Source organism: Paenibacillus sp. 1_12 (assembly GCF_900114475.1).
Lineage (GTDB): Bacteria > Bacillota > Bacilli > Paenibacillales > NBRC-103111 > Paenibacillus_S.
Genome location: NZ_FOTE01000017.1, coordinates 1 through 57,671, shown reverse-complemented (window position 1 = coordinate 57,671; position 57,671 = coordinate 1). Strand labels below are relative to the sequence as shown.

Annotated in this window: 44 protein-coding genes, 13 tRNA genes, 2 pseudogenes, 1 riboswitch and 2 other annotated features (1 of these 62 running past the window's edge); of the genes and pseudogenes, 13 read left to right on the top strand and 46 right to left on the bottom strand. The window is 45.0% G+C overall.

What is annotated here, in order from left to right; all coding sequences use genetic code 11:
• The 9 genes from groL to BM210_RS26815 form a co-directional block, all read right to left on the bottom strand.
• Positions 1-773 carry the beginning of a chaperonin GroEL gene (gene groL, locus BM210_RS26855; protein ID WP_091175302.1) on the bottom strand. It extends 865 nt beyond the left edge of the window, so 773 of the gene's 1,638 nt are visible here — the first part of the coding sequence; it begins with the start codon at positions 771-773; its stop codon lies beyond the left edge, outside the window.
• A 175-nt stretch (positions 774-948) separates the two neighbouring features.
• Positions 949-1,230, bottom strand: a complete 282-nt coding sequence (groES, locus tag BM210_RS26850) for a co-chaperone GroES (RefSeq protein ID WP_091175300.1) — start codon at positions 1,228-1,230, stop codon at positions 949-951.
• A gap of 231 nt (positions 1,231-1,461) precedes the next feature.
• Positions 1,462-2,223 carry a twin-arginine translocase subunit TatC gene (gene tatC / locus BM210_RS26845; RefSeq protein WP_091175298.1) on the bottom strand — a complete coding sequence of 254 codons (762 nt, stop codon included), beginning with the start codon at positions 2,221-2,223 and terminating at the stop codon, positions 1,462-1,464.
• A 39-nt stretch (positions 2,224-2,262) separates the two neighbouring features.
• Complete coding sequence (locus tag BM210_RS26840) at positions 2,263-2,589, bottom strand: twin-arginine translocase TatA/TatE family subunit (protein ID WP_371263556.1); 327 nt, start codon at positions 2,587-2,589, stop codon at positions 2,263-2,265.
• Positions 2,590-3,591 carry a molybdopterin-binding protein gene (locus BM210_RS26835; RefSeq protein ID WP_091175297.1) on the bottom strand — a complete coding sequence of 334 codons (1,002 nt, stop codon included), beginning with the start codon at positions 3,589-3,591 and terminating at the stop codon, positions 2,590-2,592.
• Positions 3,581-4,081, bottom strand: a complete 501-nt coding sequence (mog, locus tag BM210_RS26830; protein ID WP_091175295.1) for a molybdopterin adenylyltransferase — start codon at positions 4,079-4,081, stop codon at positions 3,581-3,583. Before mog ends, BM210_RS26835 begins: the two co-directional genes overlap by 11 nt.
• Positions 4,082-4,122: 41 nt before the next feature.
• Positions 4,123-4,605 (bottom strand): cyclic pyranopterin monophosphate synthase MoaC, encoded by a 483-nt coding sequence (gene moaC, locus BM210_RS26825; protein WP_091175373.1) that lies wholly within the window; start codon positions 4,603-4,605, stop codon positions 4,123-4,125.
• Between the two features lie 98 nt (positions 4,606-4,703).
• Positions 4,704-5,339, bottom strand: coding sequence for a 5-formyltetrahydrofolate cyclo-ligase (locus tag BM210_RS26820; protein WP_091175293.1), 636 nt, complete (start codon positions 5,337-5,339; stop codon positions 4,704-4,706).
• Between the two features lie 223 nt (positions 5,340-5,562).
• Positions 5,563-6,375: a helicase-related protein gene (locus BM210_RS26815; RefSeq protein ID WP_256224074.1), complete on the bottom strand. Its 813-nt coding sequence runs from the start codon at positions 6,373-6,375 to the stop codon at positions 5,563-5,565.
• Between the two features lie 238 nt (positions 6,376-6,613).
• Here BM210_RS26815 and BM210_RS26810 point away from each other — a divergent pair, with 238 nt between their 5' ends.
• On the top strand, positions 6,614-8,575 hold the full coding sequence (locus tag BM210_RS26810; protein ID WP_091175291.1) for an ABC-F family ATP-binding cassette domain-containing protein: 1,962 nt from the start codon (positions 6,614-6,616) through the stop codon (positions 8,573-8,575).
• A gap of 216 nt (positions 8,576-8,791) precedes the next feature.
• Here the strand turns inward: BM210_RS26810 and BM210_RS26805 are convergent, their stop codons facing one another.
• From BM210_RS26805 to BM210_RS26770, 7 genes and pseudogenes are all read right to left on the bottom strand, one after another.
• Complete coding sequence (locus BM210_RS26805) at positions 8,792-11,257, bottom strand: hypothetical protein (protein WP_091175289.1); 2,466 nt, start codon at positions 11,255-11,257, stop codon at positions 8,792-8,794.
• A gap of 340 nt (positions 11,258-11,597) precedes the next feature.
• Positions 11,598-12,434, bottom strand: a complete 837-nt coding sequence (locus BM210_RS26800; protein WP_091175287.1) for a class I SAM-dependent methyltransferase — start codon at positions 12,432-12,434, stop codon at positions 11,598-11,600.
• Positions 12,435-12,606: 172 nt separating this feature from the next.
• Complete coding sequence (locus BM210_RS26795; protein ID WP_091175372.1) at positions 12,607-14,181, bottom strand: 2-isopropylmalate synthase; 1,575 nt, start codon at positions 14,179-14,181, stop codon at positions 12,607-12,609.
• Positions 14,182-14,466: 285 nt separating this feature from the next.
• Positions 14,467-14,793, bottom strand: a binding site (T-box leader).
• 45 nt (positions 14,794-14,838) lie between these two features.
• Positions 14,839-15,137: a binding site (T-box leader), on the bottom strand.
• Between the two features lie 151 nt (positions 15,138-15,288).
• On the bottom strand, positions 15,289-16,686 hold the full coding sequence (locus BM210_RS26785) for an NCS2 family permease (protein WP_091175370.1): 1,398 nt from the start codon (positions 16,684-16,686) through the stop codon (positions 15,289-15,291).
• 180 nt (positions 16,687-16,866) lie between these two features.
• Positions 16,867-16,967, bottom strand: a riboswitch (purine riboswitch).
• A gap of 297 nt (positions 16,968-17,264) precedes the next feature.
• Positions 17,265-17,450: pseudogene (locus tag BM210_RS26780) on the bottom strand (GMP synthase (glutamine-hydrolyzing)); the annotation flags it as partial.
• A 163-nt stretch (positions 17,451-17,613) separates the two neighbouring features.
• On the bottom strand, positions 17,614-18,246 hold the full coding sequence (locus BM210_RS26775; protein WP_091175284.1) for a TIR domain-containing protein: 633 nt from the start codon (positions 18,244-18,246) through the stop codon (positions 17,614-17,616).
• Between the two features lie 18 nt (positions 18,247-18,264).
• Positions 18,265-19,710, bottom strand: coding sequence for an SIR2 family protein (locus tag BM210_RS26770; RefSeq protein ID WP_091175282.1), 1,446 nt, complete (start codon positions 19,708-19,710; stop codon positions 18,265-18,267).
• Positions 19,711-20,495: 785 nt separating this feature from the next.
• Between BM210_RS26770 and BM210_RS26760 the strand changes: the two genes are divergently transcribed.
• Positions 20,496-21,071 (top strand): hypothetical protein, encoded by a 576-nt coding sequence (locus BM210_RS26760; RefSeq protein ID WP_091175279.1) that lies wholly within the window; start codon positions 20,496-20,498, stop codon positions 21,069-21,071.
• A gap of 3 nt (positions 21,072-21,074) precedes the next feature.
• A complete protein-coding gene (locus BM210_RS26755; RefSeq protein ID WP_091175277.1) occupies positions 21,075-21,797 on the top strand; it encodes a hypothetical protein in 723 nt (240 codons plus the stop codon).
• A gap of 293 nt (positions 21,798-22,090) precedes the next feature.
• On the opposite strand, the gene BM210_RS26750 is transcribed toward BM210_RS26755, so the two are convergent.
• Positions 22,091-22,795 carry a helix-turn-helix domain-containing protein gene (locus BM210_RS26750; protein WP_091175275.1) on the bottom strand — a complete coding sequence of 235 codons (705 nt, stop codon included), beginning with the start codon at positions 22,793-22,795 and terminating at the stop codon, positions 22,091-22,093.
• A gap of 191 nt (positions 22,796-22,986) precedes the next feature.
• Complete coding sequence (locus tag BM210_RS26745) at positions 22,987-23,187, bottom strand: helix-turn-helix transcriptional regulator (protein WP_091175273.1); 201 nt, start codon at positions 23,185-23,187, stop codon at positions 22,987-22,989.
• Between the two features lie 124 nt (positions 23,188-23,311).
• Here BM210_RS26745 and BM210_RS26740 point away from each other — a divergent pair, with 124 nt between their 5' ends.
• From BM210_RS26740 to BM210_RS26720, 5 genes are all read left to right on the top strand, one after another.
• The gene (locus BM210_RS26740; protein WP_091175272.1) at positions 23,312-24,181 is read left to right on the top strand and encodes a copper amine oxidase N-terminal domain-containing protein; all 870 of its coding nucleotides are present in this window, start codon (positions 23,312-23,314) and stop codon (positions 24,179-24,181) included.
• 18 nt (positions 24,182-24,199) lie between these two features.
• Positions 24,200-25,801 carry an S-layer homology domain-containing protein gene (locus BM210_RS26735; RefSeq protein WP_091175270.1) on the top strand — a complete coding sequence of 534 codons (1,602 nt, stop codon included), beginning with the start codon at positions 24,200-24,202 and terminating at the stop codon, positions 25,799-25,801.
• Positions 25,802-26,276: 475 nt separating this feature from the next.
• On the top strand, positions 26,277-26,699 hold the full coding sequence (locus BM210_RS26730) for a hypothetical protein (RefSeq protein ID WP_091175269.1): 423 nt from the start codon (positions 26,277-26,279) through the stop codon (positions 26,697-26,699).
• A 62-nt stretch (positions 26,700-26,761) separates the two neighbouring features.
• A complete protein-coding gene (locus tag BM210_RS26725; RefSeq protein ID WP_177238020.1) occupies positions 26,762-28,681 on the top strand; it encodes an FtsK/SpoIIIE domain-containing protein in 1,920 nt (639 codons plus the stop codon).
• A gap of 82 nt (positions 28,682-28,763) precedes the next feature.
• Positions 28,764-29,603, top strand: coding sequence for a tyrosine-type recombinase/integrase (locus BM210_RS26720; RefSeq protein WP_256224070.1), 840 nt, complete (start codon positions 28,764-28,766; stop codon positions 29,601-29,603).
• 40 nt (positions 29,604-29,643) lie between these two features.
• Here BM210_RS26720 and BM210_RS26715 read toward each other — a convergent pair whose 3' ends face one another.
• From BM210_RS26715 to BM210_RS26705, 3 genes are all read right to left on the bottom strand, one after another.
• Positions 29,644-30,063: a hypothetical protein gene (locus BM210_RS26715; protein ID WP_091175266.1), complete on the bottom strand. Its 420-nt coding sequence runs from the start codon at positions 30,061-30,063 to the stop codon at positions 29,644-29,646.
• A gap of 626 nt (positions 30,064-30,689) precedes the next feature.
• Entirely contained in the window at positions 30,690-33,077 is a 2,388-nt protein-coding gene (locus tag BM210_RS26710; protein ID WP_091175264.1) for a phage NrS-1 polymerase family protein, read from the bottom strand.
• On the bottom strand, positions 33,067-33,267 hold the full coding sequence (locus BM210_RS26705) for a helix-turn-helix domain-containing protein (protein WP_091175263.1): 201 nt from the start codon (positions 33,265-33,267) through the stop codon (positions 33,067-33,069). The genes BM210_RS26710 and BM210_RS26705 overlap by 11 nt, the downstream gene beginning before the upstream one ends.
• Before the next feature lie 227 nt (positions 33,268-33,494).
• Between BM210_RS26705 and BM210_RS26700 the strand changes: the two genes are divergently transcribed.
• Positions 33,495-33,956, top strand: coding sequence for a helix-turn-helix domain-containing protein (locus tag BM210_RS26700; RefSeq protein ID WP_091175262.1), 462 nt, complete (start codon positions 33,495-33,497; stop codon positions 33,954-33,956).
• A 71-nt stretch (positions 33,957-34,027) separates the two neighbouring features.
• Here the strand turns inward: BM210_RS26700 and BM210_RS26695 are convergent, their stop codons facing one another.
• The 9 genes from BM210_RS26695 to BM210_RS26655 all read right to left on the bottom strand — a co-directional run bounded on the left by BM210_RS26695 (position 34,028) and on the right by BM210_RS26655 (position 43,614).
• Positions 34,028-34,216, bottom strand: a complete 189-nt coding sequence (locus BM210_RS26695) for a hypothetical protein (protein ID WP_091175260.1) — start codon at positions 34,214-34,216, stop codon at positions 34,028-34,030.
• Between the two features lie 194 nt (positions 34,217-34,410).
• The gene (locus tag BM210_RS26690; protein WP_091175258.1) at positions 34,411-35,364 is read right to left on the bottom strand and encodes a tyrosine-type recombinase/integrase; all 954 of its coding nucleotides are present in this window, start codon (positions 35,362-35,364) and stop codon (positions 34,411-34,413) included.
• A gap of 159 nt (positions 35,365-35,523) precedes the next feature.
• Positions 35,524-37,062, bottom strand: coding sequence for a glutamine-hydrolyzing GMP synthase (gene guaA, locus BM210_RS26685; RefSeq protein WP_091175257.1), 1,539 nt, complete (start codon positions 37,060-37,062; stop codon positions 35,524-35,526).
• Positions 37,063-37,379: 317 nt separating this feature from the next.
• Entirely contained in the window at positions 37,380-38,828 is a 1,449-nt protein-coding gene (locus BM210_RS35020; RefSeq protein WP_177238018.1) for a polysaccharide deacetylase family protein, read from the bottom strand.
• A 123-nt stretch (positions 38,829-38,951) separates the two neighbouring features.
• The gene (locus tag BM210_RS26675; RefSeq protein WP_091175256.1) at positions 38,952-40,175 is read right to left on the bottom strand and encodes a serine hydrolase domain-containing protein; all 1,224 of its coding nucleotides are present in this window, start codon (positions 40,173-40,175) and stop codon (positions 38,952-38,954) included.
• 74 nt (positions 40,176-40,249) lie between these two features.
• Positions 40,250-40,714: a thioredoxin-dependent thiol peroxidase gene (gene bcp / locus BM210_RS26670; protein ID WP_091175254.1), complete on the bottom strand. Its 465-nt coding sequence runs from the start codon at positions 40,712-40,714 to the stop codon at positions 40,250-40,252.
• 243 nt (positions 40,715-40,957) lie between these two features.
• Entirely contained in the window at positions 40,958-41,746 is a 789-nt protein-coding gene (locus BM210_RS26665; RefSeq protein ID WP_091175253.1) for an ABC transporter permease, read from the bottom strand.
• Between the two features lie 4 nt (positions 41,747-41,750).
• Positions 41,751-42,545: an ABC transporter permease gene (locus tag BM210_RS26660; RefSeq protein WP_091175251.1), complete on the bottom strand. Its 795-nt coding sequence runs from the start codon at positions 42,543-42,545 to the stop codon at positions 41,751-41,753.
• Positions 42,538-43,614, bottom strand: coding sequence for an ABC transporter ATP-binding protein (locus BM210_RS26655; protein ID WP_091175250.1), 1,077 nt, complete (start codon positions 43,612-43,614; stop codon positions 42,538-42,540). The genes BM210_RS26660 and BM210_RS26655 overlap by 8 nt, the downstream gene beginning before the upstream one ends.
• A gap of 245 nt (positions 43,615-43,859) precedes the next feature.
• Between BM210_RS26655 and BM210_RS26650 the strand changes: the two are divergent.
• The 4 genes and pseudogenes from BM210_RS26650 to BM210_RS26635 form a co-directional block, all read left to right on the top strand.
• Positions 43,860-44,873: pseudogene (locus BM210_RS26650) on the top strand (LCP family protein); the annotation flags it as partial.
• Between the two features lie 388 nt (positions 44,874-45,261).
• Entirely contained in the window at positions 45,262-46,059 is a 798-nt protein-coding gene (locus BM210_RS26645) for a PhzF family phenazine biosynthesis protein (protein WP_091175247.1), read from the top strand.
• A gap of 40 nt (positions 46,060-46,099) precedes the next feature.
• Positions 46,100-47,446, top strand: coding sequence for a glutamate-1-semialdehyde 2,1-aminomutase (locus BM210_RS26640; RefSeq protein ID WP_091175245.1), 1,347 nt, complete (start codon positions 46,100-46,102; stop codon positions 47,444-47,446).
• Between the two features lie 515 nt (positions 47,447-47,961).
• The gene (locus BM210_RS26635; protein ID WP_091175368.1) at positions 47,962-52,497 is read left to right on the top strand and encodes a glutamate synthase-related protein; all 4,536 of its coding nucleotides are present in this window, start codon (positions 47,962-47,964) and stop codon (positions 52,495-52,497) included.
• A gap of 529 nt (positions 52,498-53,026) precedes the next feature.
• Here the strand turns inward: BM210_RS26635 and BM210_RS26630 are convergent.
• The 16 genes from BM210_RS26630 to BM210_RS26555 all read right to left on the bottom strand — a co-directional run bounded on the left by BM210_RS26630 (position 53,027) and on the right by BM210_RS26555 (position 57,670).
• Positions 53,027-53,689: a bifunctional 2-keto-4-hydroxyglutarate aldolase/2-keto-3-deoxy-6-phosphogluconate aldolase gene (locus tag BM210_RS26630; protein WP_091175243.1), complete on the bottom strand. Its 663-nt coding sequence runs from the start codon at positions 53,687-53,689 to the stop codon at positions 53,027-53,029.
• 411 nt (positions 53,690-54,100) lie between these two features.
• Positions 54,101-55,084, bottom strand: a complete 984-nt coding sequence (locus BM210_RS26625; protein WP_091175241.1) for a sugar kinase — start codon at positions 55,082-55,084, stop codon at positions 54,101-54,103.
• Positions 55,084-55,839, bottom strand: coding sequence for a 2-dehydro-3-deoxy-D-gluconate 5-dehydrogenase KduD (gene kduD / locus BM210_RS26620; protein ID WP_091175239.1), 756 nt, complete (start codon positions 55,837-55,839; stop codon positions 55,084-55,086). Before kduD ends, BM210_RS26625 begins: the two co-directional genes overlap by 1 nt.
• Positions 55,840-56,274: 435 nt before the next feature.
• Positions 56,275-56,348, bottom strand: a tRNA-Arg gene (locus BM210_RS26615).
• 169 nt (positions 56,349-56,517) lie between these two features.
• Positions 56,518-56,588: transfer RNA gene (locus tag BM210_RS26610), tRNA-Gly, on the bottom strand.
• A gap of 33 nt (positions 56,589-56,621) precedes the next feature.
• A tRNA-Pro gene (locus tag BM210_RS26605) sits at positions 56,622-56,695 on the bottom strand.
• 8 nt (positions 56,696-56,703) lie between these two features.
• A tRNA-Leu gene (locus tag BM210_RS26600) sits at positions 56,704-56,786 on the bottom strand.
• Between the two features lie 10 nt (positions 56,787-56,796).
• Positions 56,797-56,871: transfer RNA gene (locus BM210_RS26595), tRNA-Gly, on the bottom strand.
• A gap of 9 nt (positions 56,872-56,880) precedes the next feature.
• Positions 56,881-56,960: transfer RNA gene (locus BM210_RS26590), tRNA-Leu, on the bottom strand.
• 12 nt (positions 56,961-56,972) lie between these two features.
• Positions 56,973-57,048, bottom strand: a tRNA-Lys gene (locus tag BM210_RS26585).
• Between the two features lie 9 nt (positions 57,049-57,057).
• Positions 57,058-57,132, bottom strand: a tRNA-Gln gene (locus tag BM210_RS26580).
• A 21-nt stretch (positions 57,133-57,153) separates the two neighbouring features.
• A tRNA-His gene (locus BM210_RS26575) sits at positions 57,154-57,226 on the bottom strand.
• A gap of 80 nt (positions 57,227-57,306) precedes the next feature.
• Positions 57,307-57,383 (bottom strand) — tRNA-Asp (locus tag BM210_RS26570).
• Positions 57,384-57,422: 39 nt separating this feature from the next.
• Positions 57,423-57,496, bottom strand: a tRNA-Met gene (locus BM210_RS26565).
• 17 nt (positions 57,497-57,513) lie between these two features.
• A tRNA-Val gene (locus tag BM210_RS26560) sits at positions 57,514-57,589 on the bottom strand.
• Between the two features lie 6 nt (positions 57,590-57,595).
• Positions 57,596-57,670 (bottom strand) — tRNA-Glu (locus BM210_RS26555).
• Position 57,671 lies beyond the last annotated feature (1 nt).

Genomic DNA, 57,671 nt, shown 5'->3' with positions numbered 1-57,671 from the left:
GCCAATGCTTCGCCTTCAACATCCTCAGCAATGATTACTAATGGTTTGCCTTGTTGAACAACTTTCTCAAGCACAGGCAAGATTTCTTGAATGTTGGAGATTTTTTTGTCAGTGATCAAGATGTACGGGTTTTCCAAAATAGCTTCCATTTTGTCCGTATCTGTGATCATGTATGGAGAAATGTATCCGCGGTCGAACTGCATACCTTCAACCACTTCAAGCTCAGTTGCAAAGCCTTTGGACTCTTCAACAGTAATAACGCCGTCTTTGCCCACTTTTTCCATAGCTTCAGCGATCAATTGACCTACTTCGTCGTCAGCAGCCGAGATTGCAGCAACTTGAGCGATCGATTGTTTGCCTTCAATAGCTTTGGAGATGTTTTTCAATTCTTCTACAGCTGCTCTAACCGCTTTGTCGATACCTTTACGGATGACCATTGGGTTTGCGCCTGCAGTAACGTTTTTCAAGCCTTCACGAATCATCGCTTGAGCCAAAACAGTTGCAGTTGTTGTACCGTCACCGGCAACATCGTTGGTTTTGGTAGCTACTTCTTTAACCAGTTGAGCACCCATGTTCTCGAATGCATCTTCCAATTCGATTTCTTTTGCGATTGTTACACCATCATTGGTGATTAACGGGCTGCCGAATTTTTTTTCAAGAACAACGTTACGACCTTTAGGGCCCAAAGTGATTTTTACTGCATTGGCAAGCGCGTCAACACCACGAAGCATTGCGCGGCGAGCATCTTCACTAAATCTGATATCCTTAGCCATTGTGTGAAACCCTCCTGAAATAAATGTATTTGAACAACGTTCGTTTATCTTCACAAGAAACACCAGAAACCTCTGCAAGACTAATCATGCATATATTCTGATGCTATAAGTAAAAGCCGGCTAAATTCGCATTAGCAGCTGATGTTGGTCTTAAGTATATGAGATCTTCGCTAAATTACCCGATAACGGCAAGAATGTCGCTTTCGCGCAAAATAAGAAGCTCGCGTCCTTCGAATTTCACTTCAGTACCTGCATATTTCGAGAAAATGATACGGTCGCCTTCTTTAACTTCAAGCGCAACACGCTCTCCATCTTTCAGTACGCCACTGCCTACCGCTACAACTTGACCTTCTTGCGGTTTTTCCTTAGCAGTTTCAGGCAAGAAGATTCCACTTGCTGTTGTTTCCTCTTTAGCAATGGCTTCAATAATTACGCGATCACCTAACGGTTTGATCATGAGAAAATGTCCTCCTTTGAAATATGGTTCTGAGTTTTAGGGTACTGTTAGCACTCGAATATGTTTAGTGCTAACAACACTTATTATGATAATCAGTTTCGTAACATTTTGCAAGTTTTTTTAAATAATTTACACAACTTCATCATTGTATCCATTGAGAATGTTATTATACGGCTGCTCATCAAAGAAAAAAACCACATTCGCAGCTTCATTCCAGCTGTAAATGCGGTATTATTTGGGACCAAATTCCTCTTCCCATTCCTGATCTTTGATCAGCTGTTTGCGGTAAATAGAAGCCGACATCCACACACTGACCTCATAAAGCAAAATCATCGGCAGCGATACCACCACAGCGGAAATCAAATCCGGCGGCGTGATCATCGCAGCAACGATCACCAGAATCATATAAGCATAACGGCGTAATTTGTGAAGTCTTTTTGGATTGAGAATACGCAGCTTGGTAAGAAACATAATGATAATCGGCAATTCAAAGATCAACCCGATCGGAAGCAAAATATTGAACATAAACGTAAAATATTGCGTGATCCCATAGGTTTCCTTGATGTCCAGACGCTCAGAAATTTCCGAGGTAAAAATAAATGCCATTTTGAAAACGACAAAATAGGCAAATGCCAACCCGATCAAAAACAGTAGAAAAGCAAGCGGGATAAAGATCAGTGAAGCCTTCTGCTCTTCAATACGCAAACCCGGTTTAAGAAACGACCATATTTGATACAATGCGAACGGCAATGTGACAATCAGACCTGTAACCAATGCAAAATTCATATACAGCTTGATGGAATCCCAAGGAGAGAAGGCGTTCCAGGCAATCCCGGAAGCAGGAGGGACATTTTTTAAATAAAGGATTAATGGCTGTGCCACAATGATGCCGATCACCATACCAACTATTAACACGAGCAGCACCCAAATAATGCGCTTGCGCAGCTCGCCAAGATGCTCGACCAAGGACATGCCTTCATCATTATTCGTCATGATTCACCAACTTTAACTTGTTGTTGTAGGTACTCCTGTTTACTCCGGAAGTCTTCGGGAGTCCTTCTGTTGTTCGCTTGCTTGTGGAGATGGCTGTACCACAGACTCCTGCTGGCTTGCAGATGCTGGAGCGGGCGGCTGGGTGGGCGGTGTTATATCCTTCCGTGCTTTTTCAGGCTCGGATTCAGTGGCAGCACTCATCAGATCGTTTGCACCGTTTTTAAAATCACGCAGCGTTTTACCAATGGCACGACCCAACTCTGGCAGCTTGTTCGGACCAAACAAAATCAACGCGACAACTGCAATCAGCAGGATATGGGTAATACTCAAATCGTCCAGCTCCATTTCATGATTTTCTTTGATCAACTAACATCCGTATAACCCGCCATAGCCCATTTCAGTAATGTCTTCCCGGACAATCGTTTCTCCAGCACATATACGAGGCAGCAGCACATCAAAAGAGGTATACGGATCATGCATCACACAACCAGGCAGGCCCATAATCGGTACCTCGCCCAAATAACCGATCAGCAGCATCGAGCCTGGAAGCATCGGGGTTCCGTAGCTGACTATTCTTGCTCCGGCTTGCTTGATAGCTCCTGGCGTCCGGTCATCGGGATCAACGGACATCCCGCCAGTTACAAGAATCAGATCGGCTTTCTGCTCCTCCAAAAAGTAACGGATCTCGCGTACAATCGTGTCGCTCTCATCAGGAGCCAGCCGCTGCTCGATAACCTCAGAGCCGAGCGCAGCCACTTTCTCGATGACGACAGGACCAAATTTATCTTGAATACGGCCTTTAAAGACCTCGCTGCCGGTCGTAATCAATCCAACACGCAGAGGGCGAAACGGCTTCACTTCCAATACTGGTGATGATCCAGACGCCAATGCTTCAACCTGCTGAACCTTGGATTGTTCCACAATAAGGGGTATCACCCTTGTGCCGCTGAGTGATTGGCCCGGCTTCACAACGGTATTCGTCTTAATCGTGGCCAGCACGATCTGATCGATGGCATTGATGGCATCAACAGCAGCCTTGTCGATTTTGGCCAGCCCATGAATCGCTGCCTTTACATTGATTTTCCCCTCATGAGGATTAGTCAACGATAGATTCGCTCCTGCTACAGCCTTCGCCATACGCTGTGCCGCTTCATCCTCATGCAGCCACCCCGGCTGAAGATCCAGCACGTAGATATGCTCCTTACCGATATTTAATAAAGCGGGTATGTCCTCCTGACGGACAACATGACCTTTTGTAAACAAGCGGCCTTTAAACTGACCTGGAAGTATCTGCGTTAAATCATGTGCAAGTACACTCCCAATAGCTTCTTCAACTCTGACTTCTCTCAGCATAGCTTCAGGTTTCATTGCCATGATCCCCTACAAGTCCGGTCAAAATGCCAAGCGCATGCGGTAATTGGCCCATGATAGCCTCCAAATTTTCAGAGACGCCCTTAGGACTTCCTGGCAGGTTAATAATCAGGGTTCTACCGCGCAGACCGGAAACCGCTCTGGACAGCATCGCTTTGGGGTTTTTTTGCATAGAAATCAAACGCATCGCTTCAGCAAAGCCTGGAGCTTGACGATCAATAACAGCGAGAGTCGCTTCCGGTGTTACATCGCGTGCAGCAAGACCGGTCCCCCCTGTCGTCAAAATCAGATCAGCCTTGAAATAATCGGTCATTTCGATCAATGCAGCCATAATCTCATCTTTCTCATCCGGTACAACCCGATACTCAATGATTTCCCCATTGATCTCCTCTTCAATCAACTCACGAATAACCTGGGCGCTCGTATCTTCCCGCTCTCCTCGGAAACCTCGGTCGCTTGCGGTCAAAATCGCCACCTTCCAACGCATAAGCTTACTCCTCCCCATGGCTCCATTGTAACGTATAAATATTAAGAATCAGTGTCATTTCTATGAAAATCGCCGCTTTTGCCACCTGTTTTGCTGACCAGCAGCGTAGGACCGATAATCATTCCTTTTTCCGCTGCCTTGCACATGTCATACACGGTGAGTGCAGCGGCAGAGACGGCGGTCAATGCTTCCATTTCCACACCAGTGAGCCCCTTTGTCCTGACGCTTACTTCTATGTATAGTTCATTTAATCCATTATCCGTAAAGTGGACATCTACTCCCGTCAATGAAAGGGGATGGCACATAGGAATCCAGTCGGATGTTTTCTTGGCAGCCATAATCGCTGCGATCTGGGATACCGCCAGAACATCACCCTTCCCAATCCTACCTTGTTTAATCAACTCCAGCGTAGATGGCTGCATCGTAACCGTACTCTGTGCGACTGCGGTGCGGCTGGTTTCCTGCTTGTCTGAGATGTCGACCATCCGGGCTCGACCCTGCTCATTAAAATGGGTTAGCGGCATTGGCTCGGTCACAAGGTAAGACTCCTTTCGATTCGCATGAAGTATAGGCAATACGATAAATATTAACAGATAATCAGTCAGGTCACCTGACTAGGGCTTTAAATTGATTTCGTTGTTTTGGGTGCACGAATCGTTCTTGCTTCCGTAATCAACTCATCCAGGCGAAAATCAAACAGACCCATAGGGACTTCCTGAATAATCTGGGTGTCAAAAGCACCGGCAATAATGTAAGGCTTCGTATATCCAGACCGAACATATTGCTGCATAAAACGGTCATAGTAGCCGCCGCCATAGCCCAGCCGTCCCAAATGGGAGTCAAATGCCAAACCTGGGACAAGTACCACATCAATATGTCGAATATCAATAGAATGTTGTGGCGAATCCGCGGCCGGCTCCGGAATCCCATATTTGCCCTTCTCCAAATCGGAATAGGAACGAATTTCGTACAGCTTCAGCTTTTGCTCTGGCTGCACCTTGGGAATAAGCACACGATACTGCTGGGACCAGCAGGACTCCATAATCGGGGTTATATCTACCTCGGATTTGATTGGCATATAAGTGAAAATCGTAGGCTTGCGGCCCAGCTTGGCGCGTGATTCGAGTACCTCATCGATACGACGAAGCATCAGTTCATTAATACGTGCTGATTTGATGCTGCGTTCGGTGGGCGTCAAGCCATTTCTTTGCGCCTCAGCCCGACGCCGCAGCTCTATTTTCCATTCTTTGATATTCATGGCAAGGCCTCTCCTTGATGGTTCGCAACGTGATTAACATCATTCTAACATATCATGAGAAGAAAAACAGTATTCGGTGTCAGTAGACCCAATTGCTTTGACGAATGCCGACAAATCTATTCATTCTGCTGTCACTTTATCAATGAAATCGTACACTGAGGAGCTTGATTGACAACCTCCACGCTCCAATATATTCATAATTTCCATAACCTCTACAACGGATTCAGCGGCGATTTCGTTTTTTGTTTCGAAAATCGTCAAGAGATAACAGGTTGGAGCTTGATTCCTGCGGACCAGCGGGGGATTCTGTCAATGCTTGCGCCTGGAGCGTCGGCAGCAATGCCTTCCATGCAGGTGAAGCCTGCTTCATCTTCATTGATGGGAGCGACGCTGCAGCACCTGCATCCAGGAAACCTGTACCACCTTGATTCTCATCCATGACAGTCTCATCGATAACAGTATAGGAACAGCCCATCTCAATTAATAATCGCTGCCTCTTAATGGCATAGTTCTGCTCCAACGTCCCCCTGGTTACAACCGAATACAAGTGAGCCTGTCCACCTTCCGACTCCGAATTCAAAATACGAACGAGACGCTGCATCTCCTCTTCTCGACAGCCAAATGATCCCGAAACCTGAATAACAATAGACGTGTCAGGGATGTCAATCGTTGATTTCACTGCCTTGAAAACAATCAGCGTTCTAATTTCACCTTGACGGAATTGCTGGTATAGCTTGTCACGCTCACGACTTGCCATTTTCCCTGTGATGAGCGGCGCATCTGTCAACTGGGCAAGCTGCTCCATCTGGTCCAAATACTGCCCTATCACAAGCACTCTCTCATCTGAATGCTTGCCAAGCAGTGATCGGACAATATCCACTTTCAGAGATGCCTCTGCTGCAATCCTTGACTGAACTTTCGCTTCAGACACCGCATACTCACTGCGTTCCTCTCGCGTCAGATCTACACGTATTTCCGTACATATGACCATTGCGATCCTCCCTCCCTTACATAAGCTCTTTAATAGGCTTTTCATCATCTATGGTTCGATCCGTGTAATGACTTTTCTTCCTTTTCCTGTCCATTCTTTTAAACAGCGGGCAGCACCTTGCTGGAAATCCTTTTCAACAATAGGAGTAGGCTATATTTTAACATAAATGACAGGCTATCAAAAGAAACGACAGCAAGCTTCCACAAAGCTTACAAGCTGAAAAAAAACTGCGAACATGATACACTGTTATAGACATGCTTTTAACCATTTGGGAGGATTATGTATGCTGCTGCAAGTATCAGGAATATCGAAGAGCTACGGCATTTCCGCCGTGCTTTCTAATATATCATTGCAAATTGAAGCTCGGGAACGGATTGGACTGGTCGGCGTGAACGGCGCAGGTAAATCGACACTGCTGCAAATTATCGCGGGTGAAATGTCATATGACTCGGGAGAGCTGTTCAAAGCAAAGGAAACGAAGATCGGCTATTTGAAGCAAAACAGCGGTCTTATCTCGGACCGTTCGATCTGGGAGGAAATGAAAAGCGTATTCACACATTTGGAGGAAGCCGAGCAAGAGCTTCGTCAGCTGGAGGTTATGATGGCCAATCCTGCTGTGCTGGCCGATGAGAAACAAACTGAGGATACAATGAAACGGTATGCTGCGCGTTCAGAATGGTTTAAGGAGCAGGGCGGCTATGAAGCGGAAGCACGTATTCGCGGCGTACTCCATGGGATGGGCTTTGGCGATTTTGCACCCGAGACTTCGGTTAACACATTAAGCGGTGGTCAAAAAACACGGCTGGCATTAGCCAAAATGCTGCTGCAGGCACCAGATTTACTGCTCCTTGATGAGCCTACGAACCACTTGGACATCCCGACATTGACCTGGCTGGAGGGTTATTTACGCTCATATTCCGGCTCTATTCTGGTCGTTTCTCATGACCGTTATTTCCTGGATGCCTTGGTTGGTGCCATCTATGAAATCGAGCGGACCACCTCACGTCGTTATACGGGCAATTACTCCAAATATGTTGATACGAAGCAAGCGGATTATGAGATTCAATTAAAGCAGTTTGAAAAACAACAGGGTGAAATCGCCAAGATGGAGGAGTTTGTCCAAAAAAACATCGTACGAGCTTCTACAACCAAACGTGCGCAGAGCCGTCGTAAAGCATTGGATAAAATGGACCGACTCGACAAGCCAATGGGTGATTTAAAAAGAGCACATTTTTCCTTCGAGGTCGAGCAGGCGACAGGCAAAGAAGTGCTGAACGTCCAGCATGTTGCGGTATCTTATGATTCAACCAAACCACTGTTAAAGGATGTATCCTTCCAGCTGCGCCGCGGTGATACTGCCGCTCTGATCGGTCCTAACGGGATTGGCAAATCGACTCTGCTCAAAGCATTAATGGGGCAGCAGCCGTCGGCAGGTTTGATCGATTGGGGTTCTAATGTAAGAATTGGGTATTACGATCAGGAGCAATCCGGACTTAACCCGGCCAACACGATCATTGACGAGGTATGGAACGCATTTTCCCATATTGAGGAGGCACGGATTCGCAAGGTGCTGGGCAGCTTTTTATTTACTGGTGAGGACGTGTTCAAGAAAATTTCCGCACTAAGCGGCGGCGAGAAGGCACGAGTCGCACTGGCCAAGCTGATGCTGCAAAAAGCTAATGTTCTAATTCTCGATGAGCCGACCAACCATCTGGATTTGTACAGCCGTGAGGTACTGGAATCTGCGCTAATCGATTACGAGGGCACGCTGCTGTTTATTTCACATGACAGGTATTTTCTGAACAAAATGGCAGAATCGATGCTGGAGCTGACGCGTGATGGGGTCACCGGTTATTTGGGTAATTACGATGACTATGTCGAAAAGAAGCAGGAGCTTGCTGAGATCGAGCGGCAGCGGCTTATTCTGGAAGCTGCCAAAAGCAAGAACACTGTAGGCAAAGGGGCAGCAGGCAGTACCGGTCAACCCGCAACGGAGGTTGGAAACGGCGGCTACGAGTCTGGCAAGCTGGCAAAGCGCGAGGACCGCGCACGACAGCGCAAGCTCGAACAGCTGGAGCAAAAGATAGCACAGCTCGAGGATGAGCTGGCAGCGCTGGAGGCGGAGCTCGCCAAGCCGGAGATTTTCAACGACTACGTACGTGTGCAGCAGACTAATGAAGCCATTGAAGGCAAAAAAACCGAGCTTGCTGACTGCTACGAGCAGTGGGAGCAGCTAGCCGAATAGAAATTTTACCATAAAATTCCAATTATAGAGTCATAGCACTCTATTAGACAAAGCAAAACTCGACGAATGCGTATGGTGCTTCTCGATCTCAAAGGCAACAATCAGCTTTTCAAGCCAGTCCGGTGAATAATGAGCAGTGCGGTAGGGTCGTTCTGGCGAAGCGAAACTCGCTTTGGAATGATCCAGTCAAGCAGCGGCTACTTATTCACCGGACTTTTATGTATCATCGAGCCTTAACAACAGCAGGGGAACACTTCCATAAATAATCATTGTGGCTGCTGCAACAATGCCTGAATCGTTCAGCAGCAGCGCTGCAATCGAGCCGATCACATTGGCGGCACAGCCATGCATCAGATACGGATACCGCCGCTGCCATTGCTGAAAACGCCCACGCGGCCGCAGCACCAGAACCGTCATCACCAGAAGTCCTGTGAGCAGCACCTTGCTCCAAGCTGAAACCTTAATCAGATGCCCGTTCATCTCAAGCTTGCGCATGATTGTGGCACCTATAACATCGAGCCGTCCTTGCTCCAGCGTCCCGAAGGCACGGCCGATATGGCTTTGCCCATCGGCCGCCAAACCTGTGACTGCTCCTGCGTTGAGCAGCCACAGGCCCCCAAGCGCTGCGCCGAGCAGCAGCGCGAGGGCTGGCGCCAGCCGCACCCAGCTGCGCCAGCCAGCGAGGCGCGCGGCCAGCGCGCCAAACCCCGCCGCCGCGGACAAAGCGCCGCCGGCGTTCGTGCCAAGCGCCGGCGCTGCTAGATAGCCGGTGACCACCGCGCCGACAGCCGCCGCAGGCAGCCACGCGTGCCATCTTGTCGTTTGCGCCGCTGGCTGCACCGATTGCACGCTTCCATTGCGGCCGTCCGTGTGCTGCCAAGGTGGCGTGACGCCCAGCGGCTTCCGTCGGCGTATAAGCCGCCGTGCCTGCGCAAGCGACGTAATTGCGAGCAGCACGCTTCCAAGCAGCACACCCATGAACTCGTTGCCAATCCCGTAATAACGGGCTCCGATCATCGCATCATAACCAAGCACAGAGCTCTTCATTGCCTTCGCGTCATGCAAGCCATCATACATAATTAGCACACTCACGATAAGCCCGCTCCAGAATAAACCAAGCATCATATACTTGGGATGGTTGGCGGCACAAGCCAATCCTACGCTTGCACACAACACAAAAGTAATCATCAATATCACCGCTTCAGTAGACGAAGCAGAGGCTGTTGGCAGCCAGCCCATGGCAAGCAGACCCGCAGGCAGGAGCAGCAGGGAATATAGCAATATTCGCCATAGTGTCTTTTCTTTATTCCGGATAGTACGAAACGATTTCAACATAATCACAATCAATATGATCAGCATCACTACGATCTCATAGACAGCCAGTCCATACAGCAGGCTCGGACGGAGCCTGTACACACGCTGCATTCGACTCACTTCGTCTAACAATCGAGCAAATGCATTTGGCATGGCTTCGGAGATCATGGGGAAACCGATCATTTCCTTGGGAGTCGCTAGTCCATACGCCTGCAATAATGTCGGTCCGATATCGACCAGCGAGACAATTCCTGTTCGCCTTGTAGTCGCAGATGTTAACAAGCTTTCTCCACTAGAAGGCTTGTAGCGGACAATCGGTGCCAAAAGAGCCTTGTATTTCAGTGCGTCCCCATTTACCTGAGGGCTTATTATCCACAGCTCTGCATTTCCACTGGGAAACGTATCCACAGATGCAGCAAGCTCACCGATAAATTGATCCAGCTCGGTCATAATTTCCTGCTTCAACCGCCCAAAAGCAGCTTGATTGTAACTATTTCGCTCCTCGTACAAACGCCCCAGATCCCCAAGCTCCATCACTGTAAGGGCGGGCGAGCCTTGTCCTCTCCACTTTTTCAGCAGCCAGCTATAATGAGTTGCTACCCCGTAAGGACGATCAGCATTGACTAGCAGCCCGTTACCGCCAACATCACCATCCGCAACTGTTCCCTCTTTATCCATAACAAGCAGCGGCGCATACCTGCGTAATCTTTTATCTATGACTGCTGAAGGATTGCCGTTTTCCAAATCTGTACCAGAAGCATGATCCATATTTCCCCATACACTTAACCGTACTTTCGCCGCTCGCAGCAGCTCTCCTAATTGCCCGGGGCTTGCATGATACCAAATTGCTTCATTCTTTCGACGAATATTAGCAATGGTAGGTATTACAATATTTCCATCTGCATCCCGCCCCGTATATCGATGATAGAGCGCCGCACCCAGCTCTTGATCGATACGCTCACCGCGATTCAGGCTTTGTACGTTGGAACCCGCTTCTGCCCATTGTCCTGCACCCATAGTCACATATACATGCTCTATGCCTTTCGCTGGTGTCCGAATATTCATGGCTCCCCAGGCAGCATGACGCCCAAGCTCCTTCAAGTGAGGCATCGCCGCTAAAACGGGTCCCTTTTTTTCCTCTTGAGGCAATCCCAGCACACCATTGCTACCTGCCCAGCCCATCTCCATAAAAGATAAACCCGGAATGGAAATCAGCACGATTGGTTTACCTAATAAGGATGGAGCTGACATAGGGTTATCTTGCTCCGCAAGCACATGAGGACTCGCTGCCAAGCAGCTGTACACGAGCAAGCTGATGAGAAACACGATAAACCTCTTCCAAACCGTTGTATGACCTCTCAGCCTCATCCACAAATAGATCTCCCCCCGTTCAACCCATAACGAGAGTAATATTCCCTAATATTTCCCTTAATATGCAATTTGAGAAGCTTTTGAAGACTCACTATTATCCACAATCTTGTCCACATAACGATGCAGCCATTTTTACTTAAAAATCAATACTTCTATTTCTTATCAACAGGTTTATCCACATTATCCACAGGCTTAATATGAAAAAGTTATCCCGCTTTCTACAGAATTAGGCGGACAAAAAAACGTTGCTGCATAAGCTTTCATACCACTTACCCCCACTATACACAAGGGCTGTGGATAAGTAATATCCACAGCCCTTTTTGCTCATTTTACAATTCTAAATATTCACACATTTGTGACTATATTTTTTCCTTCCAATATACAAAATATGGGATGAAGCACCTAACACATAGGGGTTTTCAGCTGTCTTAAGATGAATGTCGAAAATCTTCTCCATTTCCTCATCTCCACGTTCTCTCCAATAATTCCATTGCGCCTGAGAAAGCAGCGAACCGATATTGGACGAACCGATGATTTTTAGCGTCTCAAAGCCTTGAGCCTCCATAAACGGTTGAATCTCTTCTATATTAAAGTAGTAAGCGCCCGTAAATCTTCCCTCATCCTGATGATCAAACCTGCCGGTTTCCATAAAGCGGATAATCGCATTGGCTTCATCATGAGGTTTCCAATTGGTAGGGGACAACAGCGAGCTCAGAACATGGCGCACGCGCGGCATAAAGGCCACAAATACGATTCCATTAGCTTCGGTGACCCGGTGCAGCTCCTGCACTGCAGCCACTCGATCCGCTTCCTGCTGCAAATGATACAAGGGTCCGAGCATTAAGGAGGCTGCGAACTGACCATCTGCAAACAGGCTTAGATCTGTAGCATCAGCTACTTCAAAACGAGTAAACTGCTCCAGCAGGCACAGGCTTTCTGCTTTAGTTCTAGCCAGCTCGACTAGCTTCGGTGTCAAATCGGTCAACGTAACCTTGTAGCCAAGCTGTGCCAGCCTCATGGCATATTTACCAGGGCCCGCTCCATTATCGAGAACTTCTCCCTGTTCGGGCAAATATTGCTGAATAAAATGCCAATTTATATTGAATTCCAGCGGTTCCCTGTCCAATCGACCCCACTCATCGAAATTCTGATAATACTTAACAATCTGATTCATCGTCTACACCCTTTCCAATGACACTTATTAAGCTGACTGATGAAAAAGATCCCATGATGCTTCTCTCGCTGTAGCAGCTTTTAACCGACGCTTCCTGTAAACTTAGTCACACGATTTTGAGGCACATTCAAGTTGCTCCGACTATCCAGCTTCTCCTTAGCCTACCTATTACTTACGGAATCGTGATCTCTACGTCTCCGCTAGTAAAGCCCCCCTGAGCAGCCTCACCGATTTGATGCTCCCTTATCGCCTGATTGCAGGCTGCCATAAACGCTTGAGCTACCGCCATCAATACATCCTGATGCACTGATACTCCTCTGTAATGGTCCCCGTCAACGCTCACGGTGACAATAGCCTCACCATTAGCCTGCTCACCCGATGATAGCGAGTACAGCTCCAAATCAGTAAATTGCACATCCATAGGCAGTGCCTGCTTGATACCGGCAACCAATGCTTCCACCGCGCCTTCCCCGGTTCCCGAGCAAATCAGCTCTTTGCCCAGCCGATTGTCCTTAATGATGCAGGAGGACATCCGATGCCCTTCTGTACCCGTCAGAACCTGAGCCTGCACCAGGGTATAAGGCTCCAGCACCTCATTAACGGTATGACCGATCAGCTCCAGCAGTTGATGATCCTGCACGACTTTTTGGCGATCTGCGAGCTCTTTGAACTGTACATACAACGACTCCATCTGTTCGTTAGTCAGCTCCACACCGAATTGACTTACCCGGTGCTTGATGGCGTGACGACCTGAATGCTTGCCCAGGATGATCATGCTGCGCGGAACACCCAGCTTTTCCGGGTCCATAATTTCGTACGTATTCCGATTTTTAAGCAGTCCGTCTTGATGGATGCCTGCCTCATGCTGGAATGCATTGCGTCCAACAATCGGTTTATTGAAGGCAATCGGGAAGCTCATCGCGCGGCTCACCATTTGTGATGTAGCATAAATATGCTCAGTACGAATACCCGTTTCTGCTCCCATGGCTCCCTTGCGGGTTTCAATCGCCATAACCAGCTCCTCCAGCGAACAGTTGCCGGCACGCTCGCCAACGCCATTGACCGTCACCTCAACCTGAGTGACTCCGGCACGAATCGCAGCCAGGCTATTGGCTACCGCAAGCCCCAGGTCGTTATGGCAGTGCGCACTGTATTCCACCTGCTTGCCGCCCCGCACATGATTCATTACTCTGGTGAACATCGCACCGTATTCCTCAGGCATCGCGTAGCCGACCGTATCGGGAATATTGATGATCGTTGCCCCTTCTTCAATCGCCGCCTCAATGATTTCGAACAAAAACTCATCACCGGTCCGCGTAGCATCCATTGGGGAGAACTCGATACGCTCTACAAACTGCTTGGCATAAGCCACCATCGAGCGAGCGATATCGATAACCTGCTGCCGCGACTTCCGCAGTTGAAAATCCAGATGAATATCCGAGGAGGACAAGAACATATGCAGCCTTCTCCGCTCCGCAGCCTCGGTCGCACGAATAGCGGAGTCGATATCCTCCTTAACCGAGCGCGCAAAGCCACATATTTCAACGCCATGTATCTCCTGCGAAACCCGCTGTACCGCCATAAAATCTCCAGGGCTCGAGATCGGAAAACCAGGCTCAATCACATCAACACCCAGCAAAGCCAACTGCTTCGCGATAACAATTTTTTGCTCAGGGTGAAGCGTTGCTCCCGGTGCCTGCTCACCATCTCTGAGCGTAGTGTCGAATATGCGAACTCTTTTCAGCATTGTGCCGGATTCACCTACCTGTTGAGCTCCCACTCCTGTTTGATTCATCACTCGTCCAGTTTCATTCACGAAATCCCCTGAAGCTCTCACTTGTTGATCCATATCGTCCATTCTCCCTCCTATGCTGCTTGCATTCTTGTCTATTTGTTGTCCTGTGTAGTTTCTTTCGTTATTGTTCGTTGTCATGGGTAACGCCTCCTCATTATAAAAAGCTTCAATTTTCCATATTTATGATTATTTTGCAGCCAATCTCCACGCAAAAAAGACCCATCGTCTCTGTTCTGTATAAGAGACGACAGGCCTTAGGCTGCCGCGGTACCACTCTTGTTGATTTCCCGGTGAGGAAATCCACTCATGCGCGTCTTGCTCCCAGTTGATGTTGATGAGCCGCGGAATTGCTGCATGCAACTCTCTCACGTCCATCCATAACTGATGCGCTCCCCGATCACGTGGGGATCTTCCGTCGAAGCTTATGCCTATCCAGACACTAGCTGGATGGCGTTCGGCCCTACCGCTCCCGGGCGAGCTTCAAGCTTCTTTTGACTGCGTCGCACCACCCCGCAGCTCTCTGGACAAAAGATAAGCTTTACTACTCCCGTTCTTCGCGTTTACTTGTATGCTGTTTTTCTGAAATTAAAAAGACCTGCCGTCTCTTGTATAAGAGACGACAGGCCGTAGCTTGTCGCGGTACCACTCTTGTTGACCTCAGCTGCTAGCTGAATGTCCGCTTAGAGCACTGATGATCACTCCAGATTGACTGTAACATCAATCCTGTATATCCTCAGCACAACCCGATCACGGAGGCTACCCGTCAGAACCTAATTCAAAGTGCAGCGCTACACCGATTCAGTTCCACCACTCCCGGGCGAGTTTCATTGGCTTCTCTGACTGCGTTGCACCACCCGCAGCTCTCTGGACAGATCCGACCGACTACTGTTCCCGTTCTTCGTGTTTATGATATTGTTTGTTAGTATAGTATGCCGCTCTACAGATGTCAATGCGCAAAAGGTAAAATTTTTATTTATTTTTTCCTGATTTACAAAAAGAAGCTGTCCCTTAAGGTCTACAACCTTAAATGACAGCTCCTTCATTCATGATTAAGCTTGTTTAGCCTTCACTGCCGATAAATACATATCGGAGAATAATCAGTATAGCTAGTATCCACATCAACCAATGGACCTTATAGCTGCCGCTTTCTCTGATGTTGGCAACCGTTGCAAGAATAACATACATCACAATGCCGAACGAAATACCATTAGCAATATTATACGTAAACGGCATTAAAGCAATCGTTAGAAAAGCTGGAATCGCAACGACATAATCCTGAAAATCAATATCCTTAACCGACTGCATCATCAATACGCCGACAATAATCAAGGCAGCAGCCGTAGCTGATCCTGGAATCAATGCAGCAATCGGAGCTAGAAACAGCGCCAGCAGGAAGCAAACACCTGTTGTTACAGCGGTTAAGCCAGTTCGCCCACCCTGTGCAACACCCGCAGCGCTTTCTACAAAAGCCGTCACCGTGCTTGTTCCAACCAACGCGCCACCACTAACCGCTACCGCATCGACCATCATGGCTTTACCAACTTTTTTGTTGCCTTCGGCTTTATTTTTCATAAAACCGGCACGGTTTGCCGTTCCTACCAAAGTACCAAACGTGTCGAACAGCTCAACAAACGTAAACGTCGCAATCACCGATATAATTCCGACATTCATCAGCCCTTTGAAATCGAACTGAGCGAACGCCAGCTTGCTAAGATCCGGCACCCACGTTGTTTTCGCATCGCCCAGCATACCGAGATTGACTTGACCCATAAAATAACCAACTACCGTAGTTAGCAAAATACCTAACAAAATCGCCCCGCGAACGCGCAGCACCAGCAGTGCGGATATGAGCACCAGACCTATGATACAGAGCACAACACCTGGATCTTTCAGACTGCCCATATGAATAACGGTTTCAAATGACAATACATCCGTAAACTTATGTGCAGCAATATCTTTTCCTGATTCAACTGCTACCGTCATGAGTCCACTGTTCTTTAAACCGATAATGGTAATAAATAGTCCGATTCCGACCGTAATTGCATGTTTCAAACTATCCGGAACTGCAACCAGTAGCAATTGACGCACTTGTGTGACCGTCAATACAATGAAGATCAATCCGGAAATAAAGACAGCTGCTAACCCCATTTGGAACGTAAACTGACCTTGAGAAGATAAAATAACTGTTGCAAAATAAGCATTGAGTCCCATACCCGGAGCCAAAGCAACCGGAAAATTCACAAACAGTCCCATCGCAATTGTCATTACACCGGCTGCTATCGCCGTTGCCAAGAATACAGCCATCCAATCCATTCCTGTAGCACCTGAACCAAAAGCGCTAAGAATGTTAGGGTTGACCGCCAGAATATACGCCATTGTCATAAATGTCGTTAAACCGGCCATAATCTCGGTGCGTACCGTGGTGCCGTTCTCTTTCAATTTAAAAAATCGATCCATTACCCCAAATCCCTCCAAATGGTTTCTTGGAACAACAAAAAACTCAGCCTGATTTCTGCTAAGTTCGCAAACAAAGGCAACACCTACCATAATCCTCAATTCCATAGCCTGGTGCCTGCAGCAAATCCCTAATCTTACAGGAGGACAGGCTGTCGGTGACAGTTCGTTGAGGATATGATTTGTCATACTTCGTTTGTTCGTAGCCAGATCATTTACGGTGATCTCGTAGAAACTCTCGGGCCTATTCCCGAAATTATACGAATCGTATTTTCCTTTTGTTATTATTTATTTTAAAAGCGTCAGCCCAGCTTGTCAATTCATTTTCCGAACAATTTTAATAAAAACCTGTCTTCCTGTTCGTTATTTAAAATTTAGCCCAGTCAGGTGATATCCCCCTTTAATCCCCCTGTCAATTGCTTTCCTTTTAATTCCTTTTCATCCGTTAGCACACAAAAAAAGAGACCCACAGCAACGGGCTGCAGGTCTAAAGTATATATGTTTAAAAGGGGGGTTGAGTACTAGTATAGGCTATTTACATGAATATCTGATGAATAACAGATTACATGTTTATTACAAATTTATTCCCACTCAATCGTAGCTGGCGGCTTAGACGTAATATCATAAACGATACGGTTTACGTTATCCACTTCATTAACGATACGCACCGATATTTTCTCCAACACGTCCCAAGGAATACGCGCCCAGTCGGCCGTCATACCGTCGATGGAAGTAACTGCGCGGATACCTACGGTGTAGGAGTAGGTGTGTATTATAGAGTTAATTACTGTTCATTTACCACGTTGTTCGGTATATCAATTGTAGCGGGTAAAACGACCAATTTCAATAGCTTTATAGATGAAAAAGCTTCGTCATATGACGAAGCAAATACTGCTGTATGTTTACCAAATGTTCTTCATACCAAGTGGTTCACCAGAACGAAAACAAATCTTTTTTTACGGTCTTGGTAATGTTAAATTCATTTATTCGCTTACTTTTCTCATATGCATTTTCAATATATTTTTCAGGTTCAGACAAAAAATCTTTTTCATTGATTAAAGCTATATACGAACCTTCTAAAGTATCTACAGTCTCACATTGTGGACATGTAAATTCCGGGGTTTTACGGTTAAATCTATTCTTGTTGATTATTTCGTACAACAAATCTTTATCTAAGTACCTATACCTACACCCATCCGATGTAGTTATATATTTTTCAATCCAATTAGTACTTCCATTTACCTCTTGAATTACGCCTACAATTCCATTACTTCCCGAGGTACGGTCTTCTCTTGTAATATTCTTTAGAGAATATTCAAGTTCCCAATCAATCCATTTACTCAGCTTTATATTTGGGGATATGACGACAATAGTAACAGAAGTATCAAAAATCATTTCTTTTAGATGATTTCTAATTGTATCCGTCTTTCTATCTGTCAAGTCAGGCGATGCACTGGTTTCCCCTTGATAATAACGAGCATCATCACCAAGAGCCTCGATAATTCGATCTCTTGTTCCCTTCGCTTCACTGTATTTGTACGAAACAAATGTCTTTCGTGCCATGTATCACACCCCCTACTATTACTTTTTTCTTTTTTCAAGCTTATTCACAATTTCAATTACAATGCTAATCAACGCTTCGTCAATCTGATTCACATCGCCCAGCAATTGATATTTATCTTTTAGCTCAGCATCGGGAATATACTGGTCAAAATCATTTAAAACAGTCTCCCATATTTTTTTAGCAGTAAAGTCGGTCGCGCCAATGGGAATGGGTATTACGCCGTGATTCACGCTTATTTCGAACTCTTCAATCATGCCATTAGCTTCTATAACAGCACCTGTTGAAGCATCAATTTTATTGCCAAACATAAAAACGGAAATCCCAACGTTTTGAATCATGTTATTTCTGTGTTTAGTCCATAATTCCTTTATAGGAATTTGACCAGTTGTATTTTGGGGAAACGGTCTCGAAATCAGACGTTCTTCTACCCGCTGACTTCGCGTTTTATAAATTTCTTCCAACGCACCCGAGATTACACAACTCCCAACTCCGAGACCAAAACCAGTTACAATATTGTTCCCGTTTTTGATTATTGCTTTACTGAGGTTACTCGCGAACTCTAAGCAGCGCTGCTCCCCCCAATTTCCATAGTCAGAAGCACTACCGGAAACAAATAGATTTCTTCTCTTGTATTGCTGTTCCACTTCCTTGAGTATGGTCGTGATATCCTCATATTGATTTACCAAAAGCACTTTAATGCTGTATCTTTTCAGATCATTAACTTTTAACTTCTGCTTTATCTCAGCATATAAAAAATCCGACTCTTCCTTGAAATCATCTCGTTGCACTTGCTTCATAAAACAGTAATGGGTGCGTTGATTCTGACCCAATAGGATTCTTATACGACTCAAAATATATTCCAAGTTGGGATCATCAAAACTAAAGCCAATAAACAACATTGTTTTTGAAATAAGGTCTCCTTGAAGAGACGTAGTAAATAACTGCCGCTTGTTGTTGTAATTTTCGTAATCATCTTTGGTTAAAACAGCTTCATGAGGCAACGAAATATCCCCATGCATTTTATAAATCTTGGCATCACTGTTTGGTTTGGTTACCGCTAAGTTTTCGGTGGTTATTTTTGAGTCGATTCTTTTTCCTTCAATTTTCAAGGCTTCCTCGATTAGAGTATCATAGTTGGTTGTCCAGTATGTATCTATAGGCAGTCTTGATAAAATCTTATGATTTTCAGTGATTTCGGCCTCTTTTGTAAATTCATCAATTAATGCCTGATTTATTTTCCCTCTGTTTCCACCGTTTTCATTAACATGGTACTGAGCTACTGCTATAAGGTCACTTTCCTTATCAATATTTAAATTGATTTCTTCAGCGATATCTCGAAGCAACTCTTTCCAATTGACGAATCCGGCTGGTTTAGACAAACCCGCACCAGCAAATATAGCGGCATTAGATTCTTCAATAGCAGTCTTGTAAGTTTTCAAAAATTCGATAATATCTTTATCCATCGATGCTCCTCCTATATTCATGATTCAAACCAGCTATCCAAAGGAACCCCTGTTGTCTCTCCTTGCCTAAAAACACCCCATCGCCCATCAGCAACTTGTTCTATGTAACTATACAGACCGTAATACTCTCGTTCATCCCAAGTCGTATCTTTATACAAAAGCGGGAGGATTGCTATTCTATCTAACCCCTTCACACCATCAGCTAGCCCAAGTTCCCATGGTATCCAAATAGATTGAATACTCCCCGGTGTAGCTAACAACACGAATTTATTTGACCCATTAATTCTTTGTTTCAGCTTCTCAGCCGTCTCAGATGATGTCTGGCTAGGCATGCTATGGTCAAGCCAATCAATATATGTCCTTTGACCAAATTGCGCTAAAAAACCAACGGCTTACTTCACCTCTTCTTTATCGTCATGACGATGGGATAAGAAGACTGTATTTGAAGTGCTGAATTGGTAATTCTCATTAAGAGATTTCTGAATTGACTGAGACATATTGTTCAATTTATTAAATGTTAAGTAAGACATCAGCACTCCCCTTGTCTTCTATGGCGTTTATATTTTTAAAAGAAATTTATTCCCATGGAAAATCATTACAATTCCATTATCTCTAATTGCTCAACCTTTGAAAAGGGCAAAAGTATTACGACGAATCTTTTTGAACCTCCTCTCAAGAATAATTAGATTTTCTCAGTCCTTCTACCTCTATCAAAATTGACTAATATCACATTGAATCATATAATAAAAGAGTGTAAAAACACATTCTTTTTAGAGGTGATACTTATGGATAGACTGAGTGTTGATGAACGCTCAAAGCATTTGTTTAATTTGCTTAACTTTACTGTAAATCAGACCGAGATTGCTCGGATTCTTCGCGCCAACGACTCCCTCATTTTCAAAGAAGTCGTCAATCAGACAAACGAGATCCCCATTCCCTATGTCGGCAAGTTTACATTCAAGGACTTCACGGGACGGGAAATTAGCGCGGTACACGGGGAAACGGTGAAGCAACGAGATTTTGTGAAAACAAAATTTGAGCTTGGCAAATACATCAAACGTTTGAACGTGAACCGCGATTGCTTTGACCGTATCGAAATTGATACGGAATCGTTAAAACCTTGCATTATTTTCAACTCTAAAGCGAGCGCAATACGATCGGGTCAAAAGGAATTGATCGATTGCATGATAGTTGTATATCAACATGAATTTAAATTAAGCGGCAAAGTCGAATTGTTTAATGAAGAAGAATTGATAAGTTTTACTGCCGCTATGCAGAAGCTTTCGCAGGACGAACCCAAAATCAATAACAATATAGCTCCATTCATTCAAACAATACTTGCTTTTGAGGAATGGATTTAAACCATGAAAACTAAAGAAGTCCTAGAAAAACAACAGCAGGAGCGTGCTAGATTATTTATGGAAAAGGTTGCTGAATTATTGATCGCAGCACAGCACAAGCCAAATAAGGGGGGCTCCAAAATGCCAAGCGAAGCCATAAAGACGATTAAAAGGCAGATTTTAACACTTGACCACTCGATCATGCAGACCATTGGCAAATACGGTCACATCAACGTTCTCGGCCTTGTTAAGCTCATGCCTGAACAGCGTCCAAAGAACACGATCTACCAACGAACAAGAGGTTTAGTTGAGTGGAACTACATAGAGGCCGTAATGGACAAACGGAAGAACAAGATATTCAGACTCACGCAGCGAGGCGTTGAAGAATTGGCTATGCGAGGTGTAACGGTTCGCGGGAGAAGTCGCTTACAGTGTGATTTAGCGCGGGTAGCATGGGCATTAGAACAAACCGGTTATATCGAAACACTTGGCTTGGATGCACAGCCTGCAACGATACCGCTGGACGCTGTACACAAGGGAGACTCGCCTAGAGTGCTGATCGTGGATAACCCTTATCAGCACATCGCCAACACGTTTCAGCGCCTAGATGACCTTGTAAGAGCAGCTTCATCGAATGCGCCACTGGACATTGTTGCCCTGACAGAACAGCGGGCGGCAGAGCTTCAACGCTACGTAAGTACGAACGGTTATGGTTTCACCGTCCTGCTTCAACTGATTGATATTTAACCTACATTTCGCCTATACCACATGCCTACTAACCCTACTTAATCTTGAATTCATCTATAGTCAGGTAGCCCACTCGACATCCTCTTTTATTCAATAGGATAATATCCCGATAATTTTAAACGATGACTAATTTCCAAAAATACGGAATTCGATAACCTCCCTATTCTACAGCTTCACTCGACCATCAATAAGCAAATAGTGAGGCTATACAAAAGCAGGAAATATGCCAATACTTCGCCTATACTATTTTCATCTCAAAAAACGGCTTTGGGTAGAAAATAACCGTCAGCAGATTACTGGCGGTTTATTTCAAAAGGTTTAATTAATTCATTACTGTGAATATCCAGTAGCTCATAGGCTTTACCAAGCATATCTTTATCGGAACCGAATAGATTAGCGGTTTTCTCGTATATACCACTGATCTGCATGGTTTGGTTAAACTGATTCACCATAAATTGTGAATTACACAGCACAACAATTTGCTTACTGTATGAATTCAATCTCTCCTGAAACCTCATGGCGCTCTCTACAACCTCTGGGGAGTAGACAACTACTTCTCCGTCACTCGCCTTCATCTCCCTATGATCTACAAATATACTAAGTTCCCTCTCGTCAAACATAGAGCAAGCCCCAAGTACAATTGAAGCTAATTTGTCTGTATTCTCCGCGTTCAAAACACCCTTTACCTGAAACGTAATCAACTTCTTATCAGTATCTACCTGATGAGTAAAAAGTTCGGAAAAAGGCTTCTCAAAATCCTTTTTCAAGTATGCGGGATTTGTGGAAAAACGTTCACTAGAGAACATGTATTCGATTGAAACATTTAGCGCAGCGGCGATTTTCTCGATATTTATTATACTTACATTGCGTTCCCCACGCTCCACTCCGCTAATATACGTTCGATCAAGTCCAGCACGGTCAGCCAAAAATTCCTGTGAAATACCGCTTCTTGCGCGTAATTCCCTTACCCTCTTCCCAAATTCGGTACGAATATCCATCGACAAAGGCCTCCAACATAACCAAGCATCATTATGTTTAATATCGGCAAATCAAGAAGGATATTGTATATGTTTGTCGATTTACTATCACATGTGACTTAAAGTCCGTGGAAATATACGAAGCCCTTAGTTACGATATTTAGAGGTTACTGAAATGAAAACCGCCAGCAAAAAATGCCTGACGGTTTACATTAATTGGTGGGATCATCTTGCCACTCATTAATATCAAAGGGACTAACCTCTAATATTCTACATATTCGTAACGCAATTTTTACGGTTGGGATTGATTTTCCGCTTTCTAATCTTTGGTAGTATCTTAACGAAACATCTATCATGTGCGAAAAATCCTCTTGAACTATGTTTTTTCTATTCCTCGCTTCACTTAATTTCAAGGGGATTGCTCCTAACGGCTTTTCCCCTATGGTATCGAATAAATTAAGGCTTTATAACGATATATATATGTCGTGTAATATATGACGTATAGAGTTGTTATATTGCTAGAAAAGGGAGGCAAATATGCGAAAAAGAATAATTGGAATGGGATTGGGATTGCTATTTGTAAGCACACCTGTTTTTGCCGCAAACGAAAGCCGCGATGTAATAGTCAAAGTCAATAGCGAAGTTGTAGTCACACAAGAATCACCTGCCTATATTGATGCTAAATCTCAATTGACTTATGTACCTTTGCGCTTCGTGTCAGAATCATTAGGCGCTGAGATCACATGGACAGCGAATGATAAGCCGATTTTGATGACAGTTAGTGATCCTAAAAAACATGAAGTGAAAATTACCATGAATGATAATAAAGCCGAAGTAAATGGCAAAGTTCTCGAACTGGAGGGAGCACCAGTTTTACAGAACGGACGTACAATGGTTCCGCTTCGTGTTATTTCCGAAGGTCTTGGTGCTGAAGTGAAGTGGACAGATAACGGTGGTGGGAAAAGTACGGTGGATATTAGTATGCCTGTTCCGAAATGGGCTGAATGGCAACCTCTTGATGAGACACAACGTGCATATGCAACTCAGGTATTTAAACTAATTCGATACGATAAGGAATCCAAAGACTTAAGCATTTTGGTTCCTTCGGTTGACGGAAAAGACGTTGTATCTGGTCTAGAGATCAATGGCCAAAAGGGTGCTCGTGTAACACTTGACAAACAATATGATTACTCTAATGCCAAAGGTATTCGACTCAGTATTCAGATATATACATCCGTGGACGGTTCGCCAGGTGTTGCTGACATGTATACAATATATTCACCGGATATGGCAGCTAAATATCTGAAGGATGATAAGATCACTTCCAAAACAGATTTAATTGTTGTTGATCAGTATAAAAGATCTGTGCCTCTCGGCGTTGTATTGAAAGCACTAAACCTTGAATAGTATCAGGAGGTATTAAGAATGTTCAAATTTAAAAAAGTATTAGCTGTAACGATGATAGCCTCGATGTTAAGTGCATTAGCTCCAATCGGAACTAGTGCCGCAGGTGAAACTAATGCAAAAACTGCAAGTCAACCACTACATAATAACGTGAATTTTACTGACATCTCTGGTCACTGGGCTTTAGCTCAAATCGAGGCTGCTGTTGCCGCTGGGTATGTAAATGGATATGAAGACGGAACTTTTAAACCCAATGCTCCCATTACGGAAGAAGAATTTTTGGCCATGATGGTTAAGGCATTAAAGTTACCTGTGCGTTTAACAAATCAAGGCGAATCATGGTTTGCTCCTATTCTGGATGCGGCTAATAAAAGCGGTATTTATAAAGGAGATTACCAGCAAGATTGGTCCAACTTTATAACACGCGGAGATGTAGCGCAGACGTTAGCAAGGGCAACACAACAAACCGCAAAGGAAACAGAAATACTTCAGGTAGTTGAAAAAGAAAAGAACACTAACAAAAATAAAGAGAAATTATTGGAGAGTTTTCAAATCCTGGAGTCCATAAATAACTTTACTATAGAGGATAAGCTGAGTACTCCCCAAAGAGCTGTTTCCTATATGAATGAATTTAGGGCGAAAAACAATGGCAAACACACGTCCGCCGAATTTTATGCGTTAGTAGAAGTAAAAGCTTGGATTGAATTTGCTCTAGTCAAGCTAGAAAAAGAGATCGACACAAGTTACGAACAAGCGAGTTATAAGAAGTTGGTTTGGATAGCAGTAAGCCGGGGCCTTATGTCTGGAAATGAATCACATGAACTATTACTGGATAAAACGAGTACACGTGCAGAAGCTGTTGCTGTTATTGACCGTATTTTATCATACAACAATAAGAAAGAGTTACCAGTTTCCAAATATGATCTTTCTCAAGCAGAGATATACTTTCATGGCACAAATGCTTTTACAATGTTGCCTCGTTATTTTGATATTAAATCTATCGATAAATTTGATCTTAGCGCTGCACATTGGGAATTTGCTGATGGTAACCGGGAAGAACGCGGTTTAGATTTTATCGTTGTCGATATGGAAGACTTTAACGATCCGCACAGAGATTTTATTAAAGATTATCCTTTTTACTTCAAAAAGTTCAATACCGATCCAGTTACTCCTAGAACCGCACCTGATAAATCATATGTCATTTACTCCCACAATCAGATTACTATTCACAGCAATTCTGGATCACCTTTTGGTATTATAGTCAATAATGGTTTTAATTTTGGAACTATTGTGCCCAAAGAATACATTAAAAAGGAATCTGGTTGGGATAAAGCTTTAACTGAGCAAGAAACTGATAATACTATTCTCTACACCAAAGATCGTTTGAGTATCCCATCCTATAAATGGAACCAAGATCGATTTGATAACCCGATTTACGTAAATATGGCTCCTTCCACTGGAGGAACCTACATTTTCGTAGACGCAAAAGTAATTCCGAAAGGCGATTTTTACTTGAGTGAAACAGGAACTTTTAATTTAAATTACAATCCTAGTAGAATAGGTTCTTACCAAGCACTTTCAGTTTATAACGGTACACCAAATTACAATATCAGTAACCCGTAAGGTCGGAAACCAGTGAGCAAATATAGTACAAATACAAAACATTACCTTCCTGTTACAAGAGCAGTGCTTTTGTAAATACCATAGAATGTAGGGGGTCAAATCCCCCTTACTTATATTAGCTTATCCATGAAGGATGCCATGTCACGCTGTGTGACACGCATCCTTTTTTATTTGTATTTTTATCCTCGTAAAACTTAAACATCTGCAAACAGCGTATCAATTTGTTTACCAAATTAGGTAGTTGTGGAACTCTGCAATGCGCTCTCTTCTGCGCAGCGGCTTCTCGCAAAAGAAACATTGCGTCCATTCTAAATTTTTTTTGGCATTTCCATATCTGAAGTCTTTTAATGTGGTCAGCGAAAGGGTGGGGAAATCTAGTAGTAGACTCGAAAAAGGAGGCGAGTTGCATGAAATACTTATCTTATTATTTTATCGCTGTACTAAATTCGAAAAATGAAAAACAGGAGGTTATCCTATGTTCGCAGGTTATTTGTTTCTCGCAGGACTTGTGTGGTTGTTCTTATTCGCGGGCGGGAAAAAGAAGGAACAGTCATCCTCGCCAGCGATAACTAAGCCCCACGAAAGCTATGACGATTTGGAACGTTTCGTGGAGTTGCTTCAAAGCGGGTGGTCTGGAGTTTCCAAGAAAGTCGAAAAGGTACGATTGCCAGTGTTTGCTACTGCACTTTTCGTATTCCTACGAAATGAAAACTCCAACCGCTCCAAAATGAGTATCTCCGAGTTTATGGAATACATTGAATCCGATTTCGAGAAAAGCAACTTATGCGATTTGGCGAGAGTTGCTGCCTCCCAAGGTTTACTTGAATTTGATGGCAGCATTGTTGATTTGAAAGATGCGCCAACACTCAAAAAGCTGCTTCAAAAACTGTTCCGTTAAAGCAAGGTGGGCTTGCATGGAGCATGGGTGTAAGCCCTTATAAATTAACAGGAGGGGAGTACATGCTATCAATAGCAAAAATAAAGGTAAAAGCTGCACACTTTCTAATGAAAGCACGTAATAGACTATTTATTTTAACGCCTTGTATCAAGCGGGTTCTGGCTTGGAGCGTCTATGAGGATAAAGAACGATTGCAGCAGAAGGTTATTGATGTGTGGCTACAGTCGGCTCAGGATGATCTTCAAACTGTTTATGGATTACTAAACGAGTTACATACAAAAGCACATTTTGAAATTGAAGTACCTCAGTCAACGGTTGATCAGGCGGTTCGTATCGTCGTTCGATATGAAACGGTGAAGCGGCCTTATACGCCCCTGAATGCGAGGCTTGCACTTCGGCTTGGGTTGCAGGCTTCCACGTTTAGGCGGCGATTTCTACGGTTCCTAACATCTATTGCCATTGCAATGATAACAAACATCATACTTGAATGGCTTTTCAGATTTCCCATGGATTGGTTTCCAATTGTGATATTTTCAGTATTGTGGTTCATTATTGCAAGTCACCTAGCGGGATACAAATTGATTTCTATTATAAAAGCTACAACAGCCGATCAAACTACCTCTGAGCATTTATTTTACGCAAATCTGTCACAGCTTCATCAACGAACTAACGTATTGCTGCAAAGTAAGCACTTGAAAAAGGTACCTCAAATTATTTCCGCTCTAAATGAAATTAGCTATCAAAGGCTGCAACGAGAGAGCATTCATGAACCAATCACCAAAGCAACGATTAGGGAAAGTAAGCCGGAGCAGGAACCTCCATCCACAAGCAATAACTACTACCCTATGAAACAAGCCTGGGAGCGTTTCTTTAATGAAGTATTCCGATTGAAGGAAGGCTCATACAGCGCTCCCCTCCACCGTGATTTAGGCTCAACGGAAATCTTTGTTTGGGATATTCCTGCGATAGCCTTTAGCCGCTGGGAAGAGAACTTAACCCGAGTCGAAGCTTATTTAAAGAAGCCCATGTTTTTTATTCATCAGGATTATGATGGTATTGGTACAGTCGGGATTGAAATTGCTAAACAGCCGCTGCCTAAAGAAATTCATTTCAGTGATGCAATTGATTTACGTACCGCTGTTCAAAAACCAGAACGTGTAATTGTGGGGATGAATAGCAAAAATACAGTTGCTTGGAACTTTCGAAAAATTCCTCATGGGATTGTAGCAGGAACAACAGGCGCTGGCAAATCAACGGTGTTGTATGCGATTATCTTGCAGCTTCAGCGGCAAAGCCATTTACCGTTGTTCATTGACCTAAAGGGCGGCGTAAGCTTCGGCTTTGTAGAGGATGTTGGGTATCCGATTGCTGAAACGAAAGAAGCTGCTTTAGAAATGATTAAGAGTGCAGCACAAGAAGTTGAACGACGTGAGAGGCTCTTAAAAGAATGGGGGGTATCGCCGGATATTGTCGTTTTTAACGAAATGACCGGCTCAAACCTGCCTGAAATATTCGTTATCTTCGACGAATTTGCCCAGTTCACTGAGAAATGGCCAGGACTTGATGAAGGTATGACTTGCATTAAGACGATCGCGGCAAAGGGTAGGAGCAATGGAGTCCACCTACTGATCGCTACACAGCGGCCAAGTCAGGAAAGCCTTGGCTCAACTGATTTTCGTTCCAATATCGGGTTGCGTTGCATTGGTCGAATGGATTCAGTAGCTTCAAGTCAAATCGCTCTTGGGAACAATGCTGCCTTTGAACGATTGCCTTCAACAGATTATGCTGGGCTATTTGTAGTTCGGGGAACAGATGCACCTATGGATAGTTTGATTAAGGTTCCATTTATTAATGACATGGATTTCAGACGGTTGTTCCTTGAATTTAGAAATCCGCATGAAGGTTATAAGTTAGGCTTTGGAAAACGAATGACGGAACCAACCCAGCAAATGGAACCAAGAGACTTCAATGATATTTTTTAAAGTCAATTGCAGAGAAGTAGGCTTCCACGACATAAAGAGTCATTAACTTGTCGTGGAAGTTCTTTTTTAGGAGGGGTTAAACGTGGGAAAATTTGTCGTGGAAGTTCAGGAGTTTCTTGCTGCTCAGGAAGGGCTAGGGAAAGCAGAAAATACGGTCAAGACCTATCGGCATATCATGTACGCATTTGGTCGTTGGCTTGATCGAAACGGAAGCGAGCTATCGGAGCCGACCAGATATGATGTACAAGCTTACATTAAAGCCTTGGAGAAAGAAGGTAAGAGCGCGGCGACAATTGATAAAATCTATGCTTGTCTAAGCGTCTATGCTCGTTTCGCACAGCGACCTGATATTGTGGAGAATATCAAGCGTACCAAACCTCAAAACAGGCGCCAAACGGCTCCAAAGTCGCTGGAGGAGCTAGAAATCAAGCGGCTCAAACGTGAGGTTGAGAAAAGCGGCAGCAAGCGGGATACAGCTATCGTCTATACACTGTTTGAATCGGGTGTACGAGTATCGGAGCTTTGCGCTTTAAACCGCCAGGATGCCGTCATAAACGAACGAAGCGGTGAACTGATAGTGAGGTGCGGTAAAGGTAATAAATCTCGCACTATCCCACTCTCCCGTGAGGTGCGTTATCACTTGACGCAATACCTTGCAACTCGTGATGATGCCGAACCATCTTTATTCACAAGCATTAGGATGCAACGGCTTTCCAGCAGAGCCGTGCAGCATTTGCTCTCAAAACTCGGGACGCATCCCCAAGCTTTGCGGCATTCGTTTGCGCGGAGATTAGTAGCCGCTGGAACAGATATAAGCGCAGTTGCAGCCCTTTGTGGGCATAGCGATATTTCCATGACAATGCGATATAGCAAAGCTTCACAGAAGGAATTGGCAGAGGCGATTGACAAAGCTTTTATTTGAAAAAGGGAGCCGGTTAAGGCTCCCTTAATTCAATTCCGTATTATTCAATTTTATAGCCAAGATGCCGAATACCAGCATCAAATGGTTTATCGGGGTGGAAGTTAGTTAATTTAGTGATAACAGTTATCCTTGGAAGCCCCGCTGCCTTTAATGACTTTTGACAAGCTTCAAAACGTTCTTGGTAACTTTCATGCTTATAATCGTTTTGGTAGCTTCCGATCTCTTTGGCACATAGTAGGAAATCCAGCATTTTGTCATCTAGTGACTCAAGGTAGCAAATGACCCTAAATCGGAGTTCTTCATTTTGTTGGATAATCAAGGACTCCTCTTCAGACGGCACTTCCATCTGATTCGGTTGTCGGCAGATAGTTCGACTATGTTGCTCGTAGAATTTCCATCTTGCATTGTATCGTTCATTAACTTCCCTTAAACAATTCAATTCATTATCGTTAATAATCATAACCTAATCACTCCATTTTATTTATTGTGGAAATAATGCTCATTACCGCGCTTTAAATATTGTAAGATTACATAAAGGAACAACCTCCTTTTTCCCGAACATACTCATTAATAAATGCGCGCCTTTTTCGCCTTAAAATACATAAAGATCAGGGAAATGCACAAAGGTCGTATAAAAAAAGATGCAACAACATTAGTGAGCTAATTAATCTCATTCAATTGTGTACTCCCCGACTAATCAAGAAGATAATTCGTTAAAAGTTCGTATTAATTACGTAATCTCTAAAGATTAGAATCCTCGGCATTCATGGTTATTTCAAGAAAATTCGTAATTTCGTGAAATTCGTTACATAACAGTTACAATTAGAATCATAGAACTAAGGAATAAAACAATTTTTTAATCACAAAGGGAAATACAATACAGAGATAAGGTCAAAAGATTGATTTATTTCTTCTTTAATTTCTTTATAGATTTGGTTTGGTTCAAATCCCCTTGTGAACTAATCTATAGCTCTAACTTACGAACTTGGCGAATTTACGAATATACCCGCCGAAACCCGGCTATATCAAGGGTTCCGGCATCCAATATATACGAATTTATACCGGAGTAATTACGAAGTTAATTTCTTATTCGAGCAAACGGACGACGGTAATGGGCTTACCTTTCCCCTTGGGATTCGGTCGTTTTTCAACGGTGATTAGCCCTAACTCACGTAGTTTTTCAATAGCTGTTGCAATGTCAGCGGCTTTTTGATTCTTTTTAAAAATTTCGACACTGATTTGTGTGGAAGTTAGACCCATTGACCGTTCCTTCAACGCCGCGAGAATTCTCGCTGAGATTGGGTCGAACTGGTTGTGATTTTCTCCGAATATAAAATGCACTGATTTTCTGCAATACTCCCAAACGGCTAGTGCGGCTTTTAAATGTTCGATGCGAACCGTCCAAGATAAATCTAGTAGTGCGTAAATACAGGCGATGCGCATGACATAAGGCGTCCCCCGACTTATTGCCGCTCCTATGATTCCATGAGCATCACGCTGCAATGATTCATATATACTTTCCCAAAGTGAATTTGCTGCTGCATCTCGTTCCATCGGTTTCCTCTCCCCCATGTAATCGCCTAGCGAAAATTCCACCGCTTCTTGAATACGTTGAACAATAGGAGTAGTATCCACTTTATGGAATTCACCGCCAGATGGAAGTGACTTGGATTGTTGAACATAAAACCACAAGAAACGATTAACAAAACCATTGTAAATCTCATTATCTGTCACAAGCTTTCTCAATTCCTCTGGGGTTATGTGGCCCAAAATCGAAAGATGAGTGTTAGTCGCTGTAACAGGCTTTTTAGTCATAGTTTGAATATCGCCTTGGCCATCCCAAGCATTGCGGATGATCGCGCCTAGCGTGTTCCCATCGCGGCGCAGTACATTTAGTACCCCGCCAAATTCACCTTCTACAACAAGCAGTCGCTTATCATCGACCCCATAATCAACTACTACTTCCTCATATGCACCTGTTGGCTTTCTATTTTTCCCACTCCCCTCCATGATCGGCTGCATTTCTGTTACTTGATCGCGTACAGCGTGAATGACACCTTCACCGCTTGATAGGCCTGACTTCTTGCGTTTCGATAGCTCGGAGTCTACCGCACCCATTATTTTCAAAATTGGGTCGAGAGAGGTTCCTTTTTTACCCTTGAACGTAGCTCCCACAAGCACCGCGAATAACTTCATTCGGTGTTCACCGCCAGTAACGGTAAAATGCGGCCATGTTCCCACTGTATTACCAAAAATCGTTAGGAAATTAATAAGTAATGCAGCAGGGTCGGCTTCCGAATGTGGCAAAATAAGCTGTACAACATCCCATGCCAAACCGTGTAACGCATCTGGAGAAAGCGATACATTCCATTCCGACTTAGGTACAAGCAATAACTCAAGATCGTCCTCAGTACTTTCTTCTGAGTTCGGCTTGCCTTTAGTGGCGTACTGTGCTGTGACGATATTCAACGCTTGGGAAATTGTTCTTACTTGGTAGTCATCTCGTTCCCACTTCTCACGCATCAAGCCACTACCTCGGAAAAGTCTATCAATTTGTTCCGAGTCTTTGGTGTAGAACGCTAATATATTGCACAGGGCTTGGTCGGCCTCGCTCTGGCTGCCATAGTAGTCGATCCAGTCCCCTGAATATAAGGCGGCAAACTTACTACCGTTCTTTGCCTTTACTGCAATGCCGATGATGTCTTGATCGGACAGTGTCGAGGCTCCAGCGTGTACATCACTACCTTTTTGTGGTGATTTAGTGGATGGTTTGTCATTTGCAAACTTCTGTATACATAGCTCATCTACTTCCTGCTGCCGTTCATCGATAGTTTTTGGAGTAAGTCCCAAATGATCGCCAGTGATTGCAAAATAACGTTTGCGGTCATAAATTTCAAAAGAGCCGGTGCGGTTCCCTTCGCTTTGTAGCCTGGCTTTAACGATTACATGAACGCCTGTCCCGCTCTGACTGCGTTCCGAATAGCTGTCTAAAGCATTAATAATTTCATCGGCTTCATCCGTCAGTTTGCCGTCTACAATGCAATTATCAATATCAATACCGGTAAAAGGATCGTTTGCGCTAAATACGTACCCAAGGCCGTCATAATTCCTTGGATCGCTCTCATAAACCCTCAGTGCCTCTGCAAAACTTGAATAGTGATTGGGATTTGTTGTATCTGCTCTTGTGCCATTAAGTGCATATGGCATTTTTGTAGTTTTTCCTTTATCCGCTAGGGTCACTAATCGCCAGAGAATCCATTGATTATGTTGTTTCATCTCCATTGGAATTTTATCAGGGAAAAAGCTTACTTCTCTTTGTCTGTTAAGGATAGCAACGGTTTTGCTTGACGCTGTGTTTTCTTTTTGACTTTCGGGATGAACAGATTGTAAGATGGGTTTAGTTAATTTTTTTGTTTCTTGAGTCGTTGCTGCCTCTGTAAAGGCAAGACGACTATTTTTTTGGTTATTTTGCATCAGTTGCCTCCGTGGATTCCTTAATTTGCTTTTGAATCCATTGATCTAAGTACGATTGTGTTGAAAAGATTCGTTTTCCCGCACGGTAATACGGAATTTGGTTCCTTTTTACAAGCTTGCGCACGGTATCTGGGGAAATCGCTAAATAGCGACTTATACCGTATACATCTAAAGGTTTGTCTTTGTCCATTTGACCAATCCCTTTCAGTTTAATTGTGTTTTAGTAGGTTTCTGTGACGAATTTAATTGGGTAATGGGCATCACCTCTGTTTGTTTTGTAATTTCAGTATAAATTTGAATTAACAAAGTTTACATTGCGCATTCGATAAGAAACAAAGGAGAAATCATAAAAAACAAGCGATTTTCGAGCCCTCATCATAACGAATTGTATAAATTTAGAGAATAGGTGGAGTTTGAATGGAGTATATAAAGGAAGTCGGAAGAAGGATTAAATTATATAGGGAGAAACTTGGAGTAACGCAAGAGCAACTGATTGAACTAGCAGGAATAGGAGCTACTAAAACACTAAGCGAAATAGAAAATGGGAAATTAAAATATGGCTCTAATCTATTAGTTGTGAGGAATATTGCCAGAGCACTAGGAATTAATTTGCTTTTATTAATTGGAGAAGAAGAGGACGATATTGACAACCCTAGTAATGAAGAGGATGCTTTTATAGAAATAGATGAAAAATACGATCCGCATGAATTATCGTATTTTATGTCCACTCAAGGAGCTACAATAGATGGTATCGAACTAAACGAAAAGGAAGCAAGACAAATCATTAATTTTGCTCGTTTTCTTGTTCTGCAACGTGAGGATGAATCCGAAGAAATTCTTAAATATTTCACAGAATTTTTAAAACAGCGAAAAGCATAAATTCAATTTCACGGCCAACTAATCTTCATAAAAAAGCGAACAGGTCTTATCCCACTGTTCGCTTCTTTGCTTTACTCCTTTGATCCCATACCCCTGTGAGCTTTTACGTGATTTTGGATTAAATCCCGGTAAGCGGCTGTCATGCCGTACAAAAAGTACCGTTCGAAGCTGGATATGGTCTTAAACTTTAAACGTTCCTCGGCACCCTCAAGAAAAATTTGAATGGTTTCAATGTCGATCATTCCTTTGATCGGTTTCATTTCATTCCCCCCAAACCAAGCAGAAAATTCCTCTCTGCTCTCAGACGCCCTATTTCAGCTATTATGGCTTGTCTACGATTAGATGGTGTATTTACCACTAGAGTGTTCCAAAGCAAGCTTACAATGGCGCTGAGCAATCTGTACAAGGCGTTCGGTTGTAGCATCGTTCAGTTCAATGTTATAGAGATTTGCCATTAGCGTCCCTCCATTGAACCTTGTTTTATTTTTAATCCGTTTAAAGGACTATGCAAACGTCCAATCTGTAGAATATCCTCTTGCTCTAATCCCCTTAAATACTTGGAAGTTATTTGCGTGTCAAAATGCCCCATTAGCCTACTCAAACTGTAAATATCAATTCCATTCCGCAACTGCTTCTGTGCGAAATAATGACGGCAATCATGCGGCGAACATCTAACTTCTTTTCTTACTCCGGCATTATTGCAATGTTCTTTTAGAATTTTGTTGATACGTGAGCGAGACAATTGTACAGCCGATTGGTCTAGGAAATAGTAGTCCTCAATTTCGTCCCGCCCTCTTTTCCTGAAACGCTCCTGCCTTAATGCTTCGTACTTTCTCATGTACTTTCGCATGATATTGCTGATATAAACTAACCTCTGCTTGGAGCCTTTACCATGAATAAGAATATGTCTTCTAGCTACATCGTTATTTTTGATATTGCACAGTTCAGAAACCCGAACCCCCGTGTCGAAAAGCATAATGAGTATCAACTTGTCCCTGACGTTAGAGTATGTCTCTTCTTTCAGGTCGTTAATAATCCGCGACACTTCCTCGTCATTGAAAGTAACAATAACCGTCTTCTCTTCCTTGAGATTTTTAATACGCCGTAACGGATTGCTCTGCTCGTCGATAAATTCTTCATCAACTAAGTACTGGAAAAACACCTTCAAGGTCGCAATGTTGTTATTCAATGTCCGATTGACTTCGCGCCCTACAAGTTGCCGCTCCTGAATATATTTTTTAATGTGAAGCTGATTTACACCTTCTACTTCGACAATCCCTAATTCTTTCTCCGTAAACCTCTCCCATCGATATAAGCGAAACATGCACAAATCGACGTACTTCTTCACGCGGCCTAAAATTTGTTGATTGAGCTTGAAATCCTGAATCAGTTCTTTGATTTTGGTCATAAAAAATACTCCCTTCTATTTGCTGAACAACGCAAATAAAAGAAAGTAATTTTTAACACTCTATAGTTGCACGTCAACTGGAAGTCACCATACAACTGATGTCAAAAACCCTTATGTATCAAGGCTTCCGAGCATCAAATTGCATGAATGGAATCCAACTCACTCCCACTCGATCGTTGCAGGCGGCTTGGACGTAATATCGTATACAATACGGTTTACGTTATCCACTTCATTAACGATACGCACCGATATTTTCTCCAACACGTCCCAAGGAATACGCGCCCAGTCGGCCGTCATCCCATCGATGGAGGTAACCGCACGAATACCTACGGTATACGAATAGGTACGGGCATCGCCCATAACACCAACGCTTTTCATATTAGGAAGTGCCGTGAAATACTGCCAAATTTCGCGGTCTAGGCCCGCTTTGGCAATTTCATCACGTAGGATTGCATCGGATTCGCGTACAATCGTCAGCTTCTCCTCAGTAACCTCGCCAAGCACACGAATCGCAAGACCCGGACCTGGGAATGGCTGACGCCAAACGATTGCCGCCGGTAGACCACATTCCTCGCCAACCTTACGCACCTCATCCTTAAACAAAGCACTTAATGGCTCTACGAGCTTAAACTTCATATCCTTAGGTAATCCACCAACGTTGTGATGCGATTTAATCGTTTGTGCTGTCGCTGTTCCGCTCTCCACGATATCCGTGTAAAGTGTACCTTGTGCCAGGAAAGTGAAATCGTCAAATTGCGTCGATTCCTCCTCAAACACACGAATGAATTCGGTACCGATCAGCTTACGCTTTTGTTCGGGATCATCCACACCGCTCAATTTGCCCATAAAACGATCGCGCGCATCGATTTTGACTACTTTTAAGCCAAATTTGCCGACAAAGGTTTCCATTACGCTTTCCGCTTCGCCTTTGCGCAGCAAGCCATGATCAATAAACATACAAGTCAATTGGTCCCCAATCGCTTTATGCAGCAAAATCGCCACAACCGAGGAATCGACACCGCCGCTCAATGCACAAAGTACTTTTTTGTCGCCGACCTGATTGCGAATATCTCGAATGGTGTCCTCGATAAAGCTTTCCATCGTCCAATTGCCATCGCATCCACAGACTTCGTACAGGAAGTTGCGAATAATGTCATTACCGTAAATGGAGTGGCGTACTTCTGGATGGAACTGCACAGCCAGCAATTTTTTACCGGGGTGACTCATTGCCGCAATCGGCGCGGACTCTGTACTGGCATCAACAACGAAGCCTTCAGGCAGCTCTACGACATGGTCGCCATGACTCATCCATACGGTTTGCTGCTTATCCAGACCTTGAACAAGCTGACAATGTTCAGCAAAATCAACCTCTGCCTTGCCATACTCACGCTTGGCTGCTTTTTCTACTTTACCCTGAAGTTGATGCGCCATTAATTGCATACCGTAGCAAATTCCGAAAATCGGAATGCCTAAATCGTACACAGCCGGATCTACCAGCGGTGAATTGTCCCCATATACACTGGATGGACCTCCCGAAAATACGATACCTTTGGGCTGAAGCTGCTTTAATTTCTCAGCAGATGTATTGTAGGGAAGCAGCTCACTGTACACACCCAGATCACGAATCCGGCGCGCAATCAGCTGGTTGTATTGGCCACCAAAGTCCAATACGACGATAATTTCATTTGGCTTGTCCATAATTTCCTCCTAAATAGGCTCTAAATCAATAGACATAATTATAAGCTTCCGCCACGGAAAGGGCAATGCCCATCCATGAAAATGATGAAAACCACAGCAAAGGGTGCGCCACAACGGCATTTTTGACAATAGGCGCGCTAGTCATTACCCCCGTTATTTAATTCTGCCTATAGACAGGATGACATGATTATTTACATAATTCATCATCTCATCCAGAAACTGATTCAACATCAAATTGTTGTCCACAGGATATTCGCAGCCAATAACAGCTTCACCGTTAATATAGAAACCTGAATAACTTGTGGATAAAACTCGCATTAATGTGGATAAGTTGTGGACAAGTGCTCTCGCATATTCAAAAAGCGCAGCTTCCTATCCACATGAACCTTCATGACCCCGTCATCAAGACCATAAACGCCGATGCCGATCCCCAACTTATCCAGTGTACCGCGGAGCGGCACGTAGACAGTACCATCCTTCAGTTCCATTTGCGGTAGATGGATCGTCGTTAAGATGCCGTATTGGCGTATACGCAGCTCCTGCCGGGCAAAATCGTATTCCAGCGTCTGCGGTCCATAATGGGCAATGGCTGTTCGCTGTTCGCCGCGCCATTCGACTGTGGCTCCCAACGATTCCATTAACTGTCGCAAGGGTACCTGATATTGGCCTTCCTTCAAACGGTAATGCTCGCTATCCAGCATAAGGCTCTTTCTGCCTAGGAATACTTCAAGGGGAACTGACAGCTGCGAATGATCACCCCCCATTGAGCTGCTTATGGGTCTTCCGCCTTCTGTAATGGATAAACTGCTGGCTGAGGTCATTTCATCGGCAGCTGCCTGCTGCGATTGCTTGCTCTGCTCCAGGCTTTCCATCGTTAGCTCATGTTGTCTGGCTTCAGCCGACAGTTTCTCATACATTGCTTCACCCATCGTACGTGACTGCTTTAAGCTTCCCACGGCAAAATGCATCGGCTTTACCGATGGTTGCAGGGCAGCGAATGTGTAGCCTTTTTCCTTGAACATTCGAATAATTTCCGGCAGCGCCTTTACGGTTTGCTCATGCCCGGTTCCATCATGCATCAGCACGATAACCTCATCCCCGAATGGCCCCTTGCGGACCGTCTGGATTATTTCTGCTGAAGGCACGCCGACCCTTTTGGAATCGCCACTATCGATATGCCAATCGTGCACCTCGTAACCCGCCTGATCCAAATAATAAAAGTAAAATGCGTCAAAATTACCGAACGTTCCACCCGGTGCACGAATTAAAGAGGGCCTGATACCTGCGGTCTCTGCTAGTATGTCCTCTGTCCGCCCAATTTGCTCCCAAAACGTAGAAAAGCCTTTGTACAGCTCACCATACACATGATTATAAGTATGATTACCAATGGCATGGCCTTCAGCCACCGCTCTTTTCAATAGATCAGGATAAGCTTCAACTTGCTTGCCCAATACAAAAAATGTAGCTTTTATATCTTCCTTCTGTAATATATCCAGAACTTGTCCCGTCAGCTTGCTTGGACCGTCATCAAAGGTCAAATAAACGGTCGGCTGCTGTGGAGCCGCATACAATTTATCCTTCCAGACCCGCTCACCCTTTTTTAATTTCAGGTAAACTTCGTGAGAATCGTGCTCTACGTTCTCAGACTCTGCTTCGGCGTAGACCCGATTGGAAATCAAAAATAATGCTGCCAAACAAAACAACAAACAAGCCAATACCAACCCTTTGAAATAAGGGTGTGAGCGAGCAGGCAGGCAGCATGACATAAAAAGTAACCCTCCGAATCATCCGTTATTTTACTAGACTATATGGTCCGGATGCACAAAAAAGAACCGTTCAGCCACAGTAGGCTGACGGTTCTATAGATCCTCGCGCTTGGCGCTCGAACTTCACTTATCTTTCATCGTTTTGAAGCTTGTTAAAATGGTGTTTAGATTGTTAACACCCTCCGCATTAGCAGGCAGCGGGGAGTCTGAACCAATCGTTCCGACTATTTTCTCCAGCAAGGATTCTGTAACGAACGAATTGGCTGTACTTGCCGTAAACACAGCGATCAGATTTTGCTTGGGCAGCACGTAGATGCGCTGTCCGCCAGAGCCTGCTGCGTAGAACATGTTAATGCGGCTTGCCGTTCCTTTGGATTCAATATTTTTCAGCCACCAGAAGTACCCGTAGCTTCCCAGTGAACCATCAGCGAATTCCTGATCATCATGTTTTTTCAAAGTAGCTTCAATCCATTTTGCAGAGAGGACCTGCTGCTTATCCCAAAGTCCATCGTGCAAATACAAAAATCCGATTTTTGCCATATCCCTTGCTTTCATATGAACGGAAAAGGCGCCAATATCTATATTTTGCGGATCGGCGTACCATTCAGTATCACGAATTCCAAGCGGAGCGAACAGCTTCTGCTCTGCATATTTGGCAGTTGGCATGTTAACAGCCTTTTGCAAAATAGCCGACATTAGATGCGCATTTCCGTTGCTGTAGTTAAAGTCTTTGCCCATCTTCCCTACCAGTGGTTGATCCAGTATGTATTTGACCCAATCACTGCTTTCGAACATTTCATTGGAGGAGCGCTCTCCTTCATTGTCCCATTTTAGTCCGGAAGTCATAGTTAGTAGATTTTCAATCGTAAGTGCACCCTTGTCCGGACTGTTCGCAACCGATTGAGGCAGCACCTCGGACAGCTTTTGGTTCACACCCTTTAACTTACCCTCATCGATGGCAATGCCCGTCAACGCCGAGGTTAAACTCTTCGTGGTGGACAAAATATCTTGTGCTACATCAGGAGAAGCGTCCGCATTGTAGCCTTCCGCCACGATGTAGCCGTTACGCACGAGTACTAGACTATGGATGTTGTTCCCTGGAACCTGCTTCATCACATCGGCAAGCAGCGCTGAATCCATCCCCTGAGCTTCGGGAGTGGAGTTCTTCCACTGCTCTGTAGGCCAGTAATCCGGCTTCTTTATTTCCTGAAGCTGCTTGATGATCTCACGGTCCGAGTAAACGTCCGCTTTGGATTCCTTTTGATTCCCGCAGGCGGCAGCTACAGCAAGCATAGCCACCAGCATACAGGCAGCTATAAATCGTTTCCTATTCGAAAGGTAACTCATCTTTCTACCATCCTTTACATATAAATGTTGTCCCAAAAATTCCCTTTAGGTCACAAAGCCTATCAGATAGTAGCTTATACTTCTGCCGCTTGAAGAACTTCGGATACATGATTTTTGACCTTAACCTTGCGCCATTCCTTAACTAGAATGCCCTGCTCGTCGATAAGAAATGTTGATCGTACTACGCCCATGTATTCTTTGCCGTACAGCTTTTTAAGCTGCCATACACCAAACAGCTCACTAACGTGATGATCTGGGTCCGACAGCAGCTCAAAGGGTAGATCGTACTTGGCAATAAATTTATGATGAGACTTCAAATCATTCGGACTGATACCCAGGACGGTTGCATTCGATGCATTAAACGCGCCAATTGCATCGCGGAAATCGCAAGATTCCTGTGAACAGCTCGGTGTCAGATCTGCAGGATAAAAATAAATAACGAGCTTTTTTCCAAGGTATTGCCGAAGGGATACAAGTTCGCCGCTGCTTGAGGGCAATGTAAAATCAGGAGCCTTCTGTCCCACTTCAAGCTGTGACATCCAATTATCCACCTTTCTTATGTACGTATAGCATTAATTATTAACCTTGCTTATATTCCCTTCTTTTTCGTCGTGATCCCATATCTTAAAACTATAGGACGAATTTATGAAGAAAGAATGATGCGAAGCTGAATACAACCTTAATTTAACATTAAAATTTTTCCAATGCTGACCCAAATAATATCCTTGAACAAAAAAATCCTCCTCCACTGTTCAAGTAGAGAAGGCCGTCGAGCCGTTCATTTACGATCCTGCCCCACGATAGCGTTTGACCCCTATATTCCAAACTGTCAAACCAAACGCGAGGAACACCACACCGACGAGCGGTGTCAGCAAAGCAAAGCTCCCCCAGTTCGCCCGATCCAGAAAATAAGCAGCCGGGAAAAAACCGACGAAACCGAACGGTAAGACCCAAGTTAACATAAAGCCAAGCAGCTTATTATAAATCGTCATCGGATATCGTCCATAATTCTGCAAATTATAGATCAAAGGTAATATCCCCGTTGGTGAATCAGAGAAAAATGACGTGGCAATGAAAAATATATAAATGCCTCCGTAAATCATAATCGAACCCGCCACCAACACAATCAACACCAAAGGATCATACCAGGAAAGAGTTAAGCCCAAGTGAGACCAAGAGTACATCATAATCAAAAAGCCAGTCAAAGCACTGAACAAGGAGGACGGATCCATATTTTCCAGCATGAGCTGCACTAGATTGTAGGCAGGTCGAGTCAAAATTCGATCCATTTCGCCCTTCACAATATATTTTTCCGTAAACCCCCACAGGCTGAAGAAGGCGCTGAATATACCAAACGGAACCATAAAATAACCATATACGAACAAAACCTGCTGCTCATTCCATTCGCCAATTAGCTGCGTATGCTGAAATACCACCAAAATAAAGAACAAATTCAGACCATTAAACAACAGATCAGACAAAACCTCAATCCAAAAATCCGAACGGTAGCTGAGGCGTGTCTTCATGTAATTTTTCAAATAATCAAGCACCAGGCCTGCATAAAATGCCATACGATCAACCTCCCTGCACGAACAGCCGTGACCGTGCGCCACGCCACAGCAAAGCTAGTGGCACAATGAGCAGCACGAACCATAGAAGCTGAACACCCAATACTTCATACACGGCGCTGCCGGTGACCTTACCGGTAAATACGGCGCCAGGCAAATACGTAATCGCCTGAAAGGGCAGCAGCTTTAGCACCCCTTCGGCCCAACCAGGGAAAAAGGAGATTGGCACGACCAGTCCGGAAAACAAATCGACCATTACCCGTTTCATTCGCATCATACCTTCATTATTTTCCAGAAAAAAAGCAAATAATCCAGTTATGATATTAATTTGTGAATTAATCAGGAAGCTTAGAAATAACATAATCATAAAGACAACCCATATCACCGGATCTGTAGGCAATTTAACCGGAAACAGCAGCGAAACAACAACCATCCCCGGAGCCATAAACAGCAGCAGCCGAAAGATCCCCTCACCAAAGCCCTGCATCATTTTCACTATGATGTAGTTGTAGGGACGAATAAACTGGATCGCGACACTGCCATCCTTAATCTCACTTGCGATTTCGCGGTCCAGATTGTTGAAGTAGAACGCCCGAGCCATCCATGAAACGGCTACATAGGTCGTCATTTGGGCCACTGTCATACCGCCCAGTGTCTCGCTTGTCCCGTATATCGCTTTCCACAAAAAATAATACGCACCTATGTTAAGCGCATAAATGATAATTCCGCTGTAGTAATTGACGCGATAAGCCAGCATCATGAGGAACCGCATGCGGATAATCTCCAAATAAGCGCTAAGCATGCGAGTTCACGCTCTTTTCCTCCACTGCTTGTTCGGAATCGGCTTGGCTGGTGCTCGTGGTCTTCACTTCAGCAGATCCGGATTTATAAATTTCCCTTACGATGTCATCCGTGTTCGTTTCGGTAATTTTAATATCCTCAATATTCATAACACCGACTACGCGGCTGAGTACATCCGAAACATTCGCCTGATTTTGTGGGATCCACACCCGGGCAGTCCCTTCGTCATCTGCTGACCAATGAACCTCCATGCCTTGGGTTAGCTCCCGAAGCCGATCCAGCTGTACCGCCTCGGCAAATCGTAAAATAATATCTTTGCCTTTGCCCCATTTTTCTTTGAGCTCGGCAAGTCCGCCGTCATATATAATACGTCCATCATCGAGCATAATAACCCTTGAACAGAGTGCCTCAATATCCTGCAAATCATGCGTAGTCAATAATATTGTCGTTTCGTATCTCTGGTTCATTGACTTGAGAAATTCCCGTATTTCCGTCTTGACCACAATATCGAGACCAATGGTCGGTTCATCCAAAAATACAATCTGCGGGTTGTGCAACAACGAGGCTGCCAGCTCACAGCGCATTCTTTGACCCAAACTCAGCTTACGGACAGGCCGGTTCAGCAGATCCGACAGCTGCAGCCGTTCAACCAACTCACTAAGACGCGGCTTGAAATCCGCTTCAGAAACACGGTACACCTTCTTCAACAGCTGAAAGGACTCGATCACGCCAATATCCCACCACAGCTGGCTGCGCTGTCCGAATACAACGCCGATCCCTTTCACAAACGCTTCCCGTTCTTTGTAAGGGATGTAACCATTCACCTTGATACTGCCTGAAGTTGGAACGAGAATACCTGTCAGCATTTTGATTGTGGTCGATTTACCTGCTCCATTCTCGCCGATATAACCGCAAATCTCCCCTTTGGCAATCTGAAAGGAGATGTCCTTAACCGCTGTAACCTGACTATACTCACGGTTGAACAAGTCACGCACTGCCCCTTTTAGCCCTTCACGAGTTTTCTGAATCTTGAATTCCTTACGTAGGTCATTCACATCAATCGCTAACATAGCTTCCTCCTGTTGAAAATCATTTCAGCATATTTATGTACGGAAGTTCGACAAAATATCCGAATTCATGAAACTTGATATCAATAAAACAAACGAACTATAATTAAGATAGAAAAAGAAACAGAGAAACATTTCCTCCTTGGGTGGGGGTATGAATCTTCAGCTTTTTCAAACCCTATACATGATATGATACACGAACCCAGTACAAATCAAAAGCAAATCGACAGAATGAAAGGGGGCGCACAATGATTTCTAAATTGAAATGGTCACTGTTAGCTATATCTCTGCTGCTCTTATGTGGTGTCGGATATTATACATATGCTTTTTTAAATTTCGCTAATCATATACAAAGTAAACCAGGATCCGGCAATAAACCGCTCGGTACCTTGTCGACACAAAGCACATCGAAAAACGTCGAAACCTATTTGCCACCAAAATGGGAAGGCAATCAACGCGTCAATGTACTCCTTCTTGGCGGCGATTCACGGGGGATGAAGCAAAATGAAGTACCGCGTTCCGACTCCTTAATCGTCGCTTCCATAGATCCAATAACCAAAAAAGCCCACCTTTTCTCCATTATGAGAGATACCTACGTGAAAATACCTGGATATGGCGAGGATCGCATCAATGCGGCCTATGCCTATGGCGGTGCTAATCTGACAATGAAAACAGTAAGCGATCTACTCGGGATCCCCATTCAATATTACGTATATACCGATTTTAAAGGTTTTATCGCATTGGTAGACGCCATTGACGGCATCGATATCGATGTGGAGAAAGACATGAAGTATTCAGATTCTGAGGATGGCCATGAATACGATATTAATTTGAAAAAGGGGATGCAGCATCTGAATGGCAAAATGGCGCTGCAATACGTTCGGTTCCGTCATGATGCACTAAGTGATTTTGCACGTACCGAGCGGCAGCGGAATTTCGTACAGATAGTTCTTAAAAAGATGCAAGCTACCTCTTCCCTATTTAAAATTCCGCGCATCCTAAGCAGCATCGATCCTTACATACAGACCAATCTGTCAACAACAGATATGATTAAGCTCGGTTCTCTCGGCTATGAAGCCAAAACCGAAGGCTTAATTAGCCAGCAGATTCCTCCATCCGAACTGCTTCTTGAAAAGAAGGTAGGAGGCGCAGATGTCATCTCAGTGAATAAGGATAAGCTGCAAGTGTTCATCAAGTCACTCTTGAATGGACAAGACTCCAAGCAGCCCATTAAGAAAGATGTGAACAGCAAGGGCAGTGTCGTTGAAGCTGACCTGAGAGCAGGTGCTGCCTCCAGCTCTCATCCCTCCGTGGTAAGCAAGCCAGTCCTACCTGCGTCAGGCTCCGTGTCAGCTCCAACAGGAAAACCGGCAACTAGTACTCCTTCAGGTACGTCTGGGAAGCCTGCATCATCAGCAGGAGCAGGAGTTAAGCCTGCAATCGGCAGCACGGATACCAAGTCTTCATTAAGCACAAGCAGCTCTAATCCGTAGTGCTCGAAGAAGCAAACAATCCACATAGCAAGCAACCCAGCTATTATCGCTTCCGCAGTGAAAGCTGCTCTACGCCACTATGCAGTGGATGGGGCGGCTTTTCCTATAGAATTGATTGCATTACTTTTCCCATTTTCTAAATAAGGAGCTGTTTCTAATGATCCCCATTTATACGGTTGATGCCTTTACTTCTTCTCCTTTCTCCGGAAATCCGGCTGCTGTCTGCATTTTGCAGGAATTCCCCGATGACGACCACTGGCTGCTGCAGGTTGCTAAGGAAATAAACTTGTCTGAAACTGCCTTTTTATGTGCGATGGGTAATGGCAGCTATCGACTACGCTGGTTCACGCCAAAAACAGAGGTCGATCTTTGCGGTCATGCTACACTTGCCTCAGCGCAGGTGATATGGGAAACAGGGGCCGCTTATGGAATCGATCTGCTTCGATTTCACACGAAGAGCGGGGTGCTAACAGCCAAAAAATTGAATAATGCAATAGAGCTCAACTTTCCGGCAGAGCCCCCATCTCCCTCTGAGGCACCGCCGCAGCTGATTCAAGCTTTGGGAAACGTAAGGCCATTAGCTGTTTATCGCAATCGTCTTGATTATATTGTAGAGCTTGAATCGGAGGCTGCTGTACAAGAGCTTAAACCTGATTTCACCATACTTAAAAATCTTCCCAGTCGGGGGCTGCTCGTCACGAGCAGGTCTGACAACCCTGATTATGATTTTGTAGCCCGCTGCTTCTTCTCTCCCGTAGGTATCGATGAAGATCCAGTTACAGGCTCTGCCTACTGTGCCTTGACTCCATATTGGAGGGACAAGCTCGGCAAGAGTACACTAACAGCTGCTCAACTGTCCGAAAGAGGCGGTAGGCTGAAGCTGCAAACTGCCGACAACCGGGTACTAATTCAAGGAAAAGCTGTTATCATAATCAAAGGACTTCTCGTCCATTAAACGACCCGCTGCTTATCTTACATAATGAAGGAGCTTATTCATGACCGAACTTTATACGAATAACCAAGCAGGGCCTCGTTCCGAGCATCTGTACAAGGAGGCTCTCCAACACATCGTTGGTGGCGTTAACAGTCCATCACGCTCTTTCAAAGCAGTTGGTGGCGGTGCCCCGATATTTATGAAACGTGGACACGGAGCCTATTTCTGGGATGAAGACGGCAAACGTTATATTGATTATTTGGCTGCTTATGGCCCCATTATACTTGGACATGCCCATCCACATGTGACTGCAGCCATATGTCGTGCCGCTGAGAATGGTACCTTGTTCGGCACACCGACAGAGCTTGAAATCACCTTTGCCCGCATGCTCAAAGCCGCTATTCCAGCACTGGACCAAGTACGTTTTGTCAATTCAGGTACCGAAGCGGTAATGACCACAATACGGGTTGCCCGTGCATTCACCGGCCGCAGCAAGATCATTAAGTTCGCTGGATGCTACCACGGTCATTCAGATCTGGTGCTGGTAGCAGCAGGCTCAGGACCGTCCACACTCGGCATACCTGACAGCGCAGGAGTACCGCCCAGCATTGCGAGCGAAGTCATTACCGTTCCCTACAATAACATTGAAGCCTTAGAGCAAGCACTTAATAAGTGGGGCGACGAGGTTGCCGCTGTGATGATCGAACCGATCGTTGGCAATTTTGGCATGGTTATGCCGAAGCCCGGATTTCTGGAGAAGCTGTGTGAGATTACACGCAGCAATGGTTCTCTCGTCATTTACGACGAGGTTATCACTGCATTCCGCTTTCACTATGGCTCCGCGCAAACCTTTGATGGCCTTCAGGCAGCAAGCCTCTCGGCCATCGAGCCAGACCTGACGGCCCTTGGTAAAATCATCGGCGGTGGATTGCCGATTGGCGCCTATGGGGGCCGCAAGGAGATCATGGAGCAGGTAGCTCCCTTAGGTCCGGCTTACCAAGCCGGGACGATGGCGGGGAACCCTGCTTCCATCTCTGCAGGCATTGCATGCCTGGAGGCACTGCAGGAGCCGGGCCTTTATGACCGGCTCGATGCTCTGGCCGCCAGCCTTGAAGCCGGCCTGGCCCAAGCGGCGCGCAAGCATGGCATTGCGCTTACGATCAACCGTATCCGTGGAGCGCTGTCTACGCATTTTTGCGATCATCCTGTACGTGATTACGACGAAGCACAGGACACGGACGGCGAACAATTTGCGCATTTTTTCCGGCTGATGCTTGAGCAAGGAATTTGTCTGGCTCCTTCCAAATATGAAGCTTGGTTTATGACCGCTGCACATACAGAAGCAGATATAGAGGCGACAATTGCAGCGGCGGAGCATGCTTTTGCCACAATGGCAGCAGCACATTAAATTCATTCTCTCGTCTATAAATTCAAAAAAAACGAACTATTATCTGAATTAGATAATAGTTCGTTCGCTTTTACGGAGATATCAATATATTTATAATTTTCTATTTATTCACCTGTTATGCACAATAAATAACGCTTTCATAAGGATTTTCCCTTTAATATTCTATTGTGCCTAACGTTATTTCGTGATATTCTATTTTTACTCTGTTTCTTGGAAATTAGCAGATTCATTATTTTCCAAGTAACAATAAGAATGATAGGCACAATATTTTATGAATCCTGATTTTTAACGCCTCCACTTTGTTACACGCATTTTTTTCGCTGACAGTCTGTAGCCTTCCACTCTTTATACAGGAACAATGAATTTTTATACATTATTGACTCCTGCCAAATTTGTCCGCTTTCCTTCTTTTGATTTAAACCTTACAGCTTGCAGCTCACGTATCGTTGAACAAAGCCACAACTTTCGATTGGGAGGTGATGGTCAGCTTGCTGACCAATAACATGAATGAAGCTATGCGTAATGAAGGACAATTTCGAGATTTATTATCTGTTGAACACGACAGCTGCGGGATAATTTGCATTATAGAAAAGGATGGCTTTCCATCCAGAGACAATATTCGTAAAACCATTGATGCCCTGATCAAGCTTGAGCACCGTTCAGGCTTTATTAACGGCGAGGGGGACGGCTGTGGCATTTTAACCGATATTCCTCGTGCTCTTTGGGAGCAAAAGCTTATCGATGCTGGTCTTGACGGCAAGCAAGCTTATAACGAGCAATTCTCGGTCGCTCATATATTCGTACCCCGCAAGCTAGACATATCCGTCAAGGATATGCAAAGCGGCATTCGTGAGCTATTCACCCAATATGGTGTTGACATTATTTTGGAGCAGGAAAATCAGGTAGACAGCAGCGCTTTAGGTGCTAATGGTCGCATTGATGAACCTACCTTCTGGCAAATCGCCGCTATCTGTAAAGCACAGGACCAAAAGACGGCTGACCGTTTATTTGAGCTTCATACAGCGATCGAAAGCCGCTATACCGTCCACGTTGCTACCCTAAGTAATGTGACTGCCGCATACAAAGTAATGGGTGCTGCAAGCATCCTGCCTCAATATTTTAACGATACGCGTGATCCGCTGTTTGCAGCTCAAGTGACGATCGGCCATAACCGGTTTTCCACAAATACGCAGTCAAGCTTTTTCCGTGTACAGCCCTTCTCCCTGCTCGGCCATAATGGCGAAATCAATACGGTTAAAAAATTACGTCTTGAAGCCGACTTGGTAGGTGTTCAATTGGTCGACGGTGGTAGTGACTCTCAGGATATGAATCGGACTATCGAGACCTTCATACACCGGTTTGGCATTAGCTTGTTTGAAGCCATGGAGATCGTATTCCCACCGATTATTAATGAAATGAAGCTGTTCCGTCCGGAATTGCAGGATCTATATGTGTATTATCGTCAAGTATGGGGTCATTATGCCCAAGGTCCTGCCGGTATCGTATCTCGTTATGGAAACGAATGTATTTTTAGCGTTGATGCACTTGGTTTGCGTCCGGTATGGATGGTCGAAAGTGATACCTCGCTATACTTCTCATCCGAGCAAGGTGTCATTACAGTCGGTGAAATGGTTGCCGATCCGAAGCCTATTGCACCTGGCGAAAAAATCGGTGTCATATTGACACCTGGAGAGCATGTTCAGGTCATTCCTTACTCTGAAGTTCAATCACTCGTTTATGATCGTGCAAGTGAACGCGTTCAATTCACAGGCTTGCGCAAACACCTTCTAAATACTGACCAGCCTTCTGTAGAAGTACCAGCATTAGAAGCAACGCCGATCACTGATGCCGTATATAGCGCGTTTGGCTGGGATCGTGAAGGCATCCAAATGATTGAATCGATCTCAGAAACCGGCGCTGAACCGATTCGTTCGCTCGGTCACGATGGTCCCCATGCCTGTATAAACTGGGAACGCACGAATATTCCAGACTTTATAAAAGAAAGTGTAGCCGTCGTCACGAATCCTGCAATCGACCGTGATCGCGAAATGGAGCACTTTTCCACTCGCATTATTGTCGGTCCACGTCCAGGTATCTATGAGCAGCCCGACCAGCGTTTGCGTATAGAACTGCTTGCACCACTGGTGCTTGAAGGCAGCAACGCCGAAAATTCATTTACGGAGCTAAATCAATTAAGCTTGGAGCAAATTCGCGCACTGTTCACTGCCCAAGGCGACCATGCTGTCGTCGTATTGTCCACTACGTTTGCACGAGGCTCCGCTTTAAAGGACGCTTTAAATGCATTGGCTGCAGAAGCGATTGCGGCTGTTCGTAATGGGGCAATGCTTATTATTTTGGATGATGCCGATGCTCATCAAAATGATCGACTGTTCATTGACCCGCATCTTGCGGTATCCCAGGTCGACATCGCCCTTAGAGGTGAAAAGCTGCCCAATGGCCACAACCTGCGCCGTCAAGCTACCCTCATTTTGCGCACAGCCGCTATTCGCAATCTGCATGATATTGCTGTCGCTTGTGGACTCGGTGCCGATATTTTGTCACCTTATCTCTTATTCGCAACGGCATCAGCCAAAAACGGCGCGCCAGCCGCACGCAAGGTTTACAGTGCTCTAACTAAAGGATTAGAAAAAGTCATTTCGACTATCGGTACGCACGAGCTGCGTGGCTATACCCGCTTTTTCTCATCGATTGGCCTCAAGCCGGAGCTTGCCGATATGCTTGACATTGTTAATTATTTAGGCAGTGAACATGCCGGTACAGGTTTTGCAGAGCTTGAAAAAGATGCTGAAGCTCGTTATCAGGACTTCACGAATCCGAAAGCTAAAGCGGCCCGCAACTTCCACTTCTTCCAAAGAATGTGGAAAGCATTGGGTGAAGCAGCATCGGGGACAGCTCCTTACAGCGACTATCGCGATAAGCTTCGCGAGGAAGAGCAGCGCAATCCGATTTCGATTCGTCACGTTGCCGACTTCAACTATGACAAAGCACTTCAGGAAGGTCGCACGCCGCTTAAGGCATCTCAAGTTGATATTGGCGTTGGCGGACATGACCTGCCTATGCTGATATCCTCCATGTCGTTCGGATCGCAGAATGAAACGGCATTCCGCGCTTATGCAGAAGCAGGTGAACGATTGAACATGGTCACCATGAACGGCGAAGGCGGAGAAATTAAAGATATGCTCGGCCGCTATACCAAGACACGCGGAGCGCAGGTTGCTTCTGGCCGTTTCGGGATTAACATCGAGCTTGCCAATGCGGTAGCCTTTCTGGAAATTAAAATTGGTCAAGGCGCCAAGCCTGGTGAAGGCGGGCATCTGCCAGGCTCAAAGGTTACTGCCAAGATCGCAGCAGCACGGAATGCTACTATCGGTTCCGATTTGATATCTCCATCCAATAACCATGATATTTATTCAATCGAGGACTTATCTCAAATTATTTCCGAATTGAAGGAAGCCAGTGGACGCAAAGCTAAAATCATCGTCAAGGTTCCGGTAGTTCCCGGTATTGGAACCATTGTTGTCGGAGTCGCCAAAGCAGGTGCGGAAGTAATAACACTGTCAGGATTTGACGGCGGCACAGGCGCGGCGCGTATCCATTCCTTGACACATGTGGGTTTACCGACCGAAATTGGTACAAAGCTTGCTCACGTGGCTTTAATTGAAGCTGGGCTACGTCACAAGGTTGAGCTTTGGTCTGACGGCGGCTTGAAATCCGGTGCCGATGTCGTCAAAATGATGATGCTTGGCGCCAACCGATGTGGTTTTGGTAGTATCTCCATGCAAGCAATTGGCTGCACAACCTGTCGCGGCTGTCACTTGGATACTTGCCATGTAGGGATAGCGACTCAAATTGATTCCATGGAGGAAGCCGAGGAAAAAGGCTTGCGCCGCTTCGTCCCGCGTGTTTATGATACAGCTGTCGATTCGCTTGTGAGATTGTTCGGCGGTATGGGGGAAGAAATTCGAGAAATCGTTGCTCAGCTTGGATTCCACCATGCACAAGAGCTTGTTGGACGCTCTGATTTATTGCAGCAAATGAAAGGTCTCGATAAAATTGACTTAAGCGAAATTCTTCGGCCCGCACCTATTTCCTTTACAGCTGCCATGGATGCTCAAGACGCTTCCGAGATCTCATCTGATATTCGAATTGCAGCAGGTGCAGAAGGGCAAGAGTTCTTCCCTGATTCCCTGAGCTTTCAGACTCCAATTCAACGTAACTGGTCCAAGGTCGATGCCGAGTCCCGAATCCTGGGCACTCGATATGCAAGCCACCGTGTAAGAAATCGTTTCGACGGGAGTTATGAAGCATTGCCAGCCGTATCGTTGAACTTAACAGACGGTTCTGTACCAGGTAATGGACTTGGAGCTTTTAACGCTCAAGGCTTGCAAATTACTGTACACGGCGGTGCTGAGGACGGTGTTGGCAAAATGTCGTTTGGTGGAAGAATCAACATTCTGAAGTCACCAAGCAAAAACAATCAATACATTAACGGCTCCGTAGGTAAATCGTTCGGCTACGGCGCTCAAAAAGGGCTATTCCTTATTCAGGGCAATGCCGACAGCCGCGCCTGCATCCGCTTTTCCGGTGCCGATGTCGTATTTGGCGGCGAAATCAACACACCTTTGCAAGATGAGCTTGGCGGTATCGCAAGCCGTGCGAACCTGAAGGGCTTCGCCTTTGAATATATGACTAATGGCCGCGCAGTTGTGCTTGGTGATCCAGGCCCTTGGATCTGCGCAGGAATGACGGGCGGTGTGATTTATCAACGTCTTGTGCCTGAAATGGGCTTGGATGAGCAAGCCATCACTCGTCGTATTGCCAAGGGTGCCAAAGTTAAGATCGAGAAAATTGGCGCGCAGAGCAGCAAGGATTTAAACGAGCTGCTTACCGCTTACCACCAAGAGCTGCTTGGCTCGGGACAACAGGATGCGGCAGACACGATACAGCATTTGCTGAGCAATTTGGAAATCAGCTTTGTACGTATCGCACCAGTTGGCCTTCAGGCTGACCAATCCGTAGCAACTGAATAATCCCAATCAAAATAGACCATCTTTGCCGAAGCTGTACTCTCGGCGGGATGGTTTTTTGTTTCAAATTGTATGCTATTTGTATAATGAAGATATACTGGCACTGCGAGAATCGGCTACAGGATGCATTCATCTTATCACCTATTTAATCTCTCTAAATGAGATGAACGAAACCATATGATAAGGGACTAACAAAGGAGACCCTACTTCATGCAACCCAAAGGGTGAATTAGGCTTAACAAGCATATGAGAAGAAGCTTTGCATATATGTAGAAACAGATTTTTTATCTGCGGTATTGACCTATGTTTTATAAAGTTTATGGAGATGAGTCTGAGGGTATTGAGCTTATCAGCTTAGATCTACAACAAAGCTCTCGAACAATAACAGAGAGGTTCTATCGTGGCATAGTACGATTGGGAGCGGTTATTTCGACGTATCCTTAATTTTGCTCTCTTAATCGGCAGGCTGATGGAAACACGGAGCTTCCATCAACTGCTGATCCTTGTTAAAAATTATTGTATATAATTAGGATTACTGCTTGGCTGCTTGATAAGCCTCGATGTATTGAGCTGCCTTTTTAGCGACAAGACTATAATCGCCTGCTTTTAACGCATCCGTAGTTAAGTCGGAGCCAATTCCTACAGCAACTGCGCCCGCTTTAACCCACTCGGCCAAATTGCTGAGTGATACGCCACCGGTTGGCATAATATTTGCTTGCGGCAATGGACCTTTGATTGCCTTGATTGTTGCTGGGGAATACAGGTTGCCAGGGAACAGCTTCACTATGTCTACACCGAGCTCCAGTGCCTGCTGAATCTCTTGAATCGTCATTACACCCGGCATTACAGGTATACGGTACCGATTACACAAGGTCACGGTTGCCGGATTCAAAGCAGGCCCTACAACAAACTCGGAGCCGCTTAGGATGGCGATGCGTGCCGTTTCAGGATCCAGGACTGTTCCTACGCCAATAATCGCGTATTTGGATGGATCCTGCGCAGAGCTGGAATATTTTTTAGCCAATTTCTCGATCGCTTGCAGTGCAAACGGAACCGTCATTGTGACTTCAATAACTTTAATACCGCCCTCAATGGCTTGCTCAGCCATTTCTACTACTTCATCCGGTGTCTCTCCGCGTAGAACTGCGACTACACCTTCCTTGCTAATTTGCTGTAAAAGTTTGATTTTTTTCATGTTAGATCATCCTTTCATGAGAGAGTTACCCTCCCAAACCCTCCCTATAGGGAGGGCCCCAAAGGGCGTTGCCCTCTGGACTCCCTCGGCACGTATGCATAAGGTTGGGTTCTCGGGCCGCTTTCGTCCCTATGGGACACGCTTTATTTTTGGTGATGCCTGTATGCGAGACTATCTGTTCTCGGGTCGCTTTGGCCCCTTCGGGACAAGCTTTACTTTTGGTGTGGTGCCTATATGCGAGACTACCTGTTCTCGGGTCGCTTTGGCCCCTTCGGGACAAGCTTTACTTTAGGTGTGGTGCTTGTATGCGTTACTACCTGTTCTCGGGTCGCTTTGGCCACTTTGGGACAAGCTTTACTTTTGGGATGATGCCTGCATGTGATACTCCGATGCTTGTTAAGCAAAGCTATTTTAACGCTCTACATGCTTCACATTGTTCAGCACGGCTTCAACCTGTTCCCAAGTTGGGATGCCTTCCCAATCGCCTTCCATCTGCACGACCATACTGCCGATCAGGTTACCTAAACGCACTGCTTCTGCATGCGAATAATCTTTTAATAGTCCTACAATAAATCCAGCGCAGAAACCGTCTCCGGCGCCAATTGTATCCACGACCTGATCTACTTTGAAGTAAGGCACAGACTGAACTGAATCCTTCTCGACTACATAAGTCACATCATCTCCACCTTTTACGATGGACACGGCATTTAATTCTCTTAACTTCTCTACTATCTCTTCAAAACTTTCCGTTTGATACAACAGCTTCAGCTCGTCCAATCCTGGAAGGAAATAATCGGCCTCTTTGGCCATTTCCAGCAGGACTTCTCTTGCCTCATCCAACGACCATAGCTTCAGTCGCAGATTAGGGTCAAAGCAAACCTTTACCCCATGCTTGCGTGCAATTCTCATAGCTTCGATAGCGGCTTCACGGCATGACGCGCTGAGCGCTGGTGTAATGCCCGTCACATGGAGAAACTTCGCCTGCTTGATATAATCCTCGTCCAGATGCTCCGGCTTCAAAGTACTGGCAGCAGAGCCTTTACGATAGTAGTAAACGGAAGTTTTCCCTGATACGACCTCACGAAGCATCAAACCTGTTGGAGCCTCTGGTGTCAGTTCGACATGGGAGACGTCCACGCCCTCACCACGAAGTTTTTTCAATATAACTTGTCCAAAAGGATCTTTACCGAGACGGCTAAACCAACCGACACGATGCCCAAGACGTGCAACTCCAATAGCTACATTGCTCTCTGCACCACCGAACAAGCTTTGAAATTGTGTGGAATATTCGATACCCTTAGAATTTGCCGGCATCATTAGCGCCATCGTTTCACCGAATGTGATCAGTTCTGGCTGAAACATTTGAGTCCGATTAGAACTTTGTTCGTTTGCCATTATCGATTCATCCACCCGCCATCGACACACATTATGTGGCCGTTCATATAATCAGAGGCTGATGAAGCTAGGAATACAGCAGGGCCTTGCAAATCTAATGTCGTTCCCCAACGACCTGCAGGAATTCGAGCCAAAATTTGCGCATTACGATCTTGATCGGCACGTATAGCAGCCGTATTATCTGTATCCATATATCCAGGTGCGATCGCGTTGATCTGTACACCTTTACTTGCCCACTCGTTAGCCAAGGCCTTTGTAATCCCTGCTACAGCATGTTTGGAAGCTGTATAGCCCGGAACATTAATCCCGCCTTGAAAGCTCAACATGGAAGCTATATTTATTATTTTACCAGAGCCCTGTTTGATCATCTCATTACCTACAAGCTGGCACAAAAAGAAAACAGAGTTCATATTCAAATTAATCACATCGTGCCAGTCTTGAGCAGCATGGTCAGCCGCAGGTGTACGACGAATAATTCCAGCGTTATTAACCAAAATATCAATTTTCCCAAAAACTGAGAGCGTTTCACTTACGATCCGAGGCAATTCTTTTTCGTCCGACAAATTGGCTACAATTGTATGGACCTTCCGTCCCATAGCTTCAATTTGCTGCTGCGTTTCACGGTTCCGATCATTGCTCGTAACAATCACAATATCAGCGCCTGCCTGTGCCAAACCTAATGAGATTCCACCGCCCAAGCCTACTGCTCCACCTGTTACGATGGCTACTTTACCTGACAAATCAAAAAAAGACATCTTTACACCCCGTTCAAACATTTTATGTGCTATTCGGAAAGCTAATATACTTAGCTATCTGCCTTCTTTATTATAAGTGAAGTGCCTCGCAGTTGCCAGACGCACCTTAAAAATTCACAAGTGCTTATAGAAAAAAACTGCTGAATAACGACATATTATGTTCTAGTACTTGGAGTAAAAGCGGCTATATAAGATGAACAAAACATAATGACCGAAAGGAGGCGCTTCGAAAGCAGACCCTTCTTCCAGTCGCTGCTGAAGAAGGATTCTTTCTATTCTTAACCCATATGGGTAAAAATCCTTATGCAAAGGCAAATACTTCGTTTTTCCAAAAGGGCCCACTTTCTCTGCTCGGCTATATATGTCATTTGTTCATTTTATGTAATAAAATATAAAAAGCCGCGATAGCATCGCGGCTTTAATGGTTATTCAATACGTTCCAGGAGGGATTCGAACCCCCGACCCACGCCTTAGAAGGGCGTTGCTCTATCCAGCTGAGCTACTGAAACAAGAACGATTTATAATATATCATAAATATGAGAAGGATGCAAGCACTGATTTTATAAACTCCACAAACTCAAAAACAATACGTCATACACCATTAATAAGGGGATCTCAGGCACAAAAGTATAACAAAAAAACCTTGATATGCAATCCAAGGTTTTTCTTAGCAAACGAAGCGGGTGATGGGAATCGAACCCACGCTATCAGCTTGGAAGGCTGAAGTTCTACCATTGAACTACACCCGCAAGACTGGCAAACTCCTGAGAATTTGCAAAATATCGGGACGACACGATTTGAACATGCGACCCCCTGGTCCCAAACCAGGTGCTCTACCAAGCTGAGCTACGTCCCGTTAATTAATGGTGCCGATAGAGGGACTTGAACCCCCACGGTTTCCCTCACGATTTTGAGTCGCGCGCGTCTGCCAATTCCGCCATACCGGCTTATATTCTTTGGAGCGGAAGACGGGAATCGAACCCGCGACCCTCGCCTTGGCAAGGCGATGCTCTACCGCTGAGCCACTTCCGCATGAAATGATGCGCGTAGAGGGACTTGAACCCCCACGGTCGCCCGCCAGATCCTAAGTCTGGTGCGTCTGCCAATTCCGCCATACGCGCGCATTGTGTTAATGGTGAGACATGTAGGATTCGAACCTACGACACCCTGATTAAAAGTCAGGTGCTCTACCAACTGAGCTAATGTCTCATATTTATATGGCTGGGGATCTAGGATTCGAACCTAGGGATGACGGAGTCAAAGTCCGTTGCCTTACCGCTTGGCTAATCCCCAACTTGGTTAATCTTAGAAATGGGCGATCGAAGGGAATTGAACCCTCGAGTGTCGGATCCACAAACCGATGCGTTAACCACTTCGCCACGACCGCCATATTATGTTCATTTGAAAAGAACGAATAAACCCTTACGGGATATGAATTATTTGAGTCAACTTATTTGTCAAATTAAGTGGCGGAGCCGACGGGATTCGAACCCGCGATCTCCTGCGTGACAGGCAGGCATGTTGGGCCACTACACCACGGCTCCACAGTGTTTCGAAGGTATGTAAGCTTCGAAAAATTTAAGTTGCGGGGGCAGGATTTGAACCTGCGGCCTTCGGGTTATGAGCCCGACGAGCTACCGGGCTGCTCCACCCCGCGTCATTCTATAAAAAATATGGTGGGCGCTGACGGGATCGAACCGCCGACCCTCTGCTTGTAAGGCAGATGCTCTCCCAGCTGAGCTAAGCGCCCTTGCTTTGGTGACCCGTAGGGGACTCGAACCCCTGTTACCTCCGTGAAAGGGAGGTGTCTTAACCACTTGACCAACGGGCCT

Coding starts and splice junctions, on each gene's coding strand:
- groES (WP_091175300.1), bottom strand. CDS start 1,230: ATGATCAAACCGTTAGGTGATCGCGTAATTATTGAAGCCATTGCTAAA.
- tatC (WP_091175298.1), bottom strand. CDS start 2,223: ATGACGAATAATGATGAAGGCATGTCCTTGGTCGAGCATCTTGGCGAG.
- BM210_RS26835 (WP_091175297.1), bottom strand. CDS start 3,591: ATGAAACCTGAAGCTATGCTGAGAGAAGTCAGAGTTGAAGAAGCTATT.
- mog (WP_091175295.1), bottom strand. CDS start 4,081: ATGCGTTGGAAGGTGGCGATTTTGACCGCAAGCGACCGAGGTTTCCGA.
- moaC (WP_091175373.1), bottom strand. CDS start 4,605: ATGCCGCTAACCCATTTTAATGAGCAGGGTCGAGCCCGGATGGTCGAC.
- BM210_RS26820 (WP_091175293.1), bottom strand. CDS start 5,339: ATGAATATCAAAGAATGGAAAATAGAGCTGCGGCGTCGGGCTGAGGCG.
- BM210_RS26815 (WP_256224074.1), bottom strand. CDS start 6,375: ATGAAAAGCCTATTAAAGAGCTTATGTAAGGGAGGGAGGATCGCAATG.
- BM210_RS26810 (WP_091175291.1), top strand. CDS start 6,614: ATGCTGCTGCAAGTATCAGGAATATCGAAGAGCTACGGCATTTCCGCC.
- BM210_RS26805 (WP_091175289.1), bottom strand. CDS start 11,257: ATGAGGCTGAGAGGTCATACAACGGTTTGGAAGAGGTTTATCGTGTTT.
- BM210_RS26800 (WP_091175287.1), bottom strand. CDS start 12,434: ATGAATCAGATTGTTAAGTATTATCAGAATTTCGATGAGTGGGGTCGA.
- BM210_RS26795 (WP_091175372.1), bottom strand. CDS start 14,181: ATGCTGAAAAGAGTTCGCATATTCGACACTACGCTCAGAGATGGTGAG.
- BM210_RS26785 (WP_091175370.1), bottom strand. CDS start 16,686: ATGGATCGATTTTTTAAATTGAAAGAGAACGGCACCACGGTACGCACC.
- BM210_RS26775 (WP_091175284.1), bottom strand. CDS start 18,246: ATGGCACGAAAGACATTTGTTTCGTACAAATACAGTGAAGCGAAGGGA.
- BM210_RS26770 (WP_091175282.1), bottom strand. CDS start 19,710: ATGGATAAAGATATTATCGAATTTTTGAAAACTTACAAGACTGCTATT.
- BM210_RS26760 (WP_091175279.1), top strand. CDS start 20,496: ATGGATAGACTGAGTGTTGATGAACGCTCAAAGCATTTGTTTAATTTG.
- BM210_RS26755 (WP_091175277.1), top strand. CDS start 21,075: ATGAAAACTAAAGAAGTCCTAGAAAAACAACAGCAGGAGCGTGCTAGA.
- BM210_RS26750 (WP_091175275.1), bottom strand. CDS start 22,795: ATGGATATTCGTACCGAATTTGGGAAGAGGGTAAGGGAATTACGCGCA.
- BM210_RS26740 (WP_091175272.1), top strand. CDS start 23,312: ATGCGAAAAAGAATAATTGGAATGGGATTGGGATTGCTATTTGTAAGC.
- BM210_RS26735 (WP_091175270.1), top strand. CDS start 24,200: ATGTTCAAATTTAAAAAAGTATTAGCTGTAACGATGATAGCCTCGATG.
- BM210_RS26730 (WP_091175269.1), top strand. CDS start 26,277: ATGTTCGCAGGTTATTTGTTTCTCGCAGGACTTGTGTGGTTGTTCTTA.
- BM210_RS26725 (WP_177238020.1), top strand. CDS start 26,762: ATGCTATCAATAGCAAAAATAAAGGTAAAAGCTGCACACTTTCTAATG.
- BM210_RS26715 (WP_091175266.1), bottom strand. CDS start 30,063: ATGATTATTAACGATAATGAATTGAATTGTTTAAGGGAAGTTAATGAA.
- BM210_RS26710 (WP_091175264.1), bottom strand. CDS start 33,077: ATGCAAAATAACCAAAAAAATAGTCGTCTTGCCTTTACAGAGGCAGCA.
- BM210_RS26705 (WP_091175263.1), bottom strand. CDS start 33,267: ATGGACAAAGACAAACCTTTAGATGTATACGGTATAAGTCGCTATTTA.
- BM210_RS26700 (WP_091175262.1), top strand. CDS start 33,495: ATGGAGTATATAAAGGAAGTCGGAAGAAGGATTAAATTATATAGGGAG.
- BM210_RS26695 (WP_091175260.1), bottom strand. CDS start 34,216: ATGAAACCGATCAAAGGAATGATCGACATTGAAACCATTCAAATTTTT.
- BM210_RS26690 (WP_091175258.1), bottom strand. CDS start 35,364: ATGACCAAAATCAAAGAACTGATTCAGGATTTCAAGCTCAATCAACAA.
- guaA (WP_091175257.1), bottom strand. CDS start 37,062: ATGGACAAGCCAAATGAAATTATCGTCGTATTGGACTTTGGTGGCCAA.
- BM210_RS35020 (WP_177238018.1), bottom strand. CDS start 38,828: ATGTCATGCTGCCTGCCTGCTCGCTCACACCCTTATTTCAAAGGGTTG.
- BM210_RS26675 (WP_091175256.1), bottom strand. CDS start 40,175: ATGAGTTACCTTTCGAATAGGAAACGATTTATAGCTGCCTGTATGCTG.
- bcp (WP_091175254.1), bottom strand. CDS start 40,714: ATGTCACAGCTTGAAGTGGGACAGAAGGCTCCTGATTTTACATTGCCC.
- BM210_RS26665 (WP_091175253.1), bottom strand. CDS start 41,746: ATGGCATTTTATGCAGGCCTGGTGCTTGATTATTTGAAAAATTACATG.
- BM210_RS26660 (WP_091175251.1), bottom strand. CDS start 42,545: ATGCTTAGCGCTTATTTGGAGATTATCCGCATGCGGTTCCTCATGATG.
- BM210_RS26655 (WP_091175250.1), bottom strand. CDS start 43,614: ATGTTAGCGATTGATGTGAATGACCTACGTAAGGAATTCAAGATTCAG.
- BM210_RS26645 (WP_091175247.1), top strand. CDS start 45,262: ATGATCCCCATTTATACGGTTGATGCCTTTACTTCTTCTCCTTTCTCC.
- BM210_RS26640 (WP_091175245.1), top strand. CDS start 46,100: ATGACCGAACTTTATACGAATAACCAAGCAGGGCCTCGTTCCGAGCAT.
- BM210_RS26635 (WP_091175368.1), top strand. CDS start 47,962: ATGCGTAATGAAGGACAATTTCGAGATTTATTATCTGTTGAACACGAC.
- BM210_RS26630 (WP_091175243.1), bottom strand. CDS start 53,689: ATGAAAAAAATCAAACTTTTACAGCAAATTAGCAAGGAAGGTGTAGTC.
- BM210_RS26625 (WP_091175241.1), bottom strand. CDS start 55,084: ATGGCAAACGAACAAAGTTCTAATCGGACTCAAATGTTTCAGCCAGAA.
- kduD (WP_091175239.1), bottom strand. CDS start 55,839: ATGTCTTTTTTTGATTTGTCAGGTAAAGTAGCCATCGTAACAGGTGGA.